The sequence below is a fragment of the Neobacillus bataviensis genome (assembly GCF_019969725.1).
On sequence record NZ_JAHXYW010000003.1, the window covers coordinates 115,343 to 173,013 of the forward strand.

Genomic DNA, 57,671 nt, shown 5'->3' on the forward strand with positions numbered 1-57,671 from the left:
GCAGCCATAAATTCTTCAGCAGCTGCGGCCACTAATGGCTGCATAGCTGATGAACCTGAAACGACTAATGAGCCGGAAAGTTCTTTCTTTTCCTCCGTTTTTGGAGTTTCCTTTTTGGCGCTTCCTTCTGTTTTCTCAGTAGATGCTCCGCCTCCACATGCTGCCATGATTACCATTAATGCTGCGAATACTGTAAGTAGGCTTAGTTTTTTAAAGCTTTTCATTTGCTTTATTTCCCCCTAAGAGTTATGAATTTTTGTTCCGCTTTACATTTACTAGTATAGGAGAAGAGTATTAATTCAGTTTTAATAGAATGTAAAGCTTTTGTAAAAGTGTCCTCAGTCTGCGAAACAACACTTTTTCCGAATAATGTTAATATCCTTGTTGCACTTCGAATTTATAGCCAAGACCACGAACGGTTTTAATATAAGCAGGCCGCTTGGTATCCTCTTCAATTTTTTCTCTTAAATGGGCGATATGCACGTCCACAATTCTCGTATCTCCTGCAAACTCATAATTCCATACAGAACTTAGCAGGTGATCACGAGTTAGGACTCGGCCCTTATTTTGCACCATGAAATGAAGCAGCTCAAATTCCTTTAATGTTAACTCCAGAAGATTTCCTTTAAGGTAGGCTTCGTATTTTTCAGAATAGATTGTTAATTTGCCCATTTTTATTTTTGGCCCATTTATCTGCTCGAGTGCATCTTCCGCTTGAGCCTGGGTTCTTCTTAAGATCGCTTTTACTCTGGCAATTACTTCTCTTGGACTAAAGGGCTTTACCATATAGTCATCAGCGCCGAGCTCAAGACCAATTATTCTATCAAATTCATCATCCTTTGCCGTTAGCATTAAAATAGGAGTCATAACCTTATCCTGACGAAGCAATTTACATACTTCCATTCCATCCAGCTTTGGAAGCATTAAATCTAATACAATTATGTCAGGAGCTTCAATTGTTGCTAAACGTTTACCAGCTTCACCATCCATCGCAGTAATGACTTCATAACCAGCCTGCTCCAAATTATATTGAAGGAGCGTAACAATGGACTGTTCATCATCAACAACAAGTACTTTTTTCATCAAATCACCCGCTTAATAGTAAGATATTGACTTTTCCTAAGAAACTAGCTCATACCTCCATTTTGTAAATATAGTTCTATTAAACGAAAAGAATATTAATGCCGCGTTTTGCATTTGTTAAAGGAATGCTAAATTTTTGTAAAATAAGTAAAAACAATACTTTTATCCTATTAAAATCACATTCCACTCACAAAATTCAATGGACCTTTTTCCTAATGGACAGTTATAAATTAAAAGTGGGTGACATTTAAGTAGATTCCACTTAATGTTTAGCCACCAGGATCAAACCTTCGCTGAAATCTGAGTCTGTTGTAAAGTCTTTGTGATTCTGCCTCTTCCATTCATCCATTCAAGAAGAGTTATACCCAAAAAAAGGATAATTGCCTCGAGGCACTTACCCTTTTTAATTAATTATTTATTAGTTTGATTTCCCTTTGCGTCACGCTCTACTTCCATTTTTGTTACAGGAAGATACCCTTGTTCATTTAATAAAGTGTTTTGGATATCATCTGACATCATGAAATCAAGGAATGCTTTTGCTATTTCTGTAGGCTCACCCTTTGTATAAGAGTGTTCGTATGCCCATACTGGGAATTTACCAGATTGTACATTTTCCGCAGTTGGTTCTACACCATCGATTGCAAGAGGTGTTACTGTGTCATCAGTGAAGTATGAGAATGCAAGGTAACCAATTGCACCGTCTGTTTCATTAATAATCTTTTTAACAGTGTTTGAAGAATCTTCTGTGACACCTTCAGCTGGTGTTGCACCATCAAGAGCGAACTTGTTAAATACTGCACGAGTTCCAGAAGAGTCAGGACGGTTTACAAGAACGATTTTTTGGTCTTTACCGCCAAGTTCTTTCCAGTTTGTGATTTTACCAGTGAATACTTTGATAAGGTCTTCTTTTTTAATATCCTTAATGCCAACTTTAGGGTTAACAGCAGCTGTCATACCGACTACAGCTACTTTATGGTCAACAAGCTGATCAGCTGGGACGCCTTCTTTTTCTTCAGCGAATACGTCTGAGTTACCAATTTGGACAGATCCTTCAGCTACTTGTGATAGGCCAGTACCAGATCCACCCGCATTTACTTGGATATCAACATTAGGATTTTTCGCCATAAACTCTTCAGCTGCTGCTGCCACTAATGGCTGCATTGCTGATGAACCTGAAACGACTAATGAGCCAGAAAGTTCTTTCTTTTCTTCCGTTTTTGCAGTGTCTTTGTTGGAGTTTCCTTCTGTTTTCTCAGTAGATGCTCCGCCTCCACATGCTGCCATGATTACCATTATTGCTGCAAATAGTGTAAGAAGGCTTAATTTTTTAAAGCTTTTCATTTGTTTTATTTCCCCCTAAGAGTAATTAATTTTGTTTTCACCTTACAATTAAATACTATAGGACAAAAGTTTTAATTAAGTTTTAACTGAGTGTAAAGGTTCTGTAAATGTTGAATAGGAAAATAAATCCAAACTATATTTATGAAGAGAGCAATTTCTAACCTATCAGCAAAAAAGGGACTTGCCCTGTTTGGCAACCCTTTTATGGAAATCCTTATTAAAATTTTTTTCACCTTGCAAATGATATCTACTCTTTACCCCTATTTTTTTAGCTCAATAATAAATTCACTTCCTTTACCAATATCACTCGTTACACTGATTTTACCTTGGTGGGCTTCAATCAAATGTTTAACGATTGCCAGTCCAAGTCCAGTTCCGCCAGAGTTACGGCTTCTCGCACGATCAACTCGGTAAAATCGCTCAAAAATACGAGGGATTTCTTCTTTTTTCATTCCAATACCAGTGTCTTTTACATGTATCCGTACTTGGTTACCATTATCAAACAAGAGCACCTTTACATTTCCGTTTGTGGGTGTATAAGTAATGGCATTGTTAATTAAATTGATAAATACTTGCTTTAAGCGATTCACATCCCCTTTTATCTGAACGTGCTCCTCCTTACAGATTAAATCAAGGTGGATGTCTTTTGCTTCTGCTTTCCCATTTAAGAGGGTTATAACCTCTTCGAGTAATTTGTATAAATCCATTTCTTGGATGTCCAATTTAAAGCCTTGCTGTTCTATTTTTGAAAGCTCCAATAAATCCTGAATGAGAGATTGAAGCCGTCCACTTTCTTTTAAAATAATCGAAAGGAAATATTTTAATGTATCTTTATTGTTCATCGCCCCATCCAACAGTGTTTCAGTAAATCCTTTAATTGAAGTAACGGGTGTTTTTAATTCATGTGAAACATTTGCAACAAAATCTTTCCGAACCTGCTCTAGTTTTTTTAGTTCTGTAATGTCGTGAAAAACGAGTAAAACCCCTTTCCAAACATTATTTGTTCCAATGATCGGCACACCGTATACAGCAAAATATCTTCTTTCTATAAATAATGGGATTAGTAATTGTTTACTGACATGTTTTTCAGTCCGAAATACTTCTGTAACTAAATTACAAACTTCCTCCTGATTAATGACCTCGTAATAAAGATTTTCTAAATAATCAGTCGGGCTGCCTTTAAAAATATCAATAAAGCCTTTATTGATTAAGCTAATATACCCTCGGCTATCAATTAAGACTAAACCAGATCCCATATTTTCAATCAAAACACTGAGATGTTCCTGCTGTATTTCTTGGGATTTAACTAGTTCTTGAAGGTTTTGAGCCAGCCTATTTATAGATGTACCCAACATTCCCGTTTTATCAGAACCATTGACTTTTGTCCTGGCCTGAAAATTTCCTTCTGTCAATTCAATCGCGACATTTGTTGCCTCGACGATGGGTTTTGTATATCTTGATAAAATTCTCATTCCAAGATAAATAATGAGGACTAAGAAAATGACAACAAAAATGAAAATGGTACGCATGATTTCAATTTTTTGAAGATCACTTAGTGTTTCTGCAAAATTGCTATTAAATAACTGACCGAGCAATACTCCTAATCCAAGGAATAAGGAAAATATTAATATGATGAATATAATTACCAGCGTATTTCGAAATTTTGTCATTCTTCATCATCAACAACAATTACTTTATTTTTCATCAAATCACCCGCTTAACAGTAAGATATATATTTGTCCTATGAAACTAGCTTAAATCTCCAGTTTGTAAAATTTGCTCCATGTTATTAATCTTTTGTTCTAGATCTGTAATTGATTTCTCCAGAATATCTGGATTCACTGTACTATTTAGTTGTTGATTAACGGTTGTTGCTGCGTTATCGAGTGTATTCCATTCTTCAAAATGCTCATCAGAAACTAAATTGTAAAACTCATGCAATCCATTACTTATAGCCTTCATTTCTATTTTCATTAAGTCGTATTTCTTCTCGAAATGGTATTGTTTCAGCAATGCAAAATGGTGTTTTACATCACTGATTGGATTTTTACTGCCATGGGTCATTTTGTCATGATAATTATCGTAAACCATCATCATATGCATCCCGTGAGTCGCATGCGGACCCATATGGCAATGAATAGGCCAAATTCCAGGGTTGTCCGCAGTCAATAATAAATCATATTTTTCTCCAGGTCCGATGGTAATCGTATCCTTAGTCATCGGATTTTTAATGTCACGGCCATCAGAAGCGATAACCTTGAAATGGTGGCCATGGGTATGGAACGAGTGAACCTCCGAGCCGGCATTAATTAGCCTTATTAAATAGGTCCCTCCCTCTTTCACATGGAGAGGCGGTATTTCTGGGTCAACTTTTCCATTGATCGTATAATATCTTGCCTTTCGATCGGTTGTGTCATATTCACTATCCAAGTGAAGGTGCTCCGCAGCTGTTCCCACATACTGGTGGGCTTCCTGGCCTTCAGCAAGGCTTAAAAGCGGATCTCTTTCCGAAAGAAGCAATGTAAATTCGCCATCGGTCTTGTATTTAGGCTTTTTCGGCTCTACAATAATAGCCCCATATAACCCCATTTCAGGATGTCTGTCCGGTTCAACATGACAGTGATAGAAATAGGTTCCTGCTTTAGGAGCATCAAATTCGTAAGTAAAAGAATCGTGATTTATGGTTGGATGCTGGCTCAGCTCTGGGGTTCCGTCGCCTGCAAAACTATTATCAATCCCATGAAAATGTATCGTGTGCATTTCTTTTTGCTGATTGTGGAATACCACTTTGACGTGATCTCCCTCGGTTACACGTATTTCCGGCCCGGGAACGCTAGGCTGGGTCGCAGGCGCATTTTTCTTTGGATCCCACAATCCAAAGCCCCATGAATACAGGGTCGTACCCTGGGCAATTTCCTGTTCCATATCCGCAGCATATAAATGAAACACCTGTGTCTGCCCTTTTTCTGTTTTAGCAGACGCTTCTTCTTTCGTTGCATAAATGAAAATAACAGAAAAGATTAAAAGGCAGCCCATGATTGTAAAAAGTATAAATGAAGGAAAACGTTTCATGTAAGCACTCCTACGTTGTCATTTTTCAGTTAACAAGTAAAAATACCCCGGAAATCTTAAGATTACCGGAGTATGAATTTAAGTAAAACGAATATATTTAACTCTTAATCTATATAGCGATTAATCTTGATCGTTATTTTGCAGGTCGCCAAGTTTAGGCATTCCAGAAATATATCCTACTCCACCGGTACGATCAATACCAATTTCTTTTTCCATTGCTGCTTGTAATTCAGCTTTATCGACTGCTGTTATATTCTTGCCTCCAAGTTCATCCCCTGGATGCTGGAAGTTGCTCATAATATAAGAATGTCCTCTGCGGTTATCCACTGCTGCCAAACCAGTTGCTTCTGCACCGGCTGGAACGGATAATATTCTTGTTAATTCTTTTGTATCGACATTATAAGCCCAAACGAAGTTATTGGTATGCATGCCGCTATCTTCACCGATGAATAGTGTTCTTAATGATTCAGAGAAGCTTAAATTATCTGTATTAGCCACTTTATTTACATTGGCTATATTACCATAAGCATCCGCTGTCGGTAAATCTTCACCAGCAATTAATCCAGACATTTTCGAAGCAACATATTCACTGTTAATCGTTTGTCCATTGCTGTCCTTTTGACCAGCTGTTAAATCCAATTGATACGTCACACCGGATTTAATTTTTGGCAGTTTCATATCATCAGTTGGATCTGACGAACTTGCGGTCATACCGTTGCTTTGATCCGAGATGGCAATGTAAACCTTATTATCCTTTTCGTTTAAAGTTACACCTTCCATTTTGTTAAATTCAGATGTAGCTCCAAGTAGTGCAGCATAACGGCGAGACTCTAAGAACGCTGCCGCTTTTTCCATACCTGGTTTCACTTTCAAGTATTCAGTTTTACCATAGGAATATTGCTTAATTGCTTTGAAGCCAGGCTTTAGGACATCAGATGTTTCGAAAATATCACTGAATGTAACCTTGCTGTCGATAATAGCTTTAATTTCTTTATCAGAGGCATGGCCAAGTTTAATCCATTCTAAGTTTCCAGCACCACCATTTTCAGTTCCTGTTTGATGGAACTTAGCAGCATATAATGTACCGGCAGATAAATCCTTCACTTTATCCGCAACATACATGAACATAGTAGTATATGATCCGTCGTCACCAAAGAAAGCTGTGCGATTATCAGGCATCATTTTCATCAATTCGTGAGAAAAACGGCCGATACTGTAATGCTTTTCAACCGATGCGTTTCCATCTTTGTTCACTGAGATTTCAGGAATGAACCCATAGAAATAAGGATTTGCTTTTTTAACATCCCCAAAATAAAGCTTAGCAAAGCTTTCTACTTGTGCTCGTACCGCAAATGTTGAATCAGATTCAAAAGTACGGGCATCCGGTTCATACTCCTCTGACCCTAAGTGGGTATTCCACGGTGAAAGAGATCCGTTGCATGGAATCCAAAGACCATTTACACTTGAAAAATCAATTTTTTTAACTTCTTTAGGTGTTAGCTCTCCCGTTTTCTTGTCCTGGTCAAGAGTTGTTAGAGACATGGATGCAGGAACGATACCGTAAGCAGATTTGCCAGCGGCATCTATGGTCTGGTATTCATAATGGGTTACCATATAAAGTTGTCCGTTAATTGGCTTCAATAAACTATTAGAATCGGGAGCATCAGAAACAAAATATGTAGGTTTCCCTTCCACACTTGTATCCATAATCGGATCTCCCTTTACATCAATTGGAGTACCAGCTGGAATTAGCTTGCCTTTGTTAATGGCTACTTTATCTTCAGACTTGAAAAGTCTCTTATAAGTAAGTGGGAATTTCTTCACTTCACCATTGCTGTACTTTACTTCCATTGATGCGTTTGTGTAAGTTTTAACCATATCCTCAATCTTTTTAGGAGCATCCATTCCAATAAATCGAACCGAGTCGATTTTCGCATCCCCACTGCTTGCGAAAGCAGGTGTTACGGCTGGAATCGTAAGTGCCAATGCGAGTACAGCGGCTGCCCCTTTTTTGCCAAAACGGATTTTTTTCATTTTTATCCTCCTCAATTGCATGCTTTTTTCTCTACGTATCCATTAAACAAAAAGAATATTAATGGCACGTTTCTCTTTTGTTAAGGGAATGCAAAGATTTTGTAAAAACTGAATTTTCCTTACCAATCCTGACATCTATGCTGAAATCTGGGACTGTTGCGAAGACTTTGTTTTTCTGCCTTTTCCACTCATCCATTCATACATGATTGGAATGACCAAGAGGCAAATAAGCGTCGAACTGATCATGCCTCCCACCACAACAACACCTAATGTTTGTGACACGATGGTGTCTGCTTTACCTGATACGGCTAAAGGAAGCAAAGTTAATACAGTTGTACATGCTGTCATTAAAACGGGTCTGACCCGCGTTGCGGTCCCGCTCATGATGGCTAATTTTGGTTCTAATCCGTCTCTAAGATTTCTTTCAATTTTATCTACAAGAACGATCCCGTTAGTCACGACGATCCCCGTCAACATCAATAATCCCACTAATGCTGCGAGATTCCATTCAAGTTGAAAAATAAACATTCCGATTACAGAGCCAATAAAGGCTAATGGGATACAAATTAATACGGTCATAGGTGCTCTCCATCCCTGAAAGACAGAACTTATGATCATCAGTACGAGTAAAATGGAAAAAAACAAAGCGAGCGCCATTTCGTAAATCATTTCATATACCTGCTGAGGAGCACCCGCAAATGAATACTCGATACCCTCCGGCAGCGGAATTTTCCCAAGGGAAGTTTTGACTTGTTTTGATACTTTTCCAATATCACTTGAAATGATGTTTGCGGTAATCACAGAGTACGGTTGTCCATCCTTCTCCTGAATCACCGATGAACCTGTTGGCTCTAATGATGCAAGCTGATCCAATCTCACGCTTTTTCCATCCTTTTCTAGGAAGGTCTCACCGCCCATTAACGTAAAGATATCCTTTGAAGTGCCATTTTGTTTATCGGTATAAATAACAATTGGAAATTGATTTTGATTAATTGAGATGAACCCTTTTGTTCCTTCAGCGGTATATTGCTGAATTCGATTAATAACGTCCTCCAGCTTAATACCATAATGTTCGATTGCCTTGCGGTTTAGAGTAATCTGATACTGAGTCATATGATCATCAGCTTCCGCAGCACCTTGTACTGATAGACTTGGAATAAGTTTAAGCTCGTTTCGTATTGTTTGTGCCATTGTTTCTAGTGTTTGACTATCGGATCCCGTAAGATTAATTTTTAATTGGGAATCATCGCCTGCAATATTTTGATTTGAAACAGCGTAAACAGCTTTGCTTGACAATGCATTTAATTGATTTTGTAAACTCTTAATAAAGTCATTTACATCCGTACTTTTCTTAACCTTTATGGATAAATTGGTAATATTCGGTTTCTGGAGCCATCCGCCTCCTGCATCAAAAACATCATCCGATTGAGGAGTGAACGATGATCCGAGCCCTGAAGAAAATGACTCGACTTTAGGGTTCGTTTCCAATAAGGCTTCCAATCTTTTTACTTCTGCATCGACTTCGGTTAAGGAAGTATTTTGAGGCATTTCGATTTGGACAGCGATTTGACCAGTTTTGGCTGTTGGCAAAAAATTCACTGGCAGGAAGGCAGCTCCCACCGACGTTAATAGAAATAATGAAACAAAGGTTAAGATCACTTTTTTCTTTCTTTCAAATACCCAATTAAGAATTTTTTGGGCGAAAGGCTCTAATTTATCATCGCCCGACATCGGTCTTCCCTTCCAAAACAGGTTGTAAAGTGAAGGAACAACCAAAATGGAAACGAATAGTGAGATTATTAAGGCAATCACCACAGACCAAGCAAATCCGGAAAAAGCCGAACTTACCATCCCGCCAATAAGCGCGATTGGAACATAGACGGCAACCGTAGTCGCAGTTGATGAAACAATGGCTGGAATCATTTCTCTTACGGCCTGTGTCAGCGAGTGAACGCTGGTTTTCATGTTTGCCTCATGGACTTTCCGGTTCATATTATCAAGGATAACGATCGAGTCATCGACAACCCTGCCCATGGCCACAATAAGTCCTGAAACAGTTAGAATATTGAGACTAATACCCATGATTTTTAATAAGCCAGTTGTTGCCAAAAGACAAATTGGCAGTGAAAGGACAATTAATAAGGTAGAACGGACTTTCCGGAAGAACAGAAATACACAAATCATTGAAAACAAGCAGCCTAATAAACCCTCTTTTATTAACCCTTTTAGAGATTCATTAACCTGGACTCCTTGATCAAATAAAATGGAAGCTTGAATATCTTTATTTTTCAATGCAGGAATATCTTTGATTTTACTCTTTATCCGATCAGATACATCTGTAATATTGGATGTTGAAGTCTTCAAAACATCTAATAGTACGCTTGGCCTCCCATCGGTTCTTGAGATAGTCTCCAGGTTAACTATGGAGTTTGAAATGCCTGCAACCTCTGAAAGTGGAACAGTTTTGCCTTCTCCGTTATGAATAGAAATCTTCAATAGATCTTGTTGATTTAATCCCCACCCAGAAACTTGGACAGGAATAGATACCTGGTTGTTTGAAACCTTTCCCTCTAATCCAGTAATATAGTTTTCTTCAAGTGATTGTTTTACGTCATTAACGGTTAAACCAGCTCTCGTTAAATCTTCCAGACGAAGGTTAACGGCATATCCGGCTGTTCCACCACCGGATACTCGGACATCTTTAACTCCTGGCACAGTTTTTAATCGATTGACGAAATCCACATGAATAGAGGTTCGGAGCATATTTTCTGAGATATTTTCAGAAGAACTCATCAGACTCATTCTTATAATGGGCATGGAATGTGTACTAAGGCGGGTTACCAGCGGTTTATCTATGCCAGCAGGTAATTTGATATCAGCCAAAGCTTTTGTAACCTGTTCCTCCGCTTGTTCCATATTATAATTCATAGGAAAGTTAAGACTGATCAATGATCCGCCATTAAATGAGTTTGTTTCTACATCTTGAAGACCATCCACGACACGTACAGCCTGTTGGATAGGTTCTGTAATTGTTGCTTTTACTTGATCCGCCTGGTAATTATCTGCACGGACTGTTACCGACAGGGTTGAATTATTGATTTCTGGGAGGTAGTCTCTTTGTATTTGCCATGCGGACATTCCACCCCACGCGAGTATAAGAACTATTAAAGTTAAAATAAGAATTCCGCGCTTCATCATTTCATTAATCAATCGTTTCATGTCATTTTATTCGGGCAATGAAGCCCGAAACCGCTCCCCCTTTTATTTATAACAATAGCTACCCTTACGGATAGCTATTGTTATGTTACATTTTTTATTTTTCGCAGCAATCCCCTATAAGAATAGTAGAATTAATCTATTAGTCATTGTCAGTAGTAGTCGGAGCAAAGCTTTCAGGCTGTTTTTCGACCTCTTCTGGTGCAAGAGCTTTTTCCTCACCTGGGTATGGTTTATCAAAGCCTTCTGTCGCATACCAAACAGCATGATTTTGCATATTTGCGTTGATTTCATCTGGTACTGCATTTTTGCCGGTTAACTTATCTTTATTCTTGTTCGACCACTCTGTCCATTTTTTCGAAAGTTCCTTTGCTTCCGGTGTTATATTGGTTGTGTTGGTGACTTTAAACTATTGATTTTTTTTCAAAACAAGTCGAATCATTTCAAACAATAAGAAGTTAAAAAATATCCAGACACCCCCATAGACATATCCGCCAACAATATCGCTTGGAAGTATTTCGCTCGATGCTATCTTTGTTATGGTAAACCCCACTAATACGACTATCGTTACTATGGGGCCCATAATTGGAGTAATTGTGTTTTTCGGATGACGGACAAGTAAAAATAAACATGTTCCATAAATAGTGATGGTTATCAACGAACTTATTTCAGGAAAATGATCAGAATGAATTTTACCTACGAATCCCATTGATTGAAGCGTGGAAAAAATCTGTATGACTGATTCATGAAACAACCTCGCTCCTAAAATGGGAAAAATTAGTAGAAGAAACTCAAGCAGCCTGTTTTGCCCTTTTCTCCAAACCATGATGAGGGTTATTCCAATTATGGCACCGAGAGCATACGGAGATTGGAATAATTGAAATAGTCTCATCCATCTCATATAAATAGCTGCGTCAACCAAATATTCAGTGACATCATCAAACTGGCTAAACTCACCAAATAAATAGTCTTGAGCCATACCAAGCATCAATGTCACCATACCTATTAATACTAGAGTAAGAAAAATGAGAAAGAGTTCTGTTTTTCTAATGGTTTTAAGATGATGAAGCAGCCGTTGTGTGAAGTGAATAAAAAAATCCTTAATTTGATTTTTATAAAACCGGTAGGCCAAATAACCTGCCAACAAGATTACAAAAACAATTATAAAGATAATAAAATATTTGCTTGCTGAATGATGGAAAGCCTGCCACCTTGGCCCCAATACTTTTCCTAAGGTAATAAAACAAAATCCCCACAAAAATGATCCAATATAAGCCGGCAGAATAAATTTTCGAAATGGCATTTTTGAGATCCCCGAAATATAGCCCGTGAAATGCCTGATTCCCGGTATGAAATAAGCGAAAACTAACAATTTACTGCCTGAACGCTCGAACCAGACAGCTGTTTTTTTATATCTTTCCGGTCCCATGTGGATATACTTTCCGTATTTTTCAATAAGTTTATATCCTCCTGCCCTCCCAATCCAATAGGTTACCGTAATGCCCGCACCGCCTGCAGAAAAGACCGTCAGGAGAGCCAGAATGTAATTCATTTTTCCTTGATATACAAAATAACCAGCATAGCTCATTAAAAACTCTCCTGAAATGGGCAGTGCCATAAGCTCCAGGAAAATTCCTATAAATAGAATCAGATAGCTGTGATGTTCAAATAAAGTGATTAAATGTGACATTTATATGCCTCCAAATTTAGACCCGAAATAGAACTTAAATGGATTCTTCCACTAAGCCCCATTTAAAATGCTAGCACGAATTCTCCTTTCATTTTGCATCTTAATCAATTATTAATCTTTTATTAAGGGAACATACAATCCCGTGTTATTTTTCGGCTCGTCTAATGCTGAAGTAAACTCCTCAAAATAAAAAATAGGGCTATTTCTAGCCCTAGGGTGTTGGATCTAATGGACTTATTATTGCCCTCCCCTTCTTCTCAGCGATTTCCTTTAAGCCCATCCGAATCATCCGGAAAACGAGAATCCATGAGGCGGTCATCAAAACGATTTGTCCTACCGGAAAAATGCCCGGAATCGGTGCGTCCCATAAAGCATGCAGTAAAACGACGATAAAAAATATCCGGAGGAATTTTGCTTTTATAAACATGTTTAATTCAGGATGTTTATCCCCTTGTACCATGCAAAATGCGGCCCCTGTCAATGCAGCCCAAGCAACATGTCCGCCAGGGGCTAGAAAACTGCGCCAAAGGATGGTGGAATACAGGCTTGAAAAACTACCTGAAAGAAGTGCCCTTAGTGCATAACCAGCGGTTTCAAAAGCAGCGAAGCCGGCGCCAACCGCAGCACCTATCAGAAGTCCGTTAAGAATATATCTGTATTTAATGTTGCGCACGAACAGGATTACCGTCGCAACCTTTGCCAGTTCCTCGGCGATCCCAATTGTAATGGGATTGATGTTATGTTTTAAGATATTAAAAAAAACAAGGGCGACCAGCATCGATAGAATACCGCCGATAAACACCACGTAAATGACTCTATAAAAAGCAATATTCTGAGGTGCGTTCATTTCCCAGAAGAATATTAAAGTAGTAAATGGCACCGCAAAAGCACCTACGATAATAAGTCCTGGTAAGAAGTTCATATTTTTGAACAAGCTGACACCCAAAAACAATCCAAGGAAAGCAATGAGTGCAATGATGAAAACCCTCGTAAATAGCCAAGGTTTCGGCCATGTTTCCTTTACTTCCTCTATTTTAGGAGTGGTAAGCGCTGTTCCAACGATGAAAAGCCGTTCAGCCTCAAGAATACTATGATTTCGGAACACACGTGAAAATATATTTTGAAATTTTGGTTCAACCGACCGTTCAAATTTGGGAACCATGTCGACATAATGGGCAAATTCATAGAAATAGCTGTTTTCGTCTTGGTTACCGTTTTCAGGGCGCATAAACTTTTCGCCGCAGTTTAAACAAAACTTTACCCCATCCGGATTAACATAAACACATCCCGGGCATTTCATTTGCCTTCTCCCCTTCCATTATTCAAATTTTCTAATCTTAAAAGTGCTAATAAATGTATGATTCCCTTTTGAAACCAATAATACCAATAGATTTTTTGCAAAATTTTATCACAAAAAAGGCAGGAGGATTTGAATTCCTTCTGCCTTTTTGTATTAATCCAATTCATCCAATTTACCAAAAGAGCCAAAAAATTCGTAATGGATATGTTCTTCCGATACTCCCCACTGCTTTAACGCTTTATTTACTACTTTCATGAAAGGCTCTGGTCCGCAAAAATAAAAATCAGCTTCTTTAGACGGTAAAGTTTGTTGAAGCCATTCTAGATTAAAAAATCCTTCATTATCAAAGTTCCGCATTTCTTTATCTTCATCTGTTGGTTTCTCATAAATCACGAAGGATTTCAAATTTTTATATTCTGAAGCCATATCATTCACATGTGTTTTAAAAGCATGCAGCTTACTATTGAGGGATGCATGGATATAATAAATGTCCCGGTTTGGCTTTTCTTTTACAGTTGTATTTAACATCGACATCATCGGTGTTAAACCAACTCCACCGCTGATTAATACCAATGGCAGTGTTGACTCCATATTCAAATAAAAGTCACCTGCTGGTGCGGTAATCGGAATAAATTCTCCTTCCTTTACATGATTGTGCAAATAGGTTGACACAATCCCTGCAGGAACATTTTCACTTTTTGTATCTTCCCGCTTTACGCTTATTCGGTAATAATCTAAACCAGGACGATCTGACAGGCTATATTGCCGTAAATGGGTGTACGTTTCACCAGCAATCTCCATTTTAACGGTTATGTATTGCCCTGGTATAAAGCCGGCGATCTCTTTCCCATCTTTCGGTTTTAAGTAAAACGATGTAATAACGTCGCTTTCTTCCACCTTTTTATTGACGACGAAATCACGGAAACCAGCCCATCCACCGGGCATTGCTTCAGTGGTTTTGTACATTTTGTTTTCCATTCTGATGAAAACATCTGATATCACTCCATAAGCATCTGCCCAAGCATCAATAATTTCACTTGTGGCCGCATCCCCTAATATTTCTTTTATAGCTCCAAGAAGGTTTTCACCGACAATTGGATAATGCTCCGGTTTGATTTGCAAGCTTCTATGTTTTTCTCCGATTCTCTCTAATACGGGCATAATTTGACTAAAATCCTCAATGTTAGCCGCAGCCCCATAAACCGCATCTGCGAGAGCTTTCGGCTGGTGGCCTGTAATTTGGTGTGTTTGATTAAATATATTTAAAAGCTCTGGATGCTGCTTAAACATCCTCTTATAAAAAGCTTTCGTAATTGCTTCACCGTGCTCTTTTACAACTGGCAATGTTGCTTTGATAATTTCGAGCTTTTGTGGGTCAAGGGCCTTAACTGTTTTTAAAACCTCTTGCCACGACTGCTTATCTTCTATTTTTGTAATGGACATCCTTTTAAAACCCCCTTTATTCTACAAAATTTATTTTCTCTATAATGTGGAGTTCTAAATAAGGTATTTTTTGTTAGAGTATTTGAAAAAGATGTGAGATCGGAAAGGTTTCCAATTAAAATCCTAGAAATGTCGTTAGTTTCGAAAATTATGTAGTAAGTGAACGGAAAGAGGTCATAAGTAGCGAAAAAGATGTTGTAAATCTTCTTGAATTGGAGGATTTACCAATTAATATCCAGTAAATGTCGTAAGTTTCGAAAATTATGTAGTAAGTGAACGAAAAGAGGTCATAAGTAGCGAAAAAGATGTATTAAATCTTCTTGAATTTGGGGATTTACCAATTAATATCCAGAAAGTGTCCTAAGTTTAGAAAATCATGTAGTAATCGAGAGGAAAGAGGTCATAAGTAGGGAAAAAAAAGTGTAGTAAGTCTCAAAAAATTTGCCATAAGTATCGAAGGATATGATAAATAAGAAAATAGAGGAGGTTTCCCCCTCTATCTACTATTTTTTTTAACCGGTTTTTGAGCGGTACTGCTGCGGAGAGCGTGTTGAATAACGCAGTGGAAAACTAAACATATTCACAAGATGGGTAAACGGAATTGCAGCAAATAAGATAAACGAGAAAAATATTTTGGTAATGAAGTGACTCCGATTGAAAAGACAGCTCCCCCCATTCCAAGGACTAAGCCGCCAATGATCAAATCCACCTTAGAATTTGCCATACTTATATAATAGAGGGGGAAAATTAAAATGATAAAACTGATGAAAAAGATGATTCTTGCGCCAAAGCGGTTTGTCCAGTATCCCAAAAGGACACAAATAAGCGAACCTAATATTACGGGAACGGCTGTAACCAAGGCGATTTCATTAGGTGAGAGCGATATTTCTTTTTTTATATGGGGCATTAAGGATGAAATGATTGCCCAGACCATAAATCCAACCACAAGGCTTAGAGATTGAAGTAGCAGTTGCAATTTTTTTAAATTCATAGTCCATTTTCTCCTTTCAATAGGGATGAAAATATTTATGTAATTTCTTTTTAGTTTACGATACTCGCTGTGATTCAAATCCTTTTTTCAAAAATTCGACCTTGCTATTTTGTATCAAAAAAAAGAGAACCCTCTTTTAGGATTCCCTTTTCACGTTACTCAGTCACTGCTTTGGCTTTGAGTTGTGTCAGCGAGATCTTTTTAGTCATCAAACTTACTGCTATCACAACGATTGTGTTTACAAATAGAGCAATAATTCCTACATTCAAATCTTTAATAACTTGAGGTATATGAGGTAAAAGCTGTCCAATCGTTATATTTCCTAAAGACATTATGGATACCAATACTCCTCCGGAAAGGATTCCCGCTAATGCGCCATATTTTGTGACAAAATTTCTCTTCAACAAACTAAAGAAAAACGCAGGTGCCAATTGTGTAATAAAATTATAAGCAATTAATGCAATTCCAAATAGTGAATTTCCTCCTTTAAAGGTAAAATAAAGCCCTAAAAGAGTAATTATTGGAACTAAATATTTCACTATTTTTGCAATCTGTTCCTCTGTTGTAGAAGGAACAAAAACTTGAAAGATGTTTTTTGTCAGTAATGTTGATATAACCATCAATAGCATGGAACTCGGTACTAAGGCTGCTAAAACACCTGTGCCGCCAATTAATCCGACAAACCAAGGATCAAAAGACTCTTTAGAAAGACGGAGCAAAATAAGATCGCTTTCACTTCCTGTTAATCCTGGAATCTGTAATACAGCTGCAAATCCAACAAAAAAGGCAAACAATAATATCAATTGATACAATGGCATAAGGATTGCATTTTTCCGTAAAGCTTTCTCATTTTTGGCTGCAAAGATATTGGGGAACGAATGCGGCCACATATAAAAACCAATCCCGCTTAAAATAACTGTTGAGGTATACCATGTGGTGTTCATACCATGATTAGGAAGTACGGTAAAGTTTGATTTTGCTTGTTCGATCGCTTCATACATTGGCTGAATCCCGCCAAAATAGTGAATCGGAAAGTAGACACCTAAAAATACTACGATGCCAAGAATGAGGAAATCCTTCAGAACAGAAGTCCATGCAGCGCCGTGAATACCTGACAACATAACAAAAACAGTTACGCCAATAGCTCCAATCCAAATCGCTATTTTGGAAGATATAACCCCATAAGATGTTGCCTCAACGATATACCCCAACCCTTTTAATTGTAAAACCAAATAACAAATACAAGCGACCACGCCTACTACGGCTACCAGTACTCCAAGATAAGGACTTTGATATTTTTTTACAAAGAAATCTGATTGGGAAATTAATTTATGTTCCTTCGCATATTTCCAAATTGCAGGAAATGACCAGTAAGAGATGACAGTAGCTAGGCAGCCGTATGATACAATACTAAAAATGGCACCTCCATCACTATAAGCCGAACCACTTGCACCTAAAAAAGTAAAGGTCGTATACATTTCACCGGCGGATAAAAGAAAGACAAACAGCGTACCCATTCCACGACCGCCAACAGACCACTGTTCTAAATTCATCTCCTTCCCTTTTCTAGACCAGATACCAATAACGATTGAAACAACGAAAAACAACAAGATTAAAAACATGGAAATATTCATTAAAAATCCTCCTTTTGATTCGCAGGATCAAGTTTATAAATAATTCCAAGTATTCCAGTTGTAAGTAAAGACCAGAGGACAACCCAAAAGTGGAAAAATGGCATTCCTAAAACATAAGGAGTCACTCTGTTTGAAAATAAAGCTCCTATCACAAAACCCAAAACCGGAATCAATCCAAGCCAATAGATTTTTTTCATACTCATCCCCCTCGTGTTCTAATTCAATATTTTCAATGTTCCATGAACGAATAACTTTACTCCGAATTGTAATGCTTGCTCATCAATATCAAATTTCGGGTGATGGTGAGGATGAATAATCCCATTTTCTCCGTTACGAGCGCCTATGAAGATATAAGATCCTGGCACCACTTTTTGATAAGCTGAGAAGTCTTCACTCCCCATGATTGGCTTAATATACTCTCTGCTTTTTTCCCCAAACACTTCACAAACCGCTTCATCCAGCAATTTTGTGACTTCTTCATCATTTATGGTAGGCGCATAACCGAACTGATAATCGTATTCATATGTTGCTCCATGCGCTTCTGTAATTCCTTTTACAATGCGTTCGATATAAGTTGGAATCTTTTCCCTCAGATTCGGGTTAAAGCTTCGTACCGATCCTCCAATTCTCACATTACTTGGAATTACATTAATCGCGCTACCCCCATGGAACTGGGTCACAGAAATCACTAGGGTTTCTTGAGCATCGCAATATCTCGAAACAATATGCTGAAGATTTGTTACAATCTGGGTTCCAATGGCAATCGGGTCGATGGTTAGTTCTGGCTGTGAGGCGTGTCCCCCCTTACCCACCACGGAAATCCTAAAAGTGTCAGCCCCTGCCATCATCGGACCGTAACTCAAGCCAATTTTCCCAAAGGGAAGAGTGGACATGAGGTGTGTACCAATTATCATATCTACACCATCAAGGACACCGGCTGCCACCAGCTCTTGGGCACCTCCAGGCGGTAATTCCTCAGCATGCTGAAATAAAAAGCGCACCTCCCCTTTTATTTGATCCTTTACCTGTGTCAAAATCTTTGCCGCTCCAAGCAGCATCGCCGTATGCCCATCATGCCCGCAAGCATGCATCACTCCTGAACTTTGTGAAACAAAATCAAAATCATTCTCTTCTTCAATTGGAAGCGCATCCATATCTGCCCGCAGTACAATGACCTTCCCTGGTTGCTGACCAATTAAGCGGGCCATAACACTTGTTTTTGTCGGGCGTATAATCTCTAAATCACCAAAAGTTTGAAGTGTTTCATAAACGAATTGTGCTGTTTTTTCTTCCTGAAAAGACAGCTCTGGATATTTATGTAAATATCTTCGCCATCCAATTACTTCGTCTTTAACCTCCTCAATTAATTCATGAATCATTTTCATTTGTAACAACTCATTCAACTCCTTCTTTATACAACCTACTAAACTAATTTAGGATACTTTAAGGAAAAAATTCCTTAAATAGAGTATAGTATTTCGAGTCATCCATTTCAATAATTTTTAGAAATTTCTTAATAAAAAAATTTAATTTCAATTAGAGTTTTTCTTTTTGCCCCTAAATTTGCTAATTTATTCGGACAAAAAAATGAGCACCCATATCATAGGTGCTCATAACAATCGATAAATTTTACTTGGTCTTCCACGTGTAGAATAGGCTTCTTGACCTATGGATTGTGCTAGCTCAACTTCGCACATATCCGCAACAATACGCCGGACATTCCGCTCTGTCATCTCAAGCTGAGTGGCTAAGTCCTTTGTGGTAAAATCGTTCCACCCCATTTTTTGGATGATGGCCAATATTTTTTTATAGGTTTTTACACTGATATTCCCTTTTTTTAACTTCTCAATAAGGATTTCATTTTGGGTTCGGCTCGAATATTGCAGTTCTTCTTTATTGCCAGGTGATTCCACAATCTTACCATCATCTTGAACAATCACAATTTCGCGTTTTTTCATTTCCTTGGAATGGTGAATGGCACGATAAGCATTGATTTCCGCCGAATAGGCAGTCTCGCCAAAGCCAATTCCAACCGCCACGGTAGTATCGGCCTCGAAGGCTAATTTCTGAACGGTTGCTTCGAGCGTATTAATTTCTCGTTCAAGAGCGCCTCGAGAACTAATAATCATGTATCTTCCGTTTCCTTTTTCGGAAAAAGATCCATTAATTTTTTCAGTTAATTGAATCAACATTTCTTTTAGCCGGAGCTCCAAATACTGCAAATGGTACGGGGTCTTCATTTCCTCTGCCACTTTGCTAAAAAATTCGACTTCGATGATTTCAACTCCGATTTGTGTGTCTTTAAAGTAGGAGGCCTTTACTTTTTCAGCTAGAATCCGAAGCGTTTGTCGTATTTCCATTGTACTCATAGACATTCTGTAGGCTGGAATTCCTTTTTCCCTTAACGCTTCGCATACGGACGGAAAACAAGATAAAGCGCCATCTGTCTTTCCCTGATTCCATAAATCTAAATGAAATTGCTGCAATTCATTCGTATCAACATCTAAATCAAAGACCTTTGTATAAAATTTTGGGGTTTTTATATTTAACTGTGACAATGCTTCTTCACTAATATTGTTTAAATGCATGGTATCGATACTTAGCTTCTCAATGATTTTCCCATGTTCATAAATCAGCTCTATAAATGATCGATAAAAACCTGATTCCGTGGCAGGAACATTGACCATTTTCTTATCGGTTCCTAATATTTCTTTAGCAATTTCATAAGGTAGGGGACCAGAAAAAAGCCATGTATGCATGTTTTGATCATGTTTTTTTACAATGGATTCTACCTCTTCGATATTTTCATAGGGAAAAGGAAAGAATTCCATCTCATGTTTATATTCTTCTGCCAAGTTGAGAATGATTTCTACAGAAGTTTTTAGTCCGACTAACCCGATTTTATACATTATGTTTTCAACTTCCTTTATCACAAATATTACGCTAGAATCCTATACTTAAAATCATTATAGTCGGTTTGAGCGGTTAACTGTCAAGTATGGGCATGTTTAAAACAAAAACGCTATCCTTTGCATTATTATACAGAAAGAATAGCGTCATTATTTATGATCATTATTTTTCAGCATGATTCAAGGTTGAATGCCTCTCCCCCATAAAAATATTTTTTCTCTATAATTTTATGAATCTATAATTTTATTAATCAGGGGAGTTATCTCCCCTTTTTTTCAACGGAACCTGCTGTAAAAGAGACTGTTATAATCCTAATTCTTTTAAAATACTATCTAAAGTAGCACCTTTATAAGAATTTTTGGCTTTTGGAGTATCTGCTACCGTAGGATTTTGTAATCCAAAGTTTTTGATGATATAATTCATGTCTTTACCATCCACCACTTTATCAAAGTTAAAGTCTGTTGTTGGATTGTCAGTACCCCAATTTTTCTGTACGGCAATAGCGTCTAAAATATCAATGACATCGTCCTTATTGGCATCACCGGCTGCTGCTGTTGATAAATTGGTTCGTAAAAACTTCCCTACTGTTTCTCCTCGAACCTCATTTGATAATTCGAATTGCTTGTGCATCGTAAAGTGGCCTGGAACATCCACCACAATCGTATAAGGGTTTGTTTCAGCCTTTAATCCATCAGCGCTGTATTTGCCGTCTTTAGATAGGATAGGAGCGTCAACGATGGTTTTGCCATCAAAGGAAGAAACTGTTACTTTTGCCCCGATTTTACTTTGATCTAGTGAGTAAATGGTTTCTCCTGTAGCAGGGTTTTTCGCCCCTTCTACTTGAACGAATCCGTCTAATCTAGAAATGGTTGATTTTGACGTATAGCTTTCCATAAATGCGTACACATTTTTCGACTCAACATTCGATTGATCAATGGTAGAGGCACTCATCGAATTCCAGTCGAACGGCACATTTCTTGTAAACTTGTTTGATGTTTTTAGATCGAAATTAAATAACGGCAGATCTTCTGGTAAAGCTTTTGTTCCTAAATACGTAAATGTTAAAGTATAATTCATTCTTAATCCGGAAGGTGCAGACGTTACAGAAACTTGGGCATTACCATATTGTTTCACGGCGTCATTTACCACTAGATTTTCGATGCTTACTAGATTTGGGTCTAATGGTAACGTGATTTTAGTCGTTTTTAAGTTTTTCACATTATTGGAGCGAACTGTATAGTTTACAGAATCTCCTGTTGTGACAGTTTGCTTATTTGCCTTTAAATAATAATAAGGCAGGTTATGATCGACAAACGCGACTCTTAGCATGTTGGTAGCATCCGCGGTAAAATTACCGGCTGCATCAAACCCATAAAACTGAACCTTTAATGGTGAATCCTGCTTTCTAACTAAAATTTGATCCGTGTAATTTCCGTCTTTATCAGTCTTAATTGGACTCGCTGGAAACGGACTATTATAAAAGGAAACAACAGAATTACTAGATTGATCTAATTGACTTCCAAACTGTTTGGCTTCTTCGACTTCAGAATCGTTCAAATTAATGTCAAAGTCATATAAAAATTGTCCATTGGCATCAAATTGGCTATCATTATATTCAATTACCTTTTGGTCTAAGGAATCAAAGCTGGACGTCATCGTTGGTGCGCCAAGCTCATAGATGAAATCCGATGCAGCTGTAAAAGTCTGCCCCTGCTCATTTGTGCCAACCAATTTCAGCTGATAATGCCCCGTTTTGGCGAATGCAGGTTCACTGCTGATTGGATTTTTCGCATCACCAGTAAATGGATAGTAAATGGTACTAAATCCTCTTCCAATAAAATACGATTGGTTATCATTGATAAGAATTGGATCAAATGATCCCACTAACCCTAGATCTTTACCTGTTTTTGGATCATGTAATACGACATCTAAGGTTTTCATATGTGATTTTAATGAGAAATCAAAACCAAGAAATGGAAATGAATTGGCCGGCCAAGCTGTATCATTAGAAAATACAGGTTTATCTACTTTAAACGAATCAATGCCTTCCTCGACAACACGGACACCAAATGGAACTTGATAGGTTTCAGAAGGATCTTTTTGGTTGGTATATACGATATAACCTTCATAAACGCCCATTTCCGCTGTTTTTGGAATTGAAAGTGAAACATTTCTAGTAATCTGGCTGTTAGCCGGAACTTTAATAGACTCGTCTGTATTCACAACTACACCATTCTTTTCTGAATCGATAGAACCTCTTACCTCTTTTTGGAAGGTTACACTTACATTAAAAGTTTTGTCATCTGGTCCCTTGTTTTCAATTGTCACTTCACGTGAATCTTTTATATCTTTCCCGTTACTTGCAAACTTGCCAAAGCTGATGGCACCTGTAGCTTCCTTTATTTGCTTGTCTTTCCCATTTGTGATTGTCGGCGTTTTATCTTTCACTTTGATTTCAATCGAAGAGTGGATCGCCTCATAAGGATCGACACGCCCTGCCCCTTGCTCAAATACACTGTAAGGCTTGCTTAACGAATCAGCTGTATTCATCAAGATCGCTTTTACATCCTCTGGCGAAAGTTTTGGATTTGCCTGCAATAATAAGGCTGCAACGCCGGATGTGAATGGAGTTGCCATCGATGTTCCTGACATCCGCTGATACGCCAAGGTGTAATTATTCGGTTCATTTGGACTGTTAATAAAGCTTGGAACAGTCGATAAAACACTTACACCTGGTGCTGTGATTTCCGGTTTAATATCATACGTCAGACGTGTTGGCCCGCGGGAACTGAAGTCAGCGAGCGTATCTCCCTCTGTTTTCATTCCATTCATATCTGTGTAAGTGAAAGAGGCAGAACCTGTTTGAATTTTTTGTTTCAACGCCAGTCCGTCGGCATTTGTTAAAGAGAAGGATGGAATGAAATTAACTCCTTCACCAAGGTATGCTGGAATATGCCCCTCTGCCGGATTGTCATTGTACATCAGAACCCCGGCTGCTCCCAGCGACTTGGCATATGCAATTTTTGAGTCCAATGTATACACTCCACGGCTGATGAGGACCATTTTCCCTTTTACGTCTTTTCCCTTATATCCGTTTGGATCTCCTATCCCTGCATCTACAATCGGATACGTTTGTCCTTTTAATTTTGTAATGTCATCTGTGAATCCCCTTGCCAAGAAGCGTAAATCCGCCGTTACACTGTCGATGGATCCCTTGGCAGACACAGTCGTAATCGGCACACTGCTTGCCCCTACTGTCAAAGCTAGAGAAGCAGCTCCAGGAGATCCGACTGTGTACATCTTGTTTCCTGCGTTCCCTGCAGCTACGACTGCTGTAACGCCGCTTAAAACAGCGTTATTAATAGCTATACTTGTCGGATACATCGGATCATTATAGTCCGCTCCTAACGAGAGGTTCATTACGTCCATGCCATCCCTCACTGTTTGATCTATGGCCGCGATGATATCGTCCACTGTTCCGCTTCCTCCAGGACCAAGCACACGATACGCATATAAATCTGCACCAGGAGCGATTCCTGTTGTGGCGTATTCACTCTCATTTTTTCCTTGGCCGGCAATCGTACCCGCAACGTGGGTGCCGTGTTCAGTAACATAGGCTGCAGCATTCCCGCCTGGCTTTCCGGCTTTTACCCAGTCGGCATAGGTGGTTTCCATCGGATCATTGTCATTGTCAACAAAATCGTAGCCGCCTTTATAGGCGTCCTTCAAGTCCGGGTGATTGTAATCAATTCCGGTATCCAAAACCGCAACCTTAATTCCTTTACCTGTATAACCTTCTTGATGTAATTGATCTACTTTTAGGAAAGAACGCTCATCGGCCATTCCTTGACCTTTCGTTTCTTTTACTGGAAGCTCTGAAGTCACGGTCGAATCACTGTAGATCGCTTGGACTGCGTCTGATTTTAATAGGTCGTTAAGCTTGTTTGCAGGTACATCCAATGCGACTCCGTTGAAGGCATGTTTATATTGACGTTTCATTTTGTATGAACCATTTGCTTTATCTTTAAAAATGGAGTTTAAATCATTTTGGAATGTCGTATGATCCGCTTCTGCCTTGCTTTTTGCTTTATCAACAGAAAGGTTCTCTCCTTTTATTGCCGCTTCTAATACTGCCACTTTATCGGGCTTATTTTTAAATGCAACAATTACCGGGACTGTTTGATCGCTCTCTAAATTTACTGTTGAATTTAGTAATAGACCGGATTGACTATCGGTGGCAAACTTTTCTAAAGCTTGTCTTTGTTCTGGAGTTAAATTGGCTAAAATGGATTCCGCATTAGATGTTGCCATAGCAAGCACTTTAGATGGCATGCTTAGATATGGCGTTGCTAGAGTGCTAGAAATCAAACCTACTCCTAATGTAAGGGCTGTTGCTTTTTTGAGGAACTTCTTTTTAGTACGTTTCATCTTTTGCTTCCCATCCTCTTCCTGATCAAATTGATAGAATATTTTTTCTATTAATTTAAATAGTAAGGGGACTGCATGCTGAAGTAAATTGGGGTTATTGAGGCTATGGAAAGCGTAAATCTATGCAATAACAAGCATCTTTCTCCAAAATAAATGATGTTCTGCAATGAAGTTTAGTAAATCTTAACCAAAAAACCAGGATAATAGTCATGTTTTTTTGTATTTGAATTACCCCAAATTAAAGTAAGTAAAATGAAAACACCTTCCTATTCAGGAAGGTGTTTCATAGCTCATTTTGCCTTGCATGTAGGATTGGGCAAGATCCAAAGCTTTTTGTGTCTCACCCTTTTGGTAAAAATATTGAAATAGTTTTTTTTCATAGTGTTCGATTAAGGTTGTGAAACCATTGCTTTTTAAATAAGGCAGGAAGGTTGTTTCAATTAGCTCATAGTATTGATCGTCTTGCTGATTTAGTTGTAAGAGCTGTAATTGAAAGGGAATCCACAAATCCGACTTTGCAGTTTTTGCTAAATTCAATCCTTTTTTGGCAAGATCCAATAATTTTTCATTCGAAAGTAAGTTCCCTTTAAAATTTGAACTGATCATTCCATTTAAGCTAAGTAAATAATGAGGGGTCTTTTCATCAACCAGATTTATGGCTTTTTTGAAATAATCTGTGGACTCCTTATATTTCTTTCTCCTGTAGAGGTCAAAGGCCAGATTATGATACAACTTGGATTTACGCTCTTTATCATTAATGGCGTCACATGTTCGTATTAGTTGATCGTACCGTTTTTTCGTCTCGTTAAAATCATGGTGTTCTTTTGAGTTTAATTGGATAAGCATCATCATTTCTGTATCAATGATCCGCTTAATATTTAACGTTTTTTGAAAATAATCAAGAACTTTTTCCGCATAGTAATAGGAAATAATATTCGCATTAACAGTATGGTAGGCAAGAGACAAATGGTAATAATATTCAAAATGATGATAGTGACTTTGATCGATCGATATTAATATTTGAATGCAATCTCGATATTTTCCCGTAAGAAAATAATAGATTCCTAGGACATGTTTAAACATATTTCGATTTTGCGGAGAGAATGCTGTCTCATTTTTTTGCAGACCTGTAATAATTACCTTTGCTGCATTTAATTTGTGATGGGATAGATAATATCTCACAGATAGTAATTGATAGAAAACATTAAAATCCTGTAATTGAATCAAGTTTTCTTTTTCGATTTCGCTTTTCAATTTTTCTGATTCCTCGTTGTTTTGCATCACGAGGGCATCGTGCCAAAGCCTTAATTTCATTTGAAGTTTTTCATATCTGTCCGTTTCTTCTTCTAGGCAGATATTTAATCTTTTTGACAATAAGTATGTAATTTCCCTTGAGTATTCCGTAATATCTCTTTCTATCTTGCTTAAATGTGTAACAGAGCAAATTCCTTCACAAAGCTGACTTTGGGTCAAGCCTGCTTTTTCGCGATAAAATTTGATTATTTTCCCATCAATCATTCATGCACCTCAAGTTGGATTATAACAATAATTATAGATTGCACGTTATATTTTACAATAAATATCGGTATTGTAATAGACAAATATAGATTGTGGAAATTTTACAAAGCAAGATTACTGGCTTCCCTTAAATGAGTTATAATGGAGAAAAAAGGAAGTGACCTGCGGGGATATGGCTCCACTAGAACCTAAAAAAATTAAATTGATTATTGCCGATGATAATTCATTTATTCGGGAAGGCTTAAAAATTATTTTAAATACATATGAAGAATTTGAAGTGTTGGATACGGTGAATAATGGAAAAGAAGCTTTGGAATATTGCATAAAGCATGAGGTGGATATTGCCCTGCTGGATATACGCATGCCGAATATGAATGGCGTGGAAGCAACGAAGCTCATCAGCGAACAAACCAAAACAAAACCGATTATTTTGACCACCTTTGATGATGATGAGTACATATTGGATGCCATCAAAAATGGCGCGAAAGGTTATTTATTGAAAAATAATGACCCGGAACGGATTCGGAATGCGATCAAGAGCGTCATGAACGGAAACAGTATCATACAGGATGTTGTATTGGAGAAAATCAAATCTAACTTAACAGAAAATAAAGAAACAGAATCAAAAATCGACTCCTCCCTATTTACCGAAAGAGAACGGGAAATCATGTCGCTGATTGCCAAGGGCTATTCAAACAAAGCCATTTCCAAGCAATTATTTATTTCTGAAGGCACGGTTGCCAATTACATTACCTCTATATTAGGGAAAACCGGCCTCGAGCATCGAACACAAATTGCCATTTACTATATTACTGGGAAAGTTGAATAAGATGGATTTTTGGATTATTTTTAGCAAGCTCGCTTTATTAATTTTTATAGCCTTCACCTGTGTCAGGGCTGAAGTTAGTCATATTTCATGGGTTGTTTTCGCTATTCTACTTTATTTCTGTATAAATATTACCTTAAATATCTTTAAAAGAATTTCTATAAAAAGAATCCTGTTATTCCTCTCAATCGGAATATCGATTACATCCTATTTCGAGATAAATTCGTTATTTATCTTACTTTTACCGTTAGCCCTGATTGAATTGACAGCTGATTTTTTCAATAAAAAAATTATCATTCTGCTCATTTCCATTGTCCCTATATTGAACATTTATGAAACACTACAGCCCCTTTATGGATTAGTGTCGATTTTTTGTTACATGATTTTTACCATTACATCAGTGTACGGGGATCGACTGTTAAAAGATGAAAAACAAATGGATTCAATGAGAAAAACGCTTCAAAAAATGACCAAAAACTTAAATGAAAATACAGAATACATCCGCCAGTCGGAATATACCTTTAAATTAGAAGAACGTAATCGAATTTCACAGGAAATCCACGATAAAATCGGGCACTCCATTACGGGGGCACTTTTTCAAATGGAAGCAGCCAAGCGGTTAATCGAAACTGACAAACTCAAAGCAACAGAGCTGCTGCAAAATGCCATTAATATTTCTAAGGATGGGATTGAAAACATTCGATTGACACTTAAAAATATGAAACCTCCTTCTGAACAGGTGGGGATTCATCGGGTCAAGCTGATGATTGACGAATTTGCCGCAAAACATCAAACCAAATCAGTCCTCACTCATGATGGCAATTTAGATATCATTACCCCGATTCAATGGAAAATCATCCATGAAAATATCACAGAAGCTTTAACCAACACTATGAAATATTCCAATGCAACGCTCGTCTCAGTCGAATTGAAGGTGTTAAACAAAATGATCCGGGTAGAAATTAAGGACAATGGTTCCGGTGCGGAAAAAATTAAAAAAGGGCTTGGTATCATCGGGATGGAGGAACGTACTGCTTCCGTGAACGGGAAAATTATTGTCGATGGAACCCGTGGATTTTCCGTCACCACCCTCCTCCCCATTCATCCGTGAAAAACTCACGCAAACAATATGAATATTCTCATGTGAAAAGAATGAACGATTGCACTTATCTCCGTTCATTCTTTTTTTTATACTTAAACCACACAAACGATTTAGGGGTGAAAAAATGAACGTATTAGAAATTAAAAATTTAACCAAAAAATTCAGTGATTTTATTGCTGTCGATAATATGTCTTTATCAGTTGCCAAGGGAGAAATATTTGGTTTCCTGGGTGCTAATGGCGCAGGAAAAAGTACCACCATCAATATGATTGCCGGCCTTTTGCGGAGTAATGAAGGTGTTATCAATATTCTTGGTAAGAATGCTGTCAAAAACAGCCGTTTTGCCAAAATGAACATTGGGATGGTTCCTCAAGATTTAGCGATCTATGAAGACATGACCGCCTATGAAAATGTGAAATTCTTTGCTGGACTCTATGGCCTGCGGGGTCAGGAACTAAATGAAAGAGTGGAAGAAGCGCTGGAGTTCGTCGGTCTTCAGGATAAACATAAAAGTTATCCCAATAGTTTTTCGGGCGGAATGAAACGAAGGCTGAATATTGCCTGTGCCATTGCTCACCGTCCAAAACTGATCATTATGGATGAACCAACGGTAGGAATTGATCCGCAATCACGGAATTATATCTTAAATTCCGTTCGAAAATTAAATGAAATGGGCTGCACCATTATTTATACTAGTCACTATATGGAGGAAGTCGAGGAAATCTGTTCTCGCATTGCGATTATTGACCATGGCAAGATCATTGCAGAAGGTACAAAGGAACAGCTAAAATCCATCATCACCAATACGAAGGATTTATGGATTGAAGTCAAATCAACGGAAAAAGTAAATATGGAGTCCATAAAAGCAATCAATGGTGTGGAAGCTGTACAGGTTGATGAAAATCTTATCAAAATAAACTCGGACACTGGCGTTAATAATCTTAATAAAATCATTGAGCATTTTATCAATAGTCATATTGAAATCCGCTCCCTTCAAGAAAAAGCGCCGAACTTAGAAACTGTTTTCTTAACATTAACAGGGAGAAATCTGCGTGACCAATAAGGGGGATTTACTTTGAACATATTGAATATTGCTTGGAAAGGAATTAAAACGGACTTCCGGGATACTAGGACCTTGTTTTTTATGCTCGCTTTTCCGGTCGTGTTGATGCTTGTACTCGGATCTGCCTTATCGAATACCTTTGGGGATAGCCTTCCTGTGGATGACATTCATGTTTTATATCAAGATACTTCACAAACTGAAAATTTTAATCAATTTATCAAGACAGCCGAAAAATCTGGGATTCACTTTCAAAAAGTGACCGAAAACATCAATCCCAAAAATGAAGTAAGACAAGGCAAATATGACGGATATGTAGAAGTGACACAACGGGGTTTACAGCTGTATGTCAATAACGGGAACAGCATCGAAGGGAATATCCTTCAAGGAATGATCACTTCCTATGTTGATAAATACAATATTGCTTCAGAGATCATGAAGGTTGCCCCTGAGAAGCTGGCAAGTGCTTTTACCGGCGAGAGGAAGGATGATTATATTAAGGAAACTTCGATCCTTCCAAATAAACAGCCAGGCTCAATGGATTATTACGCGATTGTAATCACAACGATGATTGTCCTTTATGGAGCGATGTCGTCAAGTTCCTTAATAATCAGTGAAAGGGTCAGAAAAACGGCAGACCGTTTAATTGCCTCACCTGTGAGGAAAAGTGAAATTTTTATCGGGAAAGTTCTAGGGAGTCTTGTAAGCAATACCATATGTGTCCTATTAGTCATTTTGTTTAGCAAACTATTTTTTAAAGCGAATTGGGGCGAGCATTTAGGGATGGTTATCCTCGTCTTGCTGACAGAAATCATCTTTGCCGTCAGCATGGGAATTGGACTCAGCTTTTTGACGAAGACAAGTGCGGCTCCAAGAATTATCATCATGCTGTTTGTCCAGTTAGCGTCATTTTTCGGTGGAGCCTATTTTAAAATTGATAATCCGCAAGGAATCTTTAAATTTATTACGGACCTCTCTCCCCTTACCTGGATAAATTCAGCCATTACTAAAATGATTTATGCAAATGACCTTTCAGCAGCCATTCCTGCAGTGACCATCCATTTGTCTGGAGCACTACTATTCTTACTAGTGGCTGTCATTTCTTTACAAAAACGGGAGGGATTATAATGAAGGATATCCTCTGGTTAATTCAAAATACGCTAAGTGTAACGTTCCGACAAAAGAAAAATATTATTTTATATCTTTGTATGCCATTAATTGGTATCTTTATTTCCCTGCTCGTGTATGGCGGGGATCAAAAAGCAATCCTGCATGTCGGAATTGTCAACCAGGACAATAGTGAAATCGCATCCGATACAATCAAATTTCTAAAAGGCTTGGAAAATGTTAAAGTTGTAGAAATTCCAAATGCAAAAACTAAAGATAAAATCATTTCCGGCGAGCTGGATAGTGTCATTACGTTTGAAAAAGGGTACTCAGAAAGTGTATTATCCGGTAATCCTGCACATATACAGATCACTTCGATTAAGGGAGCTCAAATCACAGGATTTGTTAAATCCTATTTATATCAATATGTCGATAATATTTCGACGATTAGTATTGCCGCTGCTGGAAATCAACAAACCTTTAAGCAGATGTATCATGATTTTCAACAAACCAACTACAAGCTGACCACTCATTCCTTAAAGGATATATCCAAAAACAAGAATATGACCAATCAAACAATTGGCTTCCTAATCATGATCATGCTTATGTCTGCAGGAAATATGTCAGAGATTATTCTTCTTGAAAAAGAAAACAGAACCTATTTCCGCTTGCTTTCGACACCCATAAATGCAAGAAAATATTTATTAGCGAATGTTTCAGTGAACATGATTATTATGACGATTCAGGTTTTCATCACGTTAACAATCATGAAAATCCTTTTTAATATCGGCATTAACATGTCATTTTGGCAGGCAGCGTTCGTGATGATTCTATTTTCATTTATTTCAGTAGGGCTCAATTTAGTGATTGTTGCATTTTCAAATAGCCGAAGTGCTGCAGGAGCAATGCAAAATTTGATTATTACCCCGACAGTTATGATTTCCGGATGCTTCTGGCCAGTCGAAGTTATGCCAAAAACGCTGCAAAAAATAGCTGATTTCCTGCCGCAGCGCTGGACCTTGGCTACCCTAACAAAACTGCAAGAAGGAACCTCCTTCAGCAGTTTATCATTAAATTTTATGATTCTTATTGGTTTTGCGGCTGCCTTTTTCCTTATAGCCGTTTATAAGTTTAGCAGAAATAATTCTACTCAGAACTTTGTGTGAAAAAAGCCTGTTCCTTTTTAGGAACAGGCTTTCATTTTACAAGGGTCTTAACAATCACCATGCTTATTTAGATGCAAAGGAGGCGGGATGAGCCAGCCTTTCTCTTTATTTAAGCGAAGTAATTTTCCCCCAAGTGCTGCCTTTTGATTGTGCATTTGAAGATATAACATGGCAACGTCTTCCCTAATTGATTTACCGATCACTTGGCTGTATGCTACAAGTCCCGCTGCAATATCTGCTGAAAGTGTAGAGGCAATAGCTGGATCAGGGATTCTAGCTCCAACCGGTATATCCTCTAAACATGCTTCAGGCGGCTCCGGTGCTGCTGGCGGTAAACCGATACCATTTTCTTTTAAGAGTTCTTCTACTTGTTTCTTGTCATGCTGGCAAATATCAATTGCTTCTTGTAATAATTTTTTTAAATCATCGTCACCGGCATGGTTAATCATGGTTTGATATCCTGCAATCATACCATTTCCTGCTAATACTGATGCCCAAAGATCAAAAGCTTCACCGTAGTGTAATGGTTCCTCTTTAGGATTTCCACTTAAAATTCCCATTGTTGCCCTCCTTAGTAAATAGGAAAATGAATTCATTTAAAGTGCCACCTTTCTTAGAGCACATAAATAACCTTCCCAATATTAATTAAATGATTCCAAAATTATTGTTTCTTAGTTGCCAATTGCTCCCGATTATCTGCTAGCGGCGGCTGCTTCAGCCATCCGTATTTTATTAATAATTCGGCTCCGTCCTCTGCATATAATCCTGCCTCCTCCATTTGCTTCTTAAATTCCAAAGCTAAATCCCTTCTTTGAGAAACAAGAATATGTTTAATAGTTTACTGAATAAATTTCCATTTTTATGGAAAAATATATCTTACATCTAAGAAGTACAACATTGAAAAAGGTCTGGGAAATATATTCCCAGACCAATTCACCCTATCAATACTTTATTAACTCTTTTGAACTTGATCTACTTGATTGTTTCCATATCCAGGGACACTGCCCGCATGCTCTTGATGATATTTAGTCCCTGAACCCTGTTGGTATTTGCCTTTTTGATTCTCATTTCTGTTTGGTTGTTGATTTGACATAAATACCTACCTCCAAAGTTGAAGAAGGTGAGCATGTTCTATTGCCCATCCTTATATTTACTAACGACGATGTTCGATAAGGTCATATACACCCAAAACGATGTGAGCTAATCCGAAACCAAAAACGGTATTGGCAATCATTTTATTTGTTCCCCGTTTTTGTTTTAATGCATACCCAGTCGCGGTTACGGCTGAGCCTAATGCAGTTGGTATTAAACCTTCACGAATATTCATGTATAATCCCCCTACATCGAAGTTAGATAATGGTGTCAATTCACCATTTTTAGTGTTGCCTCAAAGGATACATCTATGCTTATTCCAGGTGTATTAAATATCTATAAGATAGTGCCATTCTATGTGAAATATTCTAATTTTGCATTTGGGAAAAACTTTTCCATATAACCGTAAAGATGGGTTTTTAAATCTTCTTCTTCTTCCTTTTGATAAATGTATTTGCCAATTCCATATTTCCCCCATTTATATCTTCTTTTTTCTTCATCCAATTCTAATTTTGTCATCGGATAGTTTTTTTCAATTACTTTTTTAGCCGGTTTGGTAAAACGGTGTTGAATAAATTCGAAGGTTAAGTCCTCCTTAGCCTCCGGAGGCAATTCTGCTTGCAAACGTTCAAACATATATTTATACCCTTCCTCCCACCCCTCATGCAGGTAAATGGGAGCAACGATGAAACCAAGCGGGTACCCTGCTCTTGCGACTTTTCCCGCCGCCTCAATCCTTTTCTCCAATGGCGAGGTCCCCGGCTCAAAGTTCTTAATGACATAATCGGCGTTAACACTAAACCGAAATCTGGTTTTCCCATTATGTTGCGCATCAAGGAGATGATCCACATGATGAAACTTAGTTACAAATCTAAGTTTTCCAAGTTCTGATTTGCCAAAATGCTCAATGGCTCTTTTTAACGTATGGGTTAAGTGATCAATCCCCACAATATCGGACGTACAGGAGGCTTCAAACCTTGTCGGCTCCGGAGCCCGCTCCTCCATGTATTTATCGGCAGCTTCAAGAATCTCCTCGACATTCACGTATGTACGGATATATGGTTTACTGCCCATTGTTGTTTGTAAATAACAATAATGACAATGCCCCATACATCCAGTCGCGAATGGAATGGCATACTCTGCCGAAGGCTTAGAAGTATCGAATTTCAGTGTTTTTCTAATACCAACTACCAGTGTTGACTTAGCAACTCGGTATCTTTGGAAGTCATTGTCACCGGGCAAATTTCTAACTTGATTATGGGATGTGGTATAACGGATTTCGACATCCATCTTTTCAAACTTTTCTAGAAGTTCTTGTCCTAACGGATAGTCCAATGCATCTGGTTCAAAGTAAACCAATTTAGGTGTGAAGGGGTTATTCATTCCAACCGCCACTCTGACGCACTGCCATAATAGTAATCAAAGGCTTGATTTGCCTCTTCTTCTGTAGAATATACCGCCATATCATTGGAGAGCGGGTAATAGGTTTCGTATAAAAATAATGCTAATTCATTGGGCTGTTCAGGATTATTGACAACCGCTGCTGCTTGAATGTTTGCAACATCCTGCGTATGGGGATTTCGGTAAAAAACATAAACGATATCACCAGCATGATAATTTTGGTTTTCCATTCCATCACCTTTTCTTCTTCGCAATTAACCATTTGTAACACATTATTAGAATTTTTCCCTTCTCTCAGCTAATATTATGTTTTCTTGATAATGGAAATTAGTCATCGATTAGTATAGGTTAGTTATTTATGAGGAAATTAATATTGACTTTGAAAAAAGGAGCGGAATCAATGAACGATCAAAATTTAAAAGAAAAGGTTATCAAGATTATCTCTGATCACAAAACCGGTGTCCTCTCATCGGTCGAAAATAATAAGCCCCATTCACGCTATATGACGTTCTACAATGATGACCTTACCCTGTATACACCTACAAAAAAGGATACTGAGAAAATTGAAGAAATAGAGAAGAACTCATCCGTTTCCGTCTTATTAGGTTATGAAAAGAATGGACAAAGCGACGCCTATGTAGAAATCCTTGGAACATCTAGCATTAATGACTCACAAAATCTTAAAAAGCAATATTGGGATGAATCATTCAATCAATGGTTCGAAGGCCCAGAAGATCCGAACTATGTGTTTCTTCAAATCGTGCCAGAAACTGTCCGGATTTTAAATCTTCATGGTGAACCGCCACAGGAAATTACGGTATAAAACATTTGGCTTTTTTCTTGTATTTCAAGTCTCAGTTAATGAACCGCTTTTCCCAGCTGAAGAGGTGTAACTTGTGAGTATAATTTAAACGGAAGAGAATACTATCCTAAAGCATGCAAGAAGGGGAGTATCCATGAAAACGATTAAGACAATTAAATTAGGTTCATACAAAGAAGAGACTAGCGAACAATTAACTTCTGCAGAAATGGGTAAACTTTGGGCTACTTATATGGGAAACAGCATGTCAACATGCATATTAAGTTATTATCTCCAACATGTTGAAGATAAGGATATTAAAACGTTATTAGAAAATGCATTAAAGCTAAGCTTAGAATTTTTGAATACAACCAAAGGAATTTTTGAAAAGGAGAACTACCCTATTCCTAAAGGTTTTGGGAATGAGGACGTAAACCTTGGAGCTCCACGTTTATATCAAGATCAATACTATGTTCATTATTTGAAATACGCTGGAAAAGCAGGAATGAGTATTTATAATGTTGCAATTCCTCTTGTCATTAGAAAGGATGTTAAAGAATTCTTTAGGTATTGTATGGACGCCACAATGGACTTAATGGAGCAAATCAATGAAATACTAATGAATAAAGGATTTATTATGAAACCTCCTTTAATTCCAGTACCTGAAAAGGTGGCTTTTGTACATCAGGACTTTTTAAATGGTTACCTGGGACATGTCCGTTCTTTACATGCCTTAGAAATTGCCCACCTTTACGACAATATTGAAAATAATGTAACGAGCAAGGCACTCATTCTGTCCTTTGCACAAGTGGTAAAGGATGAAAAGATTCGAAAATTGTTTGAGTGGGGCAGGGATATGACCTCATTAAACGTTGAACGCTATATGCAGAAGCTACATAATGAAAATTTACCGACTCCTTCTTTTTTGGACGATTTAGTGACATCATCTACTTTTTCACCATTTTCAGATAAATTAATGTTATTTCATAAAATGGATATGTTCTCAATGAAAATAAGAGCATTTGGAAATTCTGTTGCAGTTAACGGAAGGCATGATATTGGGTTAATGTATACAAAATCGTTATTGAAAATCTCCCAATTTGTTGAGGGAGCAGCAAAAATCTTCATAGAAAAAGGCTGGATGGAACAACCCCCACATGCCGTTGATAGAAAAAATTTAGCATCTAATTGAGGTTAATCAAATGTGAATCCAAAAGAAAAATTATTATGGAGCATTGCTTTCCCTGGTTTTGGTCAATTGCTTAATGGGAAGTATGTTAAAGGTATCCTTTTTATCTTTTTAGAATTTATGATAAACATCCGTTCACATTTTAACGAAGTAATCATGCTTAGTTTTAATGGGGAAATTGAAAAGACCTTTCTTCGAACTGAATTCCAATGGCTAATGTTTTATCCTTGTGTTTATTTTTTTGCCATGTGGGATGCCTATAAAGATGCAGGTGGAGGCAAAGAACCCTATTCATTTCTGCCATTTGCGCTTTCAGCCTTTTTTGTTACTGTGGGGCTGATGTTTTCAGCGAAAATAAAGGTATTCGGGATGATGCTGGGAACAGTCTGGTTTCCAATGTTATGTGTGCTCCCTGGGGTTTTTATAGGGATATTAATTAAAAAAGTATTAAGAAGAGAATAAAGCTTGGCGAATGCCAAGCTTTTATTTATAAAATTACGAACGCAATTAGCCTATTTCAACAGAAAAGAAGAACCATCAATGATTTCAACATCCCCTCGAGTTCTTATCTCCTCCATTAACTGAAAAAGTGCCTCATCTTTTCTTTTGGCTTCAATCATACAATCAATTTGTTTGATGCTCCCCTTTATTTCTTTTAAGAAATCAAAGAACATTTTAATGTCAACATAATCCGAATGGTGGCGAAATTCTTTTTGGCTTTTTGGACTTGAAATATGCATTTTTATGGGTAGCGGAGAATACTTCCATGTATGAACGATCCTCTTCCAATGCACCTCCCAGTTTGGATTCTCATGATGGGCAAGGTGATGATGATAATCAAAAACAAGCGGTATTTCTAATTTTTCACATAAATAAAGAGTATTTTCAAGGGTAAAGGAAGTATCATCATTTTCAAGCATGATCATTTTTTGAATTGATCTAGGTACGGCCATCCAATTATCAACAAAGCGTTCCAGTGATGTTTCGGTTTCTTTATAGTTCCCGCCAACATGCATGACGCAGCGGTGAGTTGGGTCAATCCCCATCCCCTTTAATAATAAATAATGTAGCTTTAAGGTTTTGATCGAATTCTTTATGATGTTGTCCTGCTGGGAATTAAGTAAAACAAAATGATCTGGATGGAAATCAACTCTCATCATATGCTTTCTGACAAAATCACCAACTTCATGCAAACTTCTTTTTAGTGGTTTCATATAATCCCAATCAAGCAGTTCTTCATGATTGGCTAAAGGGATTAATCGGGAGGTTAACCGATAAAAATGAATTTCAGAAGCGGCATTATGCTTAAGGATCCGTAATGTATTATGCAAATTTTCAAGTGATATTCGCTCTAATTTGCGAATTGCAGCCTCTCGATCATCAATTTTCTGGAATTGGGCGAAGGTCATTGTTTTGGAAGGGGAAGCGTTTTTCAGTTCCATGCTCATAGCTACATAACCGAGACGTACAATTGTCATTGGTTCACCTCATGAATGATTTAGAGAAAAACAGCCTGTTCCATATGGAACAGGCTGTTAATATTAAACTTCCCTCTTTTCTATTTCGCACTCTAAAACAGTAGAGAAATCTGACCAATTTACAATTCGCGGTAAATCCAAATCTCGATTATAGGATTGATCTCTTACAAACAGCTTTGTTGATTCTTGAAGTAGTGTATTTAGAACCGCAGGCTTATCATCGAAGTAATAATCCAGTTTTAAATTTTTGATGATGTCCACTTTTTCATGATCCTGCATGCCATAGAAAAAACGGTCATCACGGATGGGAAAGCCTCTTTCCTTCAGCCATTCCATTGTCTGGTCCCGATACCCCATTGGCCTTGAGGTAATGTAATAGATCTCATGCCCTTGTTTATCAAGTTGCTGCAACGTTTCAACCGCTTCGGGATAAGGCGGGCAGGAGGTAAAATAAATTTCTTCTAATGATTGCTTCCACATTTCCTTCCCCTGTTCATCCGTTAACCCAAAAGGCTCATGGATCTCAACTCTTTTCAGTTCGTGAAAATGGTCAATCGGTACCTTCTGATTCAATTTTTTATTATAAAGATGGAAAGCGTGCTCCCTTAAATTTATTAACGTATCGTCTATATCAAAACCGAATTTCATTTTAATTACCCCTCATTTATGGTAAATCGGATAGCCGATAAATTTAAAATCCGGCCCGATTTTGGTAAAGGATCCATCCGAAAGCTCGACAGCCTCGCTCATTTTTTCAAATCCTTCCCCCTCCAGGAAGGTTGGGGCATGCTTTCCGCCGATTAGTTTAGGTGCAAAATAGAGGACCACTTTATCAATGAGTTTATTTTCTAAAAAAGATGCGTTGATTGTTCCCCCGCCCTCAATTAATAAAGAAGAAACTAAATTTTCTCCCAGGATATGTACAACATCATTAGGATCGACATGTTTGGATCCGCTGGTTTGAAAAACTTTTATTCCTAAAGATAATAATGCCGCTTCCTTTTCCTTATCATAATTCTTACTTGTAAAAATCCATGTTTCTGCCTGTTTATCGGTGACAACTTTAGATTCTAAAGGTATTTTTAATGCGGAATCCATTATGACACGGATTGGGTTGCGTCCATTTGGAATCCTTGTTGTCAACTCAGGATTATCCTTGATGACGGTATTGGCACCGACTAGAATCGCCATATTTTCATTTCTAAGGTGATGGACATCTTTTCTGGCTTCTTCTGAAGTAATCCATTTACTGTGGGAAGTGTGAGTCGCGATTTTGCCATCCAAGGTAATTCCTGATTTCAAAGTTACAAATGGCTTTTTCTTTACAATGAATTTATTAAATACCTCATTCATTTGTTGGGATTCCTTTTCACGAACCCCAATTATGACTTCAATTCCAGCATCCTCAAGAATTTTAACACCGTTTCCGGCAACGAGGGGATTAGGATCAAGTGTTGCAATCACTACTCGTTTAAGGCCTGCCTCTACAATGGCAACGGCACAAGGACCTGTTCGTCCATGATGGGAACAAGGCTCCAGAGTTACATAAATGGTACCTCCCTTGGCTTTTTCGCCCGCCATCCTGAGGGCATGAATTTCCGCATGGGGTTCACCGGCCTTTAAATGGGCCCCGATTCCAACAACTCGGTTATCATTGACAATAACAGAACCGACCAATGGATTTGGATCTGTCTGCCCTTTCATGGCCCTTGCGTTTTGTAGGGCCAAATCCATATAGAATTCATGACTAGTCATTTGGGCAAGACCCCTCTTCTTCTTTTAAATGACCAGAGCGATTAATTTTTGTCTGAAGGTATTTTTCATTATACTCAGAAACATCTCCCCATAATGGCCTTCTTCCTGAAACAGGTAAACCGGAATTCTTTAAGGCATCTAATTTTTTTGGATTGTTCGTCATAAGAGTAACTGGCTTGGAACGTAATGCTTTAAGAACTTGGATGGCATCGCTGTAGTTTCTAGAATCATCTACAAACCCAAGTGCTTGATTTGCTTCAACGGTATCATAGCCATTTTCCTGAAGAATATAGGCCATTGCCTTGCTGAATAGACCAATCCCTCTTCCCTCATGGTTCGCTAAATAGAATAAAGCGCCTGTTCCATGCTCAACAATCATTTTCATGGATTGTTTCAATTGATACCCGCAATCGCATCTTTTACTGCCAAAAATATCTCCAGTGTGACAGATGGAATGCATCCGAATGATCGCATCATCGCCGAATTCAAAATCACCGTAGGCAAGGACACTTGATTGCTGGAATTCTGCTAAATTGGCGGAAGAAAGTTTGTCAATGATCCTTTCAAAATCCTCGGTTACTTCGTCGCAATTTAGCCAGCAATACCATTTAAAAATCACCGTTTCACCATATAAATTAACAGGAAGCCGAATGGGTCCTACTAAATAGATAGCTCCTTTTTGCGTTTTAATTAATTGGATTTTATCTTCTAAAACCGAAAGAACCTTTGGCTCTAATTTGGTTTGCTTCAAATGAATTCCCCCTTTTTTTATTATTATTTGTTAAAGTTTCAAAAAAACGCAAGGAATATGACTAAAAAAGAGGGTGGTTACTACTGTATGCCTGCGTTAAACTTTAGATAAAGGCAGTGTTAAACTTTGTTGTTGATTTACGCTCCAGGCGCTTCGCTTTCCGCGGGCGTGCCGGGGAGCCTCCTCGGCGCTTTAGCGCCTGTGGGGTCTCCCCTGCCCCGTACTCCCGCAGGAGTCTTCGCGCCTTCCGCTCCAATCAACAGTGTCTAAGATCAACTATGGCCTTTAACAAAGCCTATTTATAAAACAATAATGTGGAGGGTTTTTTTTTGGAGAAGATTAATTTATCTGATGAACAGTATCCCTTATTAAAAAGCCTTAAATCCCTTAAGGAAGAGCTTTGGCTTAATCCAAAAATCGAGACTTTTCATTCAGGAATGGAAAAGTCACCGCTCACTTTTGAGGATGTGTTGGATGCAGAAGAAAGATTAAACCGTTTTGCGCCTTATATTGCCAGCGTTTTCCCTGAAACGAAAGAGGCTAATGGCATTATTGAATCACCATTAATTAGAATATCTTCTATGAAGCAAAACCTAGAAGGTGATTACGCCCAAACCATTTTAGGAGAATTACTGTTAAAATGTGATAGCCACCTTCCGATCTCTGGATCAATTAAAGCTCGAGGCGGCATTTATGAAGTCCTTAAACATGCGGAAAAGTTAGCCTTAACACATGGGTTGTTAACGCTCAAAGATGATTATTCCATCCTTGATAGTGAGCGCTTTCGAACCTTTTTCTCACAGTTTTCCATTGCTGTAGGTTCTACTGGAAACTTAGGATTGAGTATTGGCATTATCAGTGCCAAGTTGGGCTTTAACGTGACGGTTCATATGTCCGCCGATGCCAAGCAATGGAAAAAAGATTTGTTACGTAGTAAAAGTGTCACAGTCATTGAATACAGTGCCGATTACAGTAAAGCGGTTGAAGAAGGACGAAAACAAGCAGAAGCGGATCCTTTCTGTTATTTTGTCGATGATGAAAACTCACACGATCTTTTCTTAGGTTACGCAGTGGCTGCATTACGTCTGAAAAATCAATTGGAAAAGTTGGACGTGATCATCGATGAAAATCATCCACTGTTCGTTTATCTTCCATGTGGTGTCGGCGGCGGGCCAGGAGGGGTCGCATTTGGTTTAAAATTAGTGTTTCAAGATCATGTCCATTGTTTCTTTGCAGAACCGACTCACTCTCCTTGTATGTTACTTGGCTTAATAACAGGACTACATGATAAAATCGCTGTTCAGGATCTTGGAATTGATAATATTACGGCTGCCGATGGTCTAGCAGTGGGCAGGCCTTCGGGATTTGTCGGAAAAGTCATCGAGCCGTTTTTAAGCGGCATTTATACTATTAGTGATGAACAAATGTATAAGCTATTAAAGGATTTAGTGGATACGGAGAAAATCTATTTAGAACCTTCAGCATTAGCTGGGATGATTGGTCCAATTAAATTAGGCAAAGATGGTACGGATTATTTACAGAAACATCATTTAACTGAAAAAATGAAAAATGCTGTTCATATCGCCTGGGCCACCGGCGGAAGTATGGTGCCAGCAGAAATTTTAGACCAATATTATCAGCTTGGTCAAAAATAGGGAAACGCCATTCACTTCGAATGGCGTTTAATGTTAGAGTTTCAGTTTTGTAATAAAAAACAATTCGTTTTGGAACATTTCTAATAGATCTTCGAATTTGGAATTAATTAAATGGGGAAAAAGATTTTCGAGTGCTTCGTAGTAATCCTGGCCTAATACTTCACGGAGAATGACATATTTATTAAAAAGCAATGCTTTTTCGAAATCAATTCCCAGCTCATAAAGGCCTCTAAACAAGTCTTCCTTAGGTATTCTTTTAATTTTTCGATAAATTTTTTCGTTTTTTTCAATAAATTTTTCATTTAAGTAATGGGTTACATAATCAGTATAAATCATTTGGCCAATATCATTAGTTTCTTTCTTGGAATAATTAAAGCCAATAACTCGGTCCTCTTTATTTTCACGGATGATGAAGGTTTTATTCCCTTGTAAATGGGTAATGAAATTTTTAACGCTTTTATCAAAAATTTTGTTAAATTGAATGATTTGATGCAGTTTGACCGCAAAGTCTTTGTGTTCCTCTCCGACGACAAAAAGCCGATCCACAATTGGCAAAAGCTTTAATACTCCTTCGGATAACTGACTTGAGGCATCATAGATGATGATATCGTGTTCCTTCTTCATCTTTTTTACTTTTTGTTTTTGTTGCGCCAGCGTTAGCTTGGAGAATTCATGGAGGAGATGATTCGAAGGATCCTCTTTTTCTAAGGAGCCATAGGAAATGAATGCAACTGATAAATTAGTGTTAGTTTTCAGCCAATGAAATACAGACAAGGATAATTCTGTTACGCCTGACTTTGCTTTTGGCGAATAAAAGCCAACCAAATACACTTTTCTCACCTGCCTTTTATTTTAATAGTATTCACAGGGGAAAGAATGGGTATAGACATTCCCCCGATAACACAAAAAGAGCCGCACACAACCGCGTCGTCTCTTTTTCTACTATAAAATTTGGTGAGTATTTGAGTATGTCCTTGGTGAAAAACTTTGTTCTGTTTGCAGTATATTTCTAAGCATTTTTAAGGACTCAATTATATAAGGACCTTTGTTTAGCATGATACAAGCAGCTTGCTTTCCATATGAAGCATCGGTCATTTCTGCACGAGATGGAATACCTGTTTTTGTTAATTTTTCTAAAACACCAGTTGCCCAAATGGCTGGGATATAAGCGGCAGAACAAATTTTCAGGATTTCATCCTGAACAATAGCCAAGTTTTCCGGTCCTACTTCTACAGCTAAATCCCCTCTTGCGATCATAATGCCAAAGCTTTTAAACTTTAAGCCCTCAAGGATAATTCTAGCTGTCTGGTGAACAGCGTCCTTTGTTTCGATTTTTGCCACAACCGCGAGATGCATTCCATCATATCTTTTCATTGCCTCACGAAGTTTTTCCAAATCAAGAGGAGAATGAACAAATGAAATTCCCACAATGTCGGCATGCCCGATAATAAAAGGTAAATCATTAAGGTCCTTTTCCGTTAAAGCGGGAACGTTTAAGCTTGGAAGTGAATCAGGCAAATTTACCCCCTTTCCTTCCTTTATTCGAAGCGGTTTAGTCGCCGGTGATTGAATGTTAATTTCAATGTAATTCGATGTAATGTGCTGGACGACTCCCTTGATTTTACCATCATCGATAAATATCCGATCCTTTAATCTGACATTACGAAACGCTTTTTCAAGTGTAACGGGAACACCAGCAGGACCATCAGCCGAAGCCGGGTGCCCTAGCTTTTCTGGGTCAAGGTATAAACGTAAAATGTCGCCTTTTATGACGGATATTTCAACCTGCTGAAGCTTTCCAATTCGCACTTTTGGACCTGCCATGTCCATGTAAATTTTGCAAGTGCGATGATCATAAATCCCCTCGTCCTTTAACTTTTTTTCCGCATCTCGCAATCCTTCGATGATTTGTTTCCAAATCCCTTGATGATTGTGTGCACAGTTAATTCTGGCAATATCCATTCCGTTCAATAATAATTCTTTCATCAATTCAGGCTCGTAAATCATTTTGGCATCTAAAGTAACCATGATTGCAGAATGAAGCTGCTTCTCCCTTTTTCCAAAAAGTTCTTCAGATTTTCTTTCTGAATTTTGTTTTGCATCAATCGGTGTGGGAATAGAGAGTCTGGCAGGTGGTGCTGTTTTGACATTAAAGTGGTTTAATATTTTTTCCATCGTAAATAAAACGTGCAAATTGGAAAATTCCAAAGGTGTAAGCCCTTCTGCCGCTAACGGTATATACAATTCACGTAAATGATGTTTTCGAAGCGCTAAAAAGGCAAGCAAGTTATCCCGATTTTGCTGCCCATCCTCCAATGAGAACTTTTCTAATGCCTGTTCACTTTCTTGAATCACTTGATGATAAAGATTTAAAACTTTTTGAGATAGTTCTGGTTGGTTAATTGAGACATTAACCACACTCTATTCACTTCCTTGTTATCACTGAATTATCCATTTATTTTATTATTCGTGGTTGAAGAAAGTGAAAAGTAAATGAGAAGAATAGTTTGTACTATCATATAAATTGTAAAGGACCAATACATTTTGTAACCCTTTTCATAATGATAGAGTCCGATTTTTAGACCGACCCATTCAATTAAGACGGAAAAACCAGACCAAATGAAGATATACATAATTATATAAAATCCTTTGATTCTTAACCTTTTGTAAAAATATACAAAAAAATAACTATATGGGCCGTTCATGACATAAGTAAAAAAATCCATTACCTCATAACTGGATTTATCATTCACATCATATAGATCCCAGGGGCTGACGCTGGTGGTATGATCAAAAAAGGTAACAAAGAAAATCCCAAATAGATAATAGGCTATCCCTTCTATTAATGGAAAAACTTTCGGTAAAACGAAAATGATCACATTTAAACCAATTATACTGACAATAACAAACCATTCATTCCAATCAAAGGATGTATCATATACCACCTTCATGGTCTTTGCTCCTTTTTTGAGCATATAAAACAAGTCTCGCGAGAACTAATCCTATAAGAAGATAAAAACATTGAACAATAAAACCATCAAGATGAGTCCAATGCGTATATCGAATGATCTTGAAAAAAATGAACAAAAATTCAAGTCCATTTAAGAGCAATAAAAAGAATAAAAAAGAAAAACTCTTTTTGTATGTATCTCCCACATTTAAGAATGAATTAACAAATAGGAGCACAATTATAGGAATCAAGATGTCCCGATATAAGAGAAAAGCGATAAATAAAAATGGATCTTGGGTTGATTCAATCTTATCCAAATTCATTGCCATTATCGTATTATAATTGGTTGCAGCCATGGCTAGGACCATATAAACGATTGAGTTTTGTAAAAAGGACAATGCTTTATGTTGAAAGAAGAAAAATAAACAAAGGATTAAGGTGATTCCAAGCGATACCGGTAGGCCAATCAAAATGAACTCCTCCGAAATTCCATCGTTCTCGATTTTTCATTTGGCCATAGTATGGACCTCCGATAACAAATTGATGCTAAAAATAAAAATTAAAAGGACTCATCCCTCGATGAATCCTGGCAAAAATTATGGTACAAAGACGAGCAATAACCATAAATACAAGCAGATGAGCGTAAAGACCAACGTTAGCGGAATAACCAGGATTGTCACTTTAATATATTCCATCCAGGTTATTCTAATCTTATTTTTCTTAAGGATATGCATCCAAATTAGCGTTGCTAAAGTTCCAATTGGTAGAATCAGCGAGCCGACATCACTGCCAATTATATTCGCGAGGTAAACAGTTTTTATTAGGAGCGGGCTTAATCCCATATCCGTTAACGCCAAGGTTGAGATCATTAATGCGGGGTGATTGTTAAAGATGTTGGAAAGAAGTGCTGTTATCAATCCCATGGTTAAACTGGCATGCAATAAGCTGCCGTTGACTAATGGTTTTAAATGGTTTATTAGAAAGCTTGAAAGGCCAATATTGTGTAAACCAAAAATGATAACATACATGCTAAAAGCAAATATCAAAATATGCCAAGGAATCTTTTTGACGACGTCCTTAGGATTGGTCTTTAAATTTACCCATCTCCAGATTAATAAAATGATTGAGCCGAGTACGGCGACCAAGGATACCGATATGCCAACAAAGGATGCGGCAAATAAACTAATTCTTACAAAAAATACAAAGATCAGCATTCTAATCATGAGCTTTTGTTGTTGATTAAATAAATCTTCTCTATTATTCTGCAATGGGTGGTATCGCCGGTTTTTTTGTAAAGGGATACAGTAGGAATGGTGCCCGATCTCACGGGGAATGTCTTTCTTGAATACTAGGAACAATAATAAGGAAAGAAAAAGTAATCCAATTACCCCTGGGACAAACATCATTTCTGTTTGGATATATAGGTCCATTCCAATAATTTTTAGGGCAATTAGATTCACAATATTACTGACACCAATCGGTGCGCTTGATGCTGTTGCAATTAACGCTCCGCTCAACAGGAATGGTATTTTTTGTTTATTTTTCAATCCCAAATTATTTAATATTAAAATTAATATTGGTGTTGTTATTAATATACTTCCATCATTATTAAAGAAAAGTGTCATTAGAAAACAGAGCAGTAAGGTAAGCCAATATAAGCGAATACCTTTCCCTTTTGATAATTTCAACATAAGAGCTGCAGTCCAGTTAAAAAAGCCAAAGCTTTCAAGTACAATTGCCATAACAATAGTCGCGATAATGGTAATCGCTGCTCCGGTTACCTTCGAGCTGATATCTAGTAAATCTCCTATCGAAACGCTTCCACTTAAAAAAACAAGGATGGCTCCTATCGTTGCTGGAATTGCTTCGTTCATGTTTTTTGGACGGATAAAGATCATGACCATTGTTAGTATAAAAGCAAATATGGTAATGAGAACCGTCGATTGATGGTACATAAAAATTAATTTACTCCCTTCAAAGAGTTTCGATCTTAATTTTCCGTTTCTTCATTTCTTGTCCTTTGCTTTATATTACGTCCCCATTGTGAGGCTTGACCTAAACGAATATCTCGGATAAGGAATAAATCAGCATTAATCTATAAAAATTCATATAGATTTTTACCTATTTTTTTCTATATAGGCGAATATCACTATGGTAGATTACTAGGCTTATGTACGATAAATAAGATGAAAATTAGAATTTATTTAGTTCTTGGAAATTTATAACAAATAAATAGCCGATACTGATGATCAGTATCGGCGTCTACTTTTATGGCTTGTGAAATTGAATATTGCTACTTACCTTAATCCCTGCTGCTCTTTTAGCTGCCGGAACCACTGCCGGAACCTCTGCTGCCAGAGCTTCCATGTCTTTTACCTCTACTGCCAGAGCCACTGCCGGAACCGCTGCTTGACCCTCTGCTGCTTGAACCTCTGCTGCTTGAACCCCTGCTGCTTGAACCGCTGCCAGAACCGCTACTGCCGGAACCGCTGCTGCCAGAGCTGCCATGTCTTTTACCTCTACTGCCAGAGCCACTGCCGGAACCGCTGCTTGACCCTCTGCTGCTTGAACCCCTGCTGCTTGAACCCCTGCTGCTTGAACCCCTGCTGCTTGAACCCCTGCTGCTTGAACCCCTGCTGCTTGAACCCCTGCTGCTTGAACCGCTGCTGCCAGAGCTGCCAGAGCTGCCATGTTTACCTTTTTTACCTCTACTACTGCTGCTTCCACGGCTACTGCTGCTGCTTCCGCGGCTTCTGCTTCCATGGCTGCTGCTTCCGCGGCTTCTGCTTCCGCGGCTGCTGCTTCCGCGGCTGCTGCTTCCATGGCTGCTGCTTCCGCGGCTTCTGCTTCCACGGCTACTGCTTCCACGGCTACTGCTGCTGCTTCCGCGGCTGCTGCTTCCATGGCTGCTGCTTCCATGGCTGCTGCTTCCATGGCTGCTGCTTCCACGGCTGCCAGAGCTTCCGCTGCTGCCATGTTTACCTTTTTTACCTCTACTACTGCTGCTTCCACGGCTACTGCTGCTGCTTCCACGGCTGCCAGATCCGCTTCCTGAGCCAGTACCTGTACTTCTTCCTCTGCTGCTAGATGAACTACTGGAGGAACTTGAAGAACTCATTTGAGCCCTGCAGTCATTATTACTTCTTTTACTTGTAGGATTGTTATCCATAAAGCCAACTACGTCGTTTTGTTTTGCTTGAGAAAGTAAGTCTGAAATATCAATTTTTAAAACCATTTTGCCACCACTTTCTAAATAAATTTATTTTCTATTCCAATTTATGTAGAATTAGCGCATTTGCCATAGACAAACATATAATTTTAACCCGATATTTTTTAAGTTTTTAAACACATACGGTGAGTAAACTGCATATATCTAAAAAAAATATTGTTTAGGAGAATTCAAGTGTTAAAATATGAACTTTATATCAATCCTAAATGGTTAAGGAAATTGAATAAGGACATTTGGAATGATGACTTAGTCCCAGCAGATTTAAAGATAGGAGAAAATCGCTACTCAGTAAAAATTTCCTATAGAGGTAATGTCATAAGAGATAAGAAAAAAAAATCTTATCGAATCGTATTTGAAAAGCCAACTATTGTCGATGGTGCACATGAAATAATCCTAAATGCAGAATTCATTGATGTAACGATGAGCAGAAATAAACTTTCTTTTGATTTATTTGACCGCATAGGTGTTATTGCTCCACATTCAAAGCATGTGCTCCTTTATGTTAACGGATATTGTAAAGGCATATACCTAGAGATTGAATCGTTTGACCAATATCTCCTAGAAAAAAGGAAATTACCAGAAGGACCAATCATTTATGCAACCAATAATCGGGCCAATTTCTCATTACTAACCAAAAAAAAGGAACTGAAAACCCGTTTGAGCCAGGGATATACTATAAAATTTGGAAATACAGAGGATCTAGAGGAATTAGAACAATTTATTGCTATGATTAACACTTTAAGTCATGAGGAATTTGAAAAAGAAGTCCCAAAAGTATTGGACATCAATCAATATCTAAAATGGGTTGCTGGAGTTGTTTGTACTCAAAACTATGATGGTTTTATCCATAATTATGCATTATATAAAAATGGTAAAACTCAATTATATGAAATTAGCCCATGGGATCATGATGGGACTTGGGGAAGAAATATTCGCGGTCGCTTGATGGAATATGATTACGTTCCGTTTACTGGATATAACACTCTCACAGCAAGGCTGCTGCACCTCACATCTTTTAAGAGAAAATATAAGGACATCCTTTCCAATATTTTGGAACAGCACTTTAATTCTAAAGTACAAGAACCCATTATTAATGAGCTTTTTGAGACAATAAAACCCTATATGAGTTTAGACCCATACATTACTTCAACTCCAGACAAAATAGATGAAGAAAAAGAGGTCATTTTTGATTTTATTCAAAAAAGAAATGATTACATTAGAAATGAATTAACAACTTTTATTAAGTAAAAAGTATATGGTTAAATATCATATACTTTTTTTTGCCTATTTTTTTCAAAATCGATAAAAAAAGGCTACTTGTTTAGTACAACAACACACCGTGATACATATTGATGTAGTGTAAATGTTTATTTAATTTAAAGGAGGAAAAAACTTTTATGAATAAAGACATGATGAAGTCTTTGGTCGGGAAAATAATTAAAATTGACCGGGGTGGTCCAGAATCTAGAATCGGAAAGTTAATGGATGTTTATGAGGATCACTTAGTTCTTCTCACAGAAGATGAAGGTGTCGTTTACTACAACACTCATCATATTAAAAGTGTGACGGAGAATGCAAAGGAACAGTTAGAATTTAATATTGAGGTGCCTGAAGGCTTCACGTTTAAACAAGCAGACAGCTTCCAAGGCCTGTTAGATGCCTTAAAGTTCCAATGGGTCAAAATCAACCGCGGCGGTCCAGAGAAATTAGAAGGTGTCCTAAGCGATATTAATCATGATTTTGTTTCCTTAATCAATAAAGAGGAAATCGTTCGCCTTTCCATGTTCCATATCCGTAATATCAGTTATGGATTAAAAATTGAAAAGGTGGAGGAAGAAGCATCAGATAACCAAAGCAGCCAAGAAAAAATGTCTTCTTCTGATAAACAACAATCAAAACAACGTGTCGTAAAGTCTGAATCCTCAAAAAGCCAGTATGCAAAATAAAAAAAGATAACATCTTTGTCGCTTCTCGAAGGAGAAGCGACAACATTATAAAAGGAGGATTATTTAATGGGTACAGAAAATTTCTCGTCTACATTAGATTTATTACTAGGCTTCAACGTAAATCTATATGTAGGTGAAGAAGTATATAAAGGAAAACTTATTGGAGTCGAACCCGATCATGTCATTTTAGAAAGTGAAAACAACTACATCTTTTATTATAGTCTCGATCAGGTTCAAGCAATCACGAAGAATACTAAACAATTTCAAGGCGAAGATACAGAAACTGAATTCTTAAAAACACAAAGCTTAACGGAAGTATTGAATTCATTGAAACAATCCTGGGTAACAATTTTGTGCTTAAACAAGCGGTCCTTTAACGGTATATTGAGCCATGTTAATTCTGATTATGCTACATTGATTAGTGGTGAAGAAAGGATTTTAATTAAGTTAACCCATATTTCAAATATTTTAAAAGGTTTTATCCAAGAAAATGAAAACTCCAGCTCCAATCAATCTGAAAAACAGGATAATATAAAAGCAGAAGATAATAAAAAGGAAAAGAACGCGAAAGTAACCGCACAAGTAACTGCACAAGTGGCTTCCACCGAATCTTCCAAACAACCAGTGGCCTCTTCATCCAATGAAAGCAAAGCAGAGAAAAAATCCGAAGAAATCGTAAAAGTTATCTCGGAAGAAAAAGAACAACAAACAAAAGTTTGGTCTCAATCCATTAAGAATGTTACTAAAAAGTTAAATGAGGTTACAACTCAAAAAATCAACAATGAAATGAGAAAGCATAAAGAAGAACAAGTTCAAAACATCCAAAAGCAAGAAAGACAACGAGCAGTGGAAAACATCCAAAAGCATGAAAAACAGCGAGCAGTCGAGAACAAAAACACGCATATCAAAGAAGAAAAACCTGCACCTCAAAAAGTAGTAACAGAACCAAAAGTTGTAACAGAAGCAAAAGTAGTAACAGAACCAAAAGTTGTAACAGAAGCAAAAGAAGTTCAGGTGACGCAAAAACAAGAACCTATTGCACCAGTTTATAAATCTAAAGAAATCGTTACTATACCTAAACAGGCTGCAGAAGAGAAAAGGAATGAACCTGCTCAGAATAAAAAGGATGAAACAAGAAAAGTGGAACAGCCAGTCAGAGGTTTCCGTTTTTCAGGTGAACCTGTAACACCAAGGGAAATGGAAAGAACTTCATTCTTCTCCGGATGGCCAAATAGAAGCAATAAGACAAGATTCTAACTCGCAGATTCATAGCTTATGAAACCATTTATGAAATATCCCAAAAATCACTACAATTTCACTGAACCTTTAAACATCCTAAGATATTTACAAAATAAAGTTGGGTATGAAATATTTTCAAATCATCGCAAATCCGTTTCAACCCAGCTCTTTTTGTAAATTGAAATTTAGAGGAAAGGATGTGAGTTGATGAATTTAAAAGACAATATCGGTAAATATATTAAACTAGAAATCTCCGGAAAGAAATTTATAAGCGGAATACTCTGTGATATCGGCAGTGATCTATGGGTTGTTTTCAATGGATATGATTATCTTTACATCCCAACCATTCATTGTCAAAACTGGCAATTTTTGAAACAGGATGAAATAGATGAAATTAACCTGAATGACGATTTGACGCCAATATACAATCATAATGAAGAAATTTCATTAAGAAAAACCTTAACAGCAGCAAAGGGTATTTTCACAGAAATTTATGTTACTAGTAAACAAGCACTCCATGGTTATATTATTAGCATTATGAATAACTATTTTGTTTTCTACTCCCCCATTTATAAAACGATGTTTATTTCCCTTAACCATCTAAAGTGGTTGATTCCATATACAAACAATCAACGACCTTATGGATTGAGCAATGCTAATCTTCCAGTAAACCCTAGCAACCTAACCTTTGCCAGATCGTTTGAAGTCCAAATTGAAAAATTAACGGGAGAGCTGATTGTATTCAATATTGGTGAAAATGAGAATGTAATAGGAAAAATCCAAGGAATCAAGAATAATTTTGTTGAATTAATTAGCGCAAAAGAAGACCCAGTTTATGTGAATCTTCAGCATATAAAAACGGTTCATATGACATAGAATCCTCCAATTCTTTTTGGCAATGAATGAAACAAGCTTCTTAATTCAATAACTAAAATAGAGTGTCTAAAACGACACTCTTTTTAAAGGAATTTTATTTGTTTTCCACATATACGGTCTCGGACTTATTGGGAACACGTAAATATAAGCGTTCAAAGGATATTCCAAATAAAAAGGAAACCAGATACATAGAGCCAATCATGTCAAAAATAACATGCTGCTTGACAAACAAGGTCGAGATGATAATCACCCCCCCTGTTACATGAATACATAAATTGTTTATCAGATGTTTATTTTTTATATGAAGTGAAGCAAGCATTACCGCAAATGTGGTAAGGACATGTATACTTGGGAAACAATTATAGGGACGGTCCTTCTTATAGATCCATTGAACCATACTCGTTAATAGATCATCCCCTTCAAGGCTGGGCCTCGGTACGGTTGTTTGGAAAAAGAAATAAATAATGAAGCAGATAGACTCCGCAACAACGATTAATATTAGGGTTTTGAGATATACCTTGGTATCCTTAAAACAAAAATAGACTAAATAACAAAAGATGTATCCATACCATAAAATGTACGGAATGATAAAAATCGATACGAACGGAATTGCATGATCAATGGGTGTTGAAAGGTCCACTCCCTTTTGTGCACCGAGATTTAATAATTGATATATTTTGGCAAGAAGCGGAATTACCAACAAGAAAAGCAAGTAGGGTGCTTTCTTCAAATGAATTTTCACGCTGTCGTCACCCCCAAAATATGAAGTTTTTTTAACCGATTTATAGTTTTGAGCGTACGATTTCCGCCTCTTTTACGATTTGATTGATCAGGTCACTAGCACGTAATTTCCGGGCCAGTCTCGGGCTTTGACCAGCCCAAAGGGACATATTTTCGGGATTTCCCTTTGCGCTTGAGATTTTTCTTATCGCTTTAGTTAATTCGTTTTGTATTGGATAGTCTGGCAATCCCTCTTCAAAACTGGAGAATTTTTCAATGAAGCGATTGTTTACCCCTCTAGCCATTTTTCCTGAAAAGGCTTTGGTAACTACAATTTGTTCTTCTGTTGCTTGGATAATCGCTTCTTTATGAATTTGGTTTGCACTGCTCTCTTCGCAAACAAGAAAAGCAGAACCCATTTGGACCCCAAGGGCACCAAGGGATTTCGCAGCAATCAATCCTCTTCCGTCCATGATTCCGCCAGCGGCAATAATCGGAATGCTAATTAGATCTGCCACCTGCGGGAGTAATGACATTAAGCCAATTAAGCTATGTTTATTTTCAGTATGAAAGGTCCCGCGATGCCCCCCTGCTTCTGTTCCCTGGACGACAATAGCATCCATCCCTGCTTTTTCATTGATATGGGCTTCTGATACTGTTGTGGCTGTTCCGATTAAGACGACCCCGTTTTCCTTAAGTTTGTTAATCTGATCAAGCGGTGGAATGCCAAAAGTAAAGGAACAAATTGGCACATTTTCATCCAAAATAACTTTTAGTTGTTCATGAAAACTTTGTAAATCTTCCTCAAAGCTTGGAAGTACTACTGTATCCTCAACACCTAGTTCTTCCAATATTGGCTGTAATAAGGTTTTGGCGTTATGCATTCTTTCTTTATCTGCTTCATATTTTGCAGGTACGAATATATTTACCCCGAATGGTTTATCAGTTAACTGCTGAACTTCCTTTATCTGAAGTCGGACTTGTTCAGGACTCATATAGCCAGCGCCAATCATTCCTAGGGCGCCTGAGTTAGAAACGGCTGCCACTAACTTCGAGGACGTGATTCCCCCTGCCATCGGCGCTTGAATAATTGGATATTTAATCTTTAGCAATCTCGAAAAATTATTTTCCCACAAGAATTTCTGCCCCCCCTGATTTGATTTTATTGCTAATATTTCCCTAATTAAATTTTATCATTGTTTATACGTGTAGCAAGAATAAATTCATTCAGGACTAGTATGATATTGTGATATGATGGAGCCATCTGAGATGAAGTTGGTGAAATGGTGGAACGGATTGTTTTATTTGATGGGGTCTGTAATCTTTGTAATAATAGCGTGCATTTTATTTTAAAACGAGATATCAATAGATCCTTTAAATTTGCCTCGCTCCAAGGTGAAACCGGTCAAAAGCTTCTGAAACAATACGGCTTAAATACCGCTATGAATAGCTTTGTACTCATCGAGAACAATAAACCATATCTAAAGTCGACTGCTGCATTAAGAGTTTGTATGAAGTTGAGAGGTGCTTGGCGATTATTTTCACTCTTTATAGTCATCCCTAAGCCCTTCAGAGATTTCGTCTATGAGGTCATCGCCAATAATCGTTATAAATGGTTTGGTAAAAAAGAAAGCTGCCTGCTCCCTTTGCCGGAATGGAAAGACAGATTTTTGGATTGACCATTTAAAAAAAGAAATGTCATTCAAGAGCGAATGGCATTTCTTTTTTGCTTTACATTTCGTTATTAAGATTTCGGATGATTCAAGTCCCAAATGATTCCGAATGCATCTTTTACTTTTGCATATTTTGCACCCCAAAAAGTATCCTGCAATTCCATAAATACGGTACCTTTTTCGCTTAGTGCGTTATAAATTTTTTGAATTTCTTCTTCGCTCTCTAATTCAATTGCCAATGAGATATTACTTCCGACTGTCACGGGATTACCTGGAAAAGCATCGGAAGCCATTAAAAATAAATCGTCTTTTTTAAATTGTGCGTGAATAATTCGGTCCGCTGCCTCAGGTGGTGTCGGGTAATCTGCTTCGCCATACGTTTGCAGGTTTAATACTTCTCCGCCAAATACTTCTCGATAATACTCTAATGCTTCTTTTGCATTGCCATCAAACATCAAATACGGTGTAGCTTGTCCCTTCAAATTGAACACTCCTCTAAAAAATTAATACCACTTTTATCATTCGATCAATGTAAGTAAAATTCCTTTGTTGTCAGAACAAATGTTTCAAGTCAACAAAATACTATTTTTTCTAATTGCCAATTTTTCTATACATAAATTCTTGCTAAGAACCCTGATATGAAGCTTTATGAAATTGGCTTATACATTTAAAAAGCAGCTTCCCATCTGAATGTATTTCAGCATCATTCCATAACTTCAAAAACATCGCTTGGTACGGCTCCGGAACCCAAATGTAGTGATGGATGTAATCCGTTAGAATAAAGCCGCACTTTTGCCAAAAATGGATTCTTGCCAAATTCTCGGGTGTTGCCTCTGATTCCACTTCAATGACCAAACTATCGAAGGATTCCGAGGTAATTGACCATTCCTTAATATGTTTAATCGTTTTCAAACCATACCCTTGGTTTTGAAAATCCTGTTGTACAGCTAAATAATCAATCAGCAGGGCTTGGGTACCCTTCAGCTTTCCAGTCAACGCCATCGATACAACTTGGTCACCGACAAAACCCATATGTAAAAAGCACATTTCTTTCCGAAACATATTACGGATAATTTTTTCAGGTTTAGCGCCCTTCTCAGCAAATGCTTGATGATAGATAGGACTGACCATTTCCCATATCTTCTCATCCCACTGATGAATCGATTTGAATTTCACAGGTGGCATTCCTCCAATAAATGAATAAAGCGTTATTGCTAATTTTACCAAAAATCCCTGGGAGCAAAAAAAAACCTTTGAACAAAAGTCAAAGGTTCCAACGAGAACTTAGTGGTCAAGGCTAAGCTCCCACATTAGGAGGTCTAAACTCAGAAGAATTTAAACATCTTTATTTTACCATTTTCTTAATATTCTTTCAACACTTCAAAGCTGTAAAGAGTAAAAGTGGTTCAAAAGGCTTAATTGTTATTTTTTTATTAAAAATAATTCGTTGACAAACTTGTATATACAAGTTAGAATGAAAACGTCATCAAAACTTGTATATACAGGTTGCTAAATCTCCATTTGAAAAGGCATTCAAAACCGGTATATATATCTATATAAAAAATAATTTGAATTGGGTTATTCCCATTCACCAGGGGGAAGTCAAATGGCAAAGTACACAGATCCTTCAAAAGATTTATTGAAACACATTGGCGGTAAAGAAAACATAGCAGCCGTCACCCATTGCGTTACAAGAATGCGGTTTGTACTCAATGATCCTAGCAAAGCAGATGTGAAAGAAATTGAGTCAATTGGACTGGTAAAAGGCACATTTACCCAAGCAGGCCAATTCCAAGTAATCATTGGAAATGAAGTCTCAAGCTTTTACAACGAATTTGTCAAAATAGCTGGTGTAGACGGAACTTCAAAAGAAGAAGCCAAAAAAGCAGCTAAGCAAAATCAAAACTGGATTCAGCGTATGATGGGTCATTTAGCGGAAATTTTCACCCCATTAATCCCTGCCCTTGTAGTCGGAGGTTTAATCCTTGGTTTCCGAAATGTAATCGGTGACATCAAATTATTGGATAACGGCACGAAGACCATTATTGAAGTATCCCAGTTCTGGGCCGGTGTTCACTCTTTCCTATGGCTAATCGGTGAAGCAATATTTCACTTCCTTCCAGTTGGAATCACTTGGTCAGTTGCGAAGAAAATGGGTGCGTCTCAAATCCTGGGTATTGTTCTTGGTATTACCCTAGTATCACCGCAATTATTAAATGCTTATGCCGTTGCCGGTGCAAAAGAAATTCCAACATGGGATTTTGGTTTTGCCCACATTAAAATGATTGGATATCAAGCACAAGTAATTCCTGCTATTTTAGCCGGATTAGTATTAGGCTTCTTGGAAACAAAATTGCGTAAAATTGTTCCAAACTCAATCTCTATGATTGTTGTACCGTTCTTTGCGTTAGTTCCAACTGTATTAATTGCTCACACGATTCTAGGCCCTATCGGCTGGTCTATCGGTTCTGGCATTTCTCATGTTGTATATTCTAGCTTAACTTCAGCATTTGGCTGGTTATTCGCCGCAATCTTTGGTTTTGCCTATGCTCCTCTTGTAATTACAGGTTTACACCATATGACAAATGCGATTGACCTTCAATTGATGAGTGAACTTGGCGGAACAAACCTATGGCCAATGATTGCCCTCTCAAATATCGCTCAAGGCTCAGCCGTTCTTGCGATGATCTTTATTAATCGTAAAAATGAGGAAGAAAAGCAAGTATCCATTCCAGCCGCGATCTCTTGTTACTTAGGTGTAACAGAGCCTGCGATGTTCGGTATCAACTTAAAATACGGCTTCCCATTCCTTGCTGCAATGATTGGTTCCATGATTGCGGGTGTTGTATCTGTAGCCAGCGGTGTAATGGCTAACTCAATTGGTGTCGGCGGTTTGCCTGGTATTTTATCAATCCAGCCTAAACATATGGCAATGTTTGCAATTTGTATGCTGATTGCGATTGTGGTTCCATTCATCTTAACGAACATCTTTGCAAA

General features: G+C 37.7%; 52 protein-coding genes and 1 pseudogene (2 of these 53 running past the window's edge). 15 read left to right on the top strand and 38 right to left on the bottom strand.

The genetic code is table 11. The features are described from left to right. The 19 genes and pseudogenes from LC455_RS08985 to LC455_RS09070 form a co-directional block, all read right to left on the bottom strand. Positions 1-224 carry the start of a phosphate ABC transporter substrate-binding protein gene (locus tag LC455_RS08985; protein WP_223590035.1) on the bottom strand. It extends 706 nt beyond the left edge of the window, so the window shows 224 of its 930 coding nt (coding positions 1-224); the start codon lies at positions 222-224; the stop codon falls past the left edge of the window. A 148-nt stretch (positions 225-372) separates the two neighbouring features. Then, positions 373-1,086: a response regulator transcription factor gene (locus LC455_RS08990; RefSeq protein WP_223590037.1), complete on the bottom strand. Its 714-nt coding sequence runs from the start codon at positions 1,084-1,086 to the stop codon at positions 373-375. Between the two features lie 408 nt (positions 1,087-1,494). Next, positions 1,495-2,424, bottom strand: a complete 930-nt coding sequence (locus LC455_RS08995) for a phosphate ABC transporter substrate-binding protein (RefSeq protein ID WP_223590038.1) — start codon at positions 2,422-2,424, stop codon at positions 1,495-1,497. 260 nt (positions 2,425-2,684) lie between these two features. After that, a complete protein-coding gene (gene pnpS / locus LC455_RS09000) occupies positions 2,685-4,094 on the bottom strand; it encodes a two-component system histidine kinase PnpS (RefSeq protein WP_223590040.1) in 1,410 nt (469 codons plus the stop codon). A gap of 79 nt (positions 4,095-4,173) precedes the next feature. After that, on the bottom strand, positions 4,174-5,496 hold the full coding sequence (locus LC455_RS09005; protein ID WP_223590041.1) for a multicopper oxidase family protein: 1,323 nt from the start codon (positions 5,494-5,496) through the stop codon (positions 4,174-4,176). Between the two features lie 120 nt (positions 5,497-5,616). After that, positions 5,617-7,530, bottom strand: a complete 1,914-nt coding sequence (locus LC455_RS09010; protein WP_223590043.1) for a PhoX family protein — start codon at positions 7,528-7,530, stop codon at positions 5,617-5,619. Between the two features lie 135 nt (positions 7,531-7,665). After that, positions 7,666-10,749, bottom strand: coding sequence for an efflux RND transporter permease subunit (locus tag LC455_RS09015; RefSeq protein ID WP_223590045.1), 3,084 nt, complete (start codon positions 10,747-10,749; stop codon positions 7,666-7,668). A gap of 139 nt (positions 10,750-10,888) precedes the next feature. Beyond that, positions 10,889-11,023, bottom strand: coding sequence for a hypothetical protein (locus tag LC455_RS31365; RefSeq protein ID WP_263297735.1), 135 nt, complete (start codon positions 11,021-11,023; stop codon positions 10,889-10,891). 132 nt (positions 11,024-11,155) lie between these two features. Next, a complete protein-coding gene (locus LC455_RS09020; protein WP_223590046.1) occupies positions 11,156-12,436 on the bottom strand; it encodes a VTT domain-containing protein in 1,281 nt (426 codons plus the stop codon). Positions 12,437-12,647: 211 nt separating this feature from the next. Next, entirely contained in the window at positions 12,648-13,736 is a 1,089-nt protein-coding gene (locus LC455_RS09025) for a PrsW family intramembrane metalloprotease (protein WP_223590048.1), read from the bottom strand. 153 nt (positions 13,737-13,889) lie between these two features. Further along, positions 13,890-15,179 (bottom strand): NO-inducible flavohemoprotein, encoded by a 1,290-nt coding sequence (gene hmpA, locus LC455_RS09030; protein WP_223590050.1) that lies wholly within the window; start codon positions 15,177-15,179, stop codon positions 13,890-13,892. 512 nt (positions 15,180-15,691) lie between these two features. Beyond that, positions 15,692-15,820: a respiratory nitrate reductase subunit gamma gene (locus tag LC455_RS31890; RefSeq protein ID WP_223590896.1), complete on the bottom strand. Its 129-nt coding sequence runs from the start codon at positions 15,818-15,820 to the stop codon at positions 15,692-15,694. After that, positions 15,790-16,170: pseudogene (locus LC455_RS09040) on the bottom strand (MFS transporter); the annotation flags it as partial. The pseudogene LC455_RS09040 and the gene LC455_RS31890, both read right to left, overlap by 31 nt. A 155-nt stretch (positions 16,171-16,325) precedes the next feature. Beyond that, positions 16,326-17,804, bottom strand: a complete 1,479-nt coding sequence (locus LC455_RS09045) for a sodium:solute symporter family protein (RefSeq protein WP_223590051.1) — start codon at positions 17,802-17,804, stop codon at positions 16,326-16,328. Further along, positions 17,804-18,001, bottom strand: a complete 198-nt coding sequence (locus tag LC455_RS09050) for a DUF3311 domain-containing protein (RefSeq protein ID WP_223590053.1) — start codon at positions 17,999-18,001, stop codon at positions 17,804-17,806. Before LC455_RS09050 ends, LC455_RS09045 begins: the two co-directional genes overlap by 1 nt. 18 nt (positions 18,002-18,019) lie before the next feature. Next, a complete protein-coding gene (locus LC455_RS09055) occupies positions 18,020-19,189 on the bottom strand; it encodes a M20 family metallopeptidase (protein WP_223590897.1) in 1,170 nt (389 codons plus the stop codon). Between the two features lie 225 nt (positions 19,190-19,414). Next, a complete protein-coding gene (locus LC455_RS09060; RefSeq protein ID WP_223590055.1) occupies positions 19,415-20,713 on the bottom strand; it encodes a hypothetical protein in 1,299 nt (432 codons plus the stop codon). A gap of 304 nt (positions 20,714-21,017) precedes the next feature. Further along, positions 21,018-25,142, bottom strand: a complete 4,125-nt coding sequence (locus LC455_RS09065) for a S8 family serine peptidase (protein WP_223590056.1) — start codon at positions 25,140-25,142, stop codon at positions 21,018-21,020. Positions 25,143-25,412: 270 nt separating this feature from the next. Then, on the bottom strand, positions 25,413-26,660 hold the full coding sequence (locus tag LC455_RS09070; protein WP_223590057.1) for a helix-turn-helix domain-containing protein: 1,248 nt from the start codon (positions 26,658-26,660) through the stop codon (positions 25,413-25,415). A 172-nt stretch (positions 26,661-26,832) separates the two neighbouring features. Between LC455_RS09070 and LC455_RS09075 the strand changes: the two genes are divergently transcribed. The 5 genes from LC455_RS09075 to LC455_RS09095 all read left to right on the top strand — a co-directional run bounded on the left by LC455_RS09075 (position 26,833) and on the right by LC455_RS09095 (position 31,921). Further along, on the top strand, positions 26,833-27,489 hold the full coding sequence (locus tag LC455_RS09075; RefSeq protein WP_223590898.1) for a response regulator: 657 nt from the start codon (positions 26,833-26,835) through the stop codon (positions 27,487-27,489). 1 nt (position 27,490) lies between these two features. Further along, positions 27,491-28,597: a sensor histidine kinase gene (locus tag LC455_RS09080; protein WP_223590059.1), complete on the top strand. Its 1,107-nt coding sequence runs from the start codon at positions 27,491-27,493 to the stop codon at positions 28,595-28,597. Positions 28,598-28,712: 115 nt separating this feature from the next. Then, positions 28,713-29,651: an ABC transporter ATP-binding protein gene (locus LC455_RS09085; protein ID WP_223590061.1), complete on the top strand. Its 939-nt coding sequence runs from the start codon at positions 28,713-28,715 to the stop codon at positions 29,649-29,651. A 12-nt stretch (positions 29,652-29,663) separates the two neighbouring features. Then, complete coding sequence (locus LC455_RS09090) at positions 29,664-30,776, top strand: ABC transporter permease (protein WP_223590063.1); 1,113 nt, start codon at positions 29,664-29,666, stop codon at positions 30,774-30,776. Next, positions 30,776-31,921, top strand: coding sequence for an ABC transporter permease (locus LC455_RS09095; RefSeq protein WP_223590064.1), 1,146 nt, complete (start codon positions 30,776-30,778; stop codon positions 31,919-31,921). The genes LC455_RS09090 and LC455_RS09095 overlap by 1 nt, the downstream gene beginning before the upstream one ends. Before the next feature lie 47 nt (positions 31,922-31,968). Here the strand turns inward: LC455_RS09095 and LC455_RS09100 are convergent, their stop codons facing one another. From LC455_RS09100 to LC455_RS09125, 6 genes are all read right to left on the bottom strand, one after another. After that, positions 31,969-32,481 carry a DUF3231 family protein gene (locus LC455_RS09100; protein ID WP_223590066.1) on the bottom strand — a complete coding sequence of 171 codons (513 nt, stop codon included), beginning with the start codon at positions 32,479-32,481 and terminating at the stop codon, positions 31,969-31,971. A gap of 101 nt (positions 32,482-32,582) precedes the next feature. Beyond that, complete coding sequence (locus LC455_RS09105; RefSeq protein ID WP_317851428.1) at positions 32,583-32,756, bottom strand: DUF3231 family protein; 174 nt, start codon at positions 32,754-32,756, stop codon at positions 32,583-32,585. A 117-nt stretch (positions 32,757-32,873) separates the two neighbouring features. Further along, positions 32,874-33,014 (bottom strand): hypothetical protein, encoded by a 141-nt coding sequence (locus LC455_RS09110; protein ID WP_223590068.1) that lies wholly within the window; start codon positions 33,012-33,014, stop codon positions 32,874-32,876. 60 nt (positions 33,015-33,074) lie between these two features. Continuing rightward, positions 33,075-33,248 (bottom strand): asparagine synthase, encoded by a 174-nt coding sequence (locus tag LC455_RS09115; RefSeq protein ID WP_223590070.1) that lies wholly within the window; start codon positions 33,246-33,248, stop codon positions 33,075-33,077. Positions 33,249-33,367: 119 nt separating this feature from the next. Next, the gene (gene splB, locus LC455_RS09120; protein ID WP_223590073.1) at positions 33,368-34,396 is read right to left on the bottom strand and encodes a spore photoproduct lyase; all 1,029 of its coding nucleotides are present in this window, start codon (positions 34,394-34,396) and stop codon (positions 33,368-33,370) included. Beyond that, on the bottom strand, positions 34,393-34,644 hold the full coding sequence (locus LC455_RS09125; RefSeq protein WP_223590074.1) for a transcriptional regulator SplA domain-containing protein: 252 nt from the start codon (positions 34,642-34,644) through the stop codon (positions 34,393-34,395). Before LC455_RS09125 ends, splB begins: the two co-directional genes overlap by 4 nt. Before the next feature lie 170 nt (positions 34,645-34,814). On the opposite strand from LC455_RS09125, the gene LC455_RS09130 reads away from it, so the two are divergent. The 3 genes from LC455_RS09130 (at position 34,815) to LC455_RS09140 (ending at position 36,864) form a co-directional block, all read left to right on the top strand. After that, positions 34,815-35,237 (top strand): pyridoxamine 5'-phosphate oxidase family protein, encoded by a 423-nt coding sequence (locus LC455_RS09130; protein ID WP_223590076.1) that lies wholly within the window; start codon positions 34,815-34,817, stop codon positions 35,235-35,237. A 133-nt stretch (positions 35,238-35,370) separates the two neighbouring features. Next, complete coding sequence (locus tag LC455_RS09135) at positions 35,371-36,405, top strand: DUF3231 family protein (RefSeq protein WP_223590078.1); 1,035 nt, start codon at positions 35,371-35,373, stop codon at positions 36,403-36,405. Between the two features lie 12 nt (positions 36,406-36,417). Then, positions 36,418-36,864 carry a hypothetical protein gene (locus tag LC455_RS09140; protein ID WP_223590080.1) on the top strand — a complete coding sequence of 149 codons (447 nt, stop codon included), beginning with the start codon at positions 36,418-36,420 and terminating at the stop codon, positions 36,862-36,864. Positions 36,865-36,914: 50 nt separating this feature from the next. Here LC455_RS09140 and uvsE read toward each other — a convergent pair whose 3' ends face one another. The 4 genes from uvsE to LC455_RS09160 all read right to left on the bottom strand — a co-directional run bounded on the left by uvsE (position 36,915) and on the right by LC455_RS09160 (position 40,386). Further along, positions 36,915-37,880: a UV DNA damage repair endonuclease UvsE gene (uvsE, locus tag LC455_RS09145; protein ID WP_223590081.1), complete on the bottom strand. Its 966-nt coding sequence runs from the start codon at positions 37,878-37,880 to the stop codon at positions 36,915-36,917. Positions 37,881-37,943: 63 nt separating this feature from the next. Continuing rightward, positions 37,944-38,528, bottom strand: coding sequence for a 5' nucleotidase, NT5C type (locus LC455_RS09150; RefSeq protein ID WP_223590083.1), 585 nt, complete (start codon positions 38,526-38,528; stop codon positions 37,944-37,946). Between the two features lie 12 nt (positions 38,529-38,540). Beyond that, positions 38,541-39,635 (bottom strand): bifunctional diaminohydroxyphosphoribosylaminopyrimidine deaminase/5-amino-6-(5-phosphoribosylamino)uracil reductase RibD, encoded by a 1,095-nt coding sequence (gene ribD, locus LC455_RS09155; protein ID WP_223590085.1) that lies wholly within the window; start codon positions 39,633-39,635, stop codon positions 38,541-38,543. After that, a complete protein-coding gene (locus LC455_RS09160; RefSeq protein WP_223590087.1) occupies positions 39,628-40,386 on the bottom strand; it encodes a GTP cyclohydrolase II in 759 nt (252 codons plus the stop codon). Before LC455_RS09160 ends, ribD begins: the two co-directional genes overlap by 8 nt. Before the next feature lie 329 nt (positions 40,387-40,715). On the opposite strand from LC455_RS09160, the gene LC455_RS09165 reads away from it, so the two are divergent. Continuing rightward, positions 40,716-42,041: a D-serine ammonia-lyase gene (locus LC455_RS09165; protein WP_223590089.1), complete on the top strand. Its 1,326-nt coding sequence runs from the start codon at positions 40,716-40,718 to the stop codon at positions 42,039-42,041. Positions 42,042-42,074: 33 nt separating this feature from the next. Here LC455_RS09165 and LC455_RS09170 read toward each other — a convergent pair whose 3' ends face one another. The 5 genes from LC455_RS09170 to LC455_RS32070 form a co-directional block, all read right to left on the bottom strand. Next, on the bottom strand, positions 42,075-42,872 hold the full coding sequence (locus tag LC455_RS09170) for a hypothetical protein (RefSeq protein ID WP_223590091.1): 798 nt from the start codon (positions 42,870-42,872) through the stop codon (positions 42,075-42,077). Between the two features lie 111 nt (positions 42,873-42,983). Beyond that, on the bottom strand, positions 42,984-44,459 hold the full coding sequence (locus tag LC455_RS09175; protein ID WP_223590092.1) for a pyruvate kinase: 1,476 nt from the start codon (positions 44,457-44,459) through the stop codon (positions 42,984-42,986). Between the two features lie 29 nt (positions 44,460-44,488). Next, positions 44,489-44,992, bottom strand: a complete 504-nt coding sequence (locus LC455_RS09180) for a hypothetical protein (RefSeq protein WP_223590094.1) — start codon at positions 44,990-44,992, stop codon at positions 44,489-44,491. Positions 44,993-45,587: 595 nt separating this feature from the next. Then, positions 45,588-46,946: an arsenic transporter gene (locus LC455_RS09185; protein ID WP_223590096.1), complete on the bottom strand. Its 1,359-nt coding sequence runs from the start codon at positions 46,944-46,946 to the stop codon at positions 45,588-45,590. A gap of 313 nt (positions 46,947-47,259) precedes the next feature. Then, positions 47,260-48,024: a hypothetical protein gene (locus LC455_RS32070; RefSeq protein ID WP_263297736.1), complete on the bottom strand. Its 765-nt coding sequence runs from the start codon at positions 48,022-48,024 to the stop codon at positions 47,260-47,262. 370 nt (positions 48,025-48,394) lie between these two features. On the opposite strand from LC455_RS32070, the gene LC455_RS09195 reads away from it, so the two are divergent. From LC455_RS09195 to LC455_RS09210, 4 genes are all read left to right on the top strand, one after another. Beyond that, the gene (locus LC455_RS09195; protein WP_223590098.1) at positions 48,395-49,468 is read left to right on the top strand and encodes a CotH kinase family protein; all 1,074 of its coding nucleotides are present in this window, start codon (positions 48,395-48,397) and stop codon (positions 49,466-49,468) included. 149 nt (positions 49,469-49,617) lie between these two features. Continuing rightward, positions 49,618-50,166, top strand: coding sequence for a hypothetical protein (locus LC455_RS09200; protein WP_223590099.1), 549 nt, complete (start codon positions 49,618-49,620; stop codon positions 50,164-50,166). A gap of 66 nt (positions 50,167-50,232) precedes the next feature. Continuing rightward, positions 50,233-51,423, top strand: coding sequence for a hypothetical protein (locus LC455_RS09205; RefSeq protein WP_223590101.1), 1,191 nt, complete (start codon positions 50,233-50,235; stop codon positions 51,421-51,423). 189 nt (positions 51,424-51,612) lie between these two features. Beyond that, complete coding sequence (locus LC455_RS09210; protein ID WP_223590103.1) at positions 51,613-52,281, top strand: DUF2642 domain-containing protein; 669 nt, start codon at positions 51,613-51,615, stop codon at positions 52,279-52,281. A 94-nt stretch (positions 52,282-52,375) separates the two neighbouring features. On the opposite strand, the gene LC455_RS09215 is transcribed toward LC455_RS09210, so the two are convergent. After that, positions 52,376-53,023 (bottom strand): phosphatase PAP2 family protein, encoded by a 648-nt coding sequence (locus tag LC455_RS09215; protein WP_223590105.1) that lies wholly within the window; start codon positions 53,021-53,023, stop codon positions 52,376-52,378. Positions 53,024-53,063: 40 nt separating this feature from the next. Then, a complete protein-coding gene (locus tag LC455_RS09220; protein WP_223590107.1) occupies positions 53,064-54,137 on the bottom strand; it encodes an NAD(P)H-dependent flavin oxidoreductase in 1,074 nt (357 codons plus the stop codon). 147 nt (positions 54,138-54,284) lie between these two features. On the opposite strand from LC455_RS09220, the gene LC455_RS09225 reads away from it, so the two are divergent. Then, on the top strand, positions 54,285-54,680 hold the full coding sequence (locus tag LC455_RS09225) for a thiol-disulfide oxidoreductase DCC family protein (protein ID WP_223590109.1): 396 nt from the start codon (positions 54,285-54,287) through the stop codon (positions 54,678-54,680). A 65-nt stretch (positions 54,681-54,745) separates the two neighbouring features. Here the strand turns inward: LC455_RS09225 and LC455_RS09230 are convergent, their stop codons facing one another. Together LC455_RS09230 and LC455_RS09235 are read right to left on the bottom strand one after the other, a co-directional pair. Further along, entirely contained in the window at positions 54,746-55,156 is a 411-nt protein-coding gene (locus LC455_RS09230) for a VOC family protein (RefSeq protein ID WP_223590111.1), read from the bottom strand. A 142-nt stretch (positions 55,157-55,298) separates the two neighbouring features. Next, complete coding sequence (locus LC455_RS09235; RefSeq protein WP_223590113.1) at positions 55,299-55,850, bottom strand: GNAT family N-acetyltransferase; 552 nt, start codon at positions 55,848-55,850, stop codon at positions 55,299-55,301. 430 nt (positions 55,851-56,280) lie between these two features. Between LC455_RS09235 and treP the strand changes: the two genes are divergently transcribed. Further along, a protein-coding gene (gene treP / locus LC455_RS09240; protein ID WP_223590115.1) for a PTS system trehalose-specific EIIBC component crosses the window boundary here: on the top strand, positions 56,281-57,671 show its 5' portion. 34 nt of this gene lie beyond the right edge of the window; only the first 1,391 of its 1,425 coding nucleotides appear in the window; it begins with the start codon at positions 56,281-56,283; the stop codon falls past the right edge of the window.

What these genes read in the sequence shown, in the direction of transcription:
- LC455_RS09075 (WP_223590898.1), top strand. Translation starts at nt 26,833, where the DNA reads ATGGCTCCACTAGAACCTAAAAAAATTAAATTGATTATTGCCGATGAT.
- LC455_RS09020 (WP_223590046.1), bottom strand. Translation starts at nt 12,436, where the DNA reads ATGTCACATTTAATCACTTTATTTGAACATCACAGCTATCTGATTCTA.
- LC455_RS09015 (WP_223590045.1), bottom strand. Translation starts at nt 10,749, where the DNA reads ATGAAACGATTGATTAATGAAATGATGAAGCGCGGAATTCTTATTTTA.
- hmpA (WP_223590050.1), bottom strand. Translation starts at nt 15,179, where the DNA reads ATGTCCATTACAAAAATAGAAGATAAGCAGTCGTGGCAAGAGGTTTTA.
- LC455_RS09115 (WP_223590070.1), bottom strand. Translation starts at nt 33,248, where the DNA reads ATGAATATTCGTGAAGGTTTAATACCAACTGCATTAGGCTCAGCCGTA.
- LC455_RS09085 (WP_223590061.1), top strand. Translation starts at nt 28,713, where the DNA reads ATGAACGTATTAGAAATTAAAAATTTAACCAAAAAATTCAGTGATTTT.
- LC455_RS09050 (WP_223590053.1), bottom strand. Translation starts at nt 18,001, where the DNA reads ATGAAAAAAATCTATTGGCTTGGATTGATTCCGGTTTTGGGTTTTGTG.
- LC455_RS09065 (WP_223590056.1), bottom strand. Translation starts at nt 25,142, where the DNA reads ATGAAACGTACTAAAAAGAAGTTCCTCAAAAAAGCAACAGCCCTTACA.
- LC455_RS09150 (WP_223590083.1), bottom strand. Translation starts at nt 38,528, where the DNA reads ATGAAATTCGGTTTTGATATAGACGATACGTTAATAAATTTAAGGGAG.
- LC455_RS09185 (WP_223590096.1), bottom strand. Translation starts at nt 46,946, where the DNA reads ATGTACCATCAATCGACGGTTCTCATTACCATATTTGCTTTTATACTA.
- LC455_RS09095 (WP_223590064.1), top strand. Translation starts at nt 30,776, where the DNA reads ATGAAGGATATCCTCTGGTTAATTCAAAATACGCTAAGTGTAACGTTC.
- LC455_RS09210 (WP_223590103.1), top strand. Translation starts at nt 51,613, where the DNA reads ATGAATTTAAAAGACAATATCGGTAAATATATTAAACTAGAAATCTCC.
- LC455_RS09125 (WP_223590074.1), bottom strand. Translation starts at nt 34,644, where the DNA reads ATGGAAAACCAAAATTATCATGCTGGTGATATCGTTTATGTTTTTTAC.
- LC455_RS09200 (WP_223590099.1), top strand. Translation starts at nt 49,618, where the DNA reads ATGAATAAAGACATGATGAAGTCTTTGGTCGGGAAAATAATTAAAATT.
- LC455_RS09070 (WP_223590057.1), bottom strand. Translation starts at nt 26,660, where the DNA reads ATGATTGATGGGAAAATAATCAAATTTTATCGCGAAAAAGCAGGCTTG.
- LC455_RS09025 (WP_223590048.1), bottom strand. Translation starts at nt 13,736, where the DNA reads ATGAAATGCCCGGGATGTGTTTATGTTAATCCGGATGGGGTAAAGTTT.
- LC455_RS09225 (WP_223590109.1), top strand. Translation starts at nt 54,285, where the DNA reads ATGGTGGAACGGATTGTTTTATTTGATGGGGTCTGTAATCTTTGTAAT.
- LC455_RS09205 (WP_223590101.1), top strand. Translation starts at nt 50,233, where the DNA reads ATGGGTACAGAAAATTTCTCGTCTACATTAGATTTATTACTAGGCTTC.
- LC455_RS09045 (WP_223590051.1), bottom strand. Translation starts at nt 17,804, where the DNA reads ATGAATATTTCCATGTTTTTAATCTTGTTGTTTTTCGTTGTTTCAATC.
- pnpS (WP_223590040.1), bottom strand. Translation starts at nt 4,094, where the DNA reads ATGACAAAATTTCGAAATACGCTGGTAATTATATTCATCATATTAATA.
- LC455_RS09005 (WP_223590041.1), bottom strand. Translation starts at nt 5,496, where the DNA reads ATGAAACGTTTTCCTTCATTTATACTTTTTACAATCATGGGCTGCCTT.
- LC455_RS09130 (WP_223590076.1), top strand. Translation starts at nt 34,815, where the DNA reads ATGAACGATCAAAATTTAAAAGAAAAGGTTATCAAGATTATCTCTGAT.
- LC455_RS09055 (WP_223590897.1), bottom strand. Translation starts at nt 19,189, where the DNA reads ATGAAAATGATTCATGAATTAATTGAGGAGGTTAAAGACGAAGTAATT.
- LC455_RS31365 (WP_263297735.1), bottom strand. Translation starts at nt 11,023, where the DNA reads ATGCAAAATCATGCTGTTTGGTATGCGACAGAAGGCTTTGATAAACCA.
- splB (WP_223590073.1), bottom strand. Translation starts at nt 34,396, where the DNA reads ATGAATAACCCCTTCACACCTAAATTGGTTTACTTTGAACCAGATGCA.
- LC455_RS09010 (WP_223590043.1), bottom strand. Translation starts at nt 7,530, where the DNA reads ATGAAAAAAATCCGTTTTGGCAAAAAAGGGGCAGCCGCTGTACTCGCA.
- LC455_RS09110 (WP_223590068.1), bottom strand. Translation starts at nt 33,014, where the DNA reads ATGTCAAATCAACAACCAAACAGAAATGAGAATCAAAAAGGCAAATAC.
- ribD (WP_223590085.1), bottom strand. Translation starts at nt 39,635, where the DNA reads ATGACTAGTCATGAATTCTATATGGATTTGGCCCTACAAAACGCAAGG.
- LC455_RS09100 (WP_223590066.1), bottom strand. Translation starts at nt 32,481, where the DNA reads ATGGGAATTTTAAGTGGAAATCCTAAAGAGGAACCATTACACTACGGT.
- uvsE (WP_223590081.1), bottom strand. Translation starts at nt 37,880, where the DNA reads ATGACAATTGTACGTCTCGGTTATGTAGCTATGAGCATGGAACTGAAA.
- LC455_RS08995 (WP_223590038.1), bottom strand. Translation starts at nt 2,424, where the DNA reads ATGAAAAGCTTTAAAAAATTAAGCCTTCTTACACTATTTGCAGCAATA.
- LC455_RS09060 (WP_223590055.1), bottom strand. Translation starts at nt 20,713, where the DNA reads ATGTATAAAATCGGGTTAGTCGGACTAAAAACTTCTGTAGAAATCATT.
- LC455_RS09080 (WP_223590059.1), top strand. Translation starts at nt 27,491, where the DNA reads ATGGATTTTTGGATTATTTTTAGCAAGCTCGCTTTATTAATTTTTATA.
- LC455_RS09180 (WP_223590094.1), bottom strand. Translation starts at nt 44,992, where the DNA reads ATGAAGGTGGTATATGATACATCCTTTGATTGGAATGAATGGTTTGTT.
- LC455_RS09135 (WP_223590078.1), top strand. Translation starts at nt 35,371, where the DNA reads ATGAAAACGATTAAGACAATTAAATTAGGTTCATACAAAGAAGAGACT.